The 56,243-nt window shown below is 75.6% G+C and carries 47 protein-coding genes (2 of these 47 running past the window's edge); 21 read left to right on the top strand and 26 right to left on the bottom strand.

The genetic code is table 11. The features are described 5' to 3' along the window. Nucleotides 1–1,223, bottom strand: the 5' portion of a protein-coding gene (locus ACIRS1_RS20750; protein WP_402841836.1) for a TolB family protein. 235 nt of this gene lie to the left of the window's left edge; the window shows 1,223 of its 1,458 coding nt (coding positions 1–1,223); it begins with the start codon at nt 1,221–1,223; its stop codon lies off the left edge, out of view. A 449-nt stretch (nt 1,224–1,672) separates the two neighbouring features. On the opposite strand from ACIRS1_RS20750, the gene ACIRS1_RS20745 reads away from it, so the two are divergent. Both ACIRS1_RS20745 and ACIRS1_RS20740 read left to right on the top strand, forming a co-directional pair. Next, the gene (locus tag ACIRS1_RS20745) at nt 1,673–2,185 is read left to right on the top strand and encodes an isochorismatase family protein (RefSeq protein ID WP_402841833.1); all 513 of its coding nucleotides are present in this window, start codon (nt 1,673–1,675) and stop codon (nt 2,183–2,185) included. A gap of 88 nt (nt 2,186–2,273) precedes the next feature. Next, nucleotides 2,274–2,480, top strand: coding sequence for a hypothetical protein (locus ACIRS1_RS20740; RefSeq protein WP_402841830.1), 207 nt, complete (start codon nt 2,274–2,276; stop codon nt 2,478–2,480). A gap of 63 nt (nt 2,481–2,543) precedes the next feature. On the opposite strand, the gene murQ is transcribed toward ACIRS1_RS20740, so the two are convergent. The 4 genes from murQ to ACIRS1_RS20720 all read right to left on the bottom strand — a co-directional run bounded on the left by murQ (nt 2,544) and on the right by ACIRS1_RS20720 (nt 6,775). Beyond that, nucleotides 2,544–3,449, bottom strand: coding sequence for an N-acetylmuramic acid 6-phosphate etherase (gene murQ / locus ACIRS1_RS20735; protein WP_360213721.1), 906 nt, complete (start codon nt 3,447–3,449; stop codon nt 2,544–2,546). Nucleotides 3,450–4,105: 656 nt separating this feature from the next. After that, nucleotides 4,106–5,224 (bottom strand): NAD(P)-dependent oxidoreductase, encoded by a 1,119-nt coding sequence (locus ACIRS1_RS20730; RefSeq protein ID WP_402841827.1) that lies wholly within the window; start codon nt 5,222–5,224, stop codon nt 4,106–4,108. Between the two features lie 31 nt (nt 5,225–5,255). After that, nucleotides 5,256–5,936: a DUF6445 family protein gene (locus ACIRS1_RS20725; RefSeq protein WP_402841824.1), complete on the bottom strand. Its 681-nt coding sequence runs from the start codon at nt 5,934–5,936 to the stop codon at nt 5,256–5,258. A 98-nt stretch (nt 5,937–6,034) separates the two neighbouring features. Beyond that, nucleotides 6,035–6,775 carry a TetR/AcrR family transcriptional regulator gene (locus tag ACIRS1_RS20720; protein WP_402841821.1) on the bottom strand — a complete coding sequence of 247 codons (741 nt, stop codon included), beginning with the start codon at nt 6,773–6,775 and terminating at the stop codon, nt 6,035–6,037. Nucleotides 6,776–6,944: 169 nt separating this feature from the next. Here ACIRS1_RS20720 and mca point away from each other — a divergent pair, with 169 nt between their 5' ends. Next, entirely contained in the window at nt 6,945–7,901 is a 957-nt protein-coding gene (mca, locus tag ACIRS1_RS20715; RefSeq protein WP_360213731.1) for a mycothiol conjugate amidase Mca, read from the top strand. On the opposite strand, the gene ACIRS1_RS20710 is transcribed toward mca, so the two are convergent. Both ACIRS1_RS20710 and ACIRS1_RS20705 read right to left on the bottom strand, forming a co-directional pair. Then, on the bottom strand, nt 7,871–9,310 hold the full coding sequence (locus ACIRS1_RS20710; RefSeq protein WP_402841818.1) for a PHB depolymerase family esterase: 1,440 nt from the start codon (nt 9,308–9,310) through the stop codon (nt 7,871–7,873). The genes mca and ACIRS1_RS20710 overlap by 31 nt on opposite strands. Nucleotides 9,311–9,553: 243 nt before the next feature. Beyond that, nucleotides 9,554–10,552 (bottom strand): YdcF family protein, encoded by a 999-nt coding sequence (locus tag ACIRS1_RS20705; RefSeq protein WP_402841815.1) that lies wholly within the window; start codon nt 10,550–10,552, stop codon nt 9,554–9,556. 135 nt (nt 10,553–10,687) lie between these two features. Between ACIRS1_RS20705 and ACIRS1_RS20700 the strand changes: the two genes are divergently transcribed. Beyond that, nucleotides 10,688–11,890 carry a hypothetical protein gene (locus ACIRS1_RS20700; RefSeq protein ID WP_402841812.1) on the top strand — a complete coding sequence of 401 codons (1,203 nt, stop codon included), beginning with the start codon at nt 10,688–10,690 and terminating at the stop codon, nt 11,888–11,890. 31 nt (nt 11,891–11,921) lie between these two features. On the opposite strand, the gene pip is transcribed toward ACIRS1_RS20700, so the two are convergent. Continuing rightward, nucleotides 11,922–12,935, bottom strand: coding sequence for a prolyl aminopeptidase (pip, locus tag ACIRS1_RS20695; protein ID WP_402841809.1), 1,014 nt, complete (start codon nt 12,933–12,935; stop codon nt 11,922–11,924). A gap of 37 nt (nt 12,936–12,972) precedes the next feature. Continuing rightward, nucleotides 12,973–13,650 (bottom strand): TetR/AcrR family transcriptional regulator C-terminal domain-containing protein, encoded by a 678-nt coding sequence (locus tag ACIRS1_RS20690; RefSeq protein WP_360213741.1) that lies wholly within the window; start codon nt 13,648–13,650, stop codon nt 12,973–12,975. Nucleotides 13,651–13,823: 173 nt separating this feature from the next. Between ACIRS1_RS20690 and ACIRS1_RS20685 the strand changes: the two genes are divergently transcribed. Beyond that, nucleotides 13,824–15,404, top strand: coding sequence for an MFS transporter (locus ACIRS1_RS20685; protein WP_402841805.1), 1,581 nt, complete (start codon nt 13,824–13,826; stop codon nt 15,402–15,404). Nucleotides 15,405–15,603: 199 nt separating this feature from the next. Here ACIRS1_RS20685 and ACIRS1_RS20680 read toward each other — a convergent pair whose 3' ends face one another. From ACIRS1_RS20680 to ACIRS1_RS20645, 8 genes are all read right to left on the bottom strand, one after another. Further along, nucleotides 15,604–16,512, bottom strand: coding sequence for a lysophospholipid acyltransferase family protein (locus ACIRS1_RS20680; RefSeq protein WP_402841802.1), 909 nt, complete (start codon nt 16,510–16,512; stop codon nt 15,604–15,606). Continuing rightward, nucleotides 16,509–17,432, bottom strand: a complete 924-nt coding sequence (locus ACIRS1_RS20675; RefSeq protein ID WP_402841799.1) for a GNAT family N-acetyltransferase — start codon at nt 17,430–17,432, stop codon at nt 16,509–16,511. Before ACIRS1_RS20675 ends, ACIRS1_RS20680 begins: the two co-directional genes overlap by 4 nt. A gap of 268 nt (nt 17,433–17,700) precedes the next feature. Continuing rightward, the gene (locus ACIRS1_RS20670) at nt 17,701–19,080 is read right to left on the bottom strand and encodes a serine hydrolase domain-containing protein (protein WP_402841796.1); all 1,380 of its coding nucleotides are present in this window, start codon (nt 19,078–19,080) and stop codon (nt 17,701–17,703) included. 153 nt (nt 19,081–19,233) lie between these two features. Then, nucleotides 19,234–20,559: a M1 family metallopeptidase gene (locus ACIRS1_RS20665; protein WP_402841794.1), complete on the bottom strand. Its 1,326-nt coding sequence runs from the start codon at nt 20,557–20,559 to the stop codon at nt 19,234–19,236. A 35-nt stretch (nt 20,560–20,594) separates the two neighbouring features. Then, nucleotides 20,595–24,485 (bottom strand): Pls/PosA family non-ribosomal peptide synthetase, encoded by a 3,891-nt coding sequence (locus ACIRS1_RS20660; protein ID WP_402841792.1) that lies wholly within the window; start codon nt 24,483–24,485, stop codon nt 20,595–20,597. Between the two features lie 392 nt (nt 24,486–24,877). Beyond that, nucleotides 24,878–25,744 carry an NmrA family NAD(P)-binding protein gene (locus tag ACIRS1_RS20655; protein ID WP_402841789.1) on the bottom strand — a complete coding sequence of 289 codons (867 nt, stop codon included), beginning with the start codon at nt 25,742–25,744 and terminating at the stop codon, nt 24,878–24,880. Next, a complete protein-coding gene (locus ACIRS1_RS20650) occupies nt 25,741–26,247 on the bottom strand; it encodes a hypothetical protein (protein WP_402841786.1) in 507 nt (168 codons plus the stop codon). Before ACIRS1_RS20650 ends, ACIRS1_RS20655 begins: the two co-directional genes overlap by 4 nt. Nucleotides 26,248–26,407: 160 nt before the next feature. Beyond that, nucleotides 26,408–26,929, bottom strand: a complete 522-nt coding sequence (locus tag ACIRS1_RS20645) for a MarR family winged helix-turn-helix transcriptional regulator (protein ID WP_402841783.1) — start codon at nt 26,927–26,929, stop codon at nt 26,408–26,410. Between the two features lie 273 nt (nt 26,930–27,202). Here ACIRS1_RS20645 and ACIRS1_RS20640 point away from each other — a divergent pair, with 273 nt between their 5' ends. From ACIRS1_RS20640 to ACIRS1_RS20620, 5 genes are all read left to right on the top strand, one after another. Beyond that, a complete protein-coding gene (locus ACIRS1_RS20640) occupies nt 27,203–27,667 on the top strand; it encodes a hypothetical protein (protein WP_402841781.1) in 465 nt (154 codons plus the stop codon). Between the two features lie 183 nt (nt 27,668–27,850). Then, nucleotides 27,851–28,975, top strand: coding sequence for a DUF4185 domain-containing protein (locus tag ACIRS1_RS20635; protein ID WP_402841778.1), 1,125 nt, complete (start codon nt 27,851–27,853; stop codon nt 28,973–28,975). A 236-nt stretch (nt 28,976–29,211) separates the two neighbouring features. Then, entirely contained in the window at nt 29,212–30,138 is a 927-nt protein-coding gene (bla, locus tag ACIRS1_RS20630; RefSeq protein ID WP_402841775.1) for a class A beta-lactamase, read from the top strand. A gap of 335 nt (nt 30,139–30,473) precedes the next feature. Next, complete coding sequence (locus tag ACIRS1_RS20625; protein ID WP_360213765.1) at nt 30,474–32,093, top strand: alpha/beta hydrolase; 1,620 nt, start codon at nt 30,474–30,476, stop codon at nt 32,091–32,093. A gap of 471 nt (nt 32,094–32,564) precedes the next feature. Next, nucleotides 32,565–32,840 carry a hypothetical protein gene (locus tag ACIRS1_RS20620; protein WP_360213767.1) on the top strand — a complete coding sequence of 92 codons (276 nt, stop codon included), beginning with the start codon at nt 32,565–32,567 and terminating at the stop codon, nt 32,838–32,840. Between the two features lie 81 nt (nt 32,841–32,921). Here ACIRS1_RS20620 and ACIRS1_RS20615 read toward each other — a convergent pair whose 3' ends face one another. Beyond that, nucleotides 32,922–33,641, bottom strand: a complete 720-nt coding sequence (locus ACIRS1_RS20615) for an ABC transporter ATP-binding protein (protein ID WP_402841770.1) — start codon at nt 33,639–33,641, stop codon at nt 32,922–32,924. Between the two features lie 397 nt (nt 33,642–34,038). On the opposite strand from ACIRS1_RS20615, the gene ACIRS1_RS20610 reads away from it, so the two are divergent. The 3 genes from ACIRS1_RS20610 to ACIRS1_RS20600 all read left to right on the top strand — a co-directional run bounded on the left by ACIRS1_RS20610 (nt 34,039) and on the right by ACIRS1_RS20600 (nt 41,256). Further along, the gene (locus tag ACIRS1_RS20610) at nt 34,039–37,332 is read left to right on the top strand and encodes an FtsX-like permease family protein (RefSeq protein WP_402841768.1); all 3,294 of its coding nucleotides are present in this window, start codon (nt 34,039–34,041) and stop codon (nt 37,330–37,332) included. After that, complete coding sequence (locus ACIRS1_RS20605) at nt 37,329–40,127, top strand: hypothetical protein (RefSeq protein WP_402841765.1); 2,799 nt, start codon at nt 37,329–37,331, stop codon at nt 40,125–40,127. Before ACIRS1_RS20610 ends, ACIRS1_RS20605 begins: the two co-directional genes overlap by 4 nt. A gap of 139 nt (nt 40,128–40,266) precedes the next feature. Further along, nucleotides 40,267–41,256, top strand: a complete 990-nt coding sequence (locus ACIRS1_RS20600; RefSeq protein ID WP_402841762.1) for an ABC transporter ATP-binding protein — start codon at nt 40,267–40,269, stop codon at nt 41,254–41,256. Between the two features lie 85 nt (nt 41,257–41,341). Here ACIRS1_RS20600 and ACIRS1_RS20595 read toward each other — a convergent pair whose 3' ends face one another. Together ACIRS1_RS20595 and ACIRS1_RS20590 are read right to left on the bottom strand one after the other, a co-directional pair. Beyond that, complete coding sequence (locus tag ACIRS1_RS20595) at nt 41,342–41,521, bottom strand: hypothetical protein (RefSeq protein WP_402841759.1); 180 nt, start codon at nt 41,519–41,521, stop codon at nt 41,342–41,344. Nucleotides 41,522–41,674: 153 nt separating this feature from the next. Then, nucleotides 41,675–43,219 (bottom strand): AMP-binding protein, encoded by a 1,545-nt coding sequence (locus ACIRS1_RS20590; RefSeq protein ID WP_402841756.1) that lies wholly within the window; start codon nt 43,217–43,219, stop codon nt 41,675–41,677. A gap of 167 nt (nt 43,220–43,386) precedes the next feature. Between ACIRS1_RS20590 and ACIRS1_RS20585 the strand changes: the two genes are divergently transcribed. Together ACIRS1_RS20585 and ACIRS1_RS20580 are read left to right on the top strand one after the other, a co-directional pair. Beyond that, nucleotides 43,387–44,085 carry an AAA family ATPase gene (locus ACIRS1_RS20585; RefSeq protein WP_402841753.1) on the top strand — a complete coding sequence of 233 codons (699 nt, stop codon included), beginning with the start codon at nt 43,387–43,389 and terminating at the stop codon, nt 44,083–44,085. After that, entirely contained in the window at nt 44,082–44,480 is a 399-nt protein-coding gene (locus ACIRS1_RS20580) for a hypothetical protein (protein ID WP_402841750.1), read from the top strand. Before ACIRS1_RS20585 ends, ACIRS1_RS20580 begins: the two co-directional genes overlap by 4 nt. Nucleotides 44,481–44,513: 33 nt before the next feature. Here ACIRS1_RS20580 and ACIRS1_RS20575 read toward each other — a convergent pair whose 3' ends face one another. The 3 genes from ACIRS1_RS20575 to ACIRS1_RS20565 form a co-directional block, all read right to left on the bottom strand. Beyond that, nucleotides 44,514–45,176, bottom strand: a complete 663-nt coding sequence (locus tag ACIRS1_RS20575; RefSeq protein ID WP_402841747.1) for a hypothetical protein — start codon at nt 45,174–45,176, stop codon at nt 44,514–44,516. A 143-nt stretch (nt 45,177–45,319) separates the two neighbouring features. Continuing rightward, on the bottom strand, nt 45,320–46,063 hold the full coding sequence (locus ACIRS1_RS20570; protein ID WP_402841744.1) for a class I SAM-dependent methyltransferase: 744 nt from the start codon (nt 46,061–46,063) through the stop codon (nt 45,320–45,322). Nucleotides 46,064–46,338: 275 nt separating this feature from the next. Continuing rightward, nucleotides 46,339–47,103 carry a hypothetical protein gene (locus ACIRS1_RS20565; protein ID WP_402841741.1) on the bottom strand — a complete coding sequence of 255 codons (765 nt, stop codon included), beginning with the start codon at nt 47,101–47,103 and terminating at the stop codon, nt 46,339–46,341. A 206-nt stretch (nt 47,104–47,309) separates the two neighbouring features. Here ACIRS1_RS20565 and ACIRS1_RS20560 point away from each other — a divergent pair, with 206 nt between their 5' ends. The 5 genes from ACIRS1_RS20560 (at nt 47,310) to ACIRS1_RS20540 (ending at nt 52,251) form a co-directional block, all read left to right on the top strand. Then, the gene (locus ACIRS1_RS20560; RefSeq protein ID WP_402841738.1) at nt 47,310–47,852 is read left to right on the top strand and encodes a GNAT family N-acetyltransferase; all 543 of its coding nucleotides are present in this window, start codon (nt 47,310–47,312) and stop codon (nt 47,850–47,852) included. 198 nt (nt 47,853–48,050) lie between these two features. Continuing rightward, on the top strand, nt 48,051–48,803 hold the full coding sequence (locus tag ACIRS1_RS20555; RefSeq protein WP_360222471.1) for an alpha/beta fold hydrolase: 753 nt from the start codon (nt 48,051–48,053) through the stop codon (nt 48,801–48,803). A 173-nt stretch (nt 48,804–48,976) separates the two neighbouring features. Then, nucleotides 48,977–50,239 (top strand): styrene monooxygenase/indole monooxygenase family protein, encoded by a 1,263-nt coding sequence (locus ACIRS1_RS20550; RefSeq protein ID WP_402841735.1) that lies wholly within the window; start codon nt 48,977–48,979, stop codon nt 50,237–50,239. A gap of 165 nt (nt 50,240–50,404) precedes the next feature. Next, nucleotides 50,405–51,421 (top strand): ABC transporter ATP-binding protein, encoded by a 1,017-nt coding sequence (locus ACIRS1_RS20545; protein WP_402841732.1) that lies wholly within the window; start codon nt 50,405–50,407, stop codon nt 51,419–51,421. Next, nucleotides 51,418–52,251 (top strand): ABC transporter permease subunit, encoded by an 834-nt coding sequence (locus ACIRS1_RS20540; RefSeq protein WP_402841730.1) that lies wholly within the window; start codon nt 51,418–51,420, stop codon nt 52,249–52,251. The genes ACIRS1_RS20545 and ACIRS1_RS20540 overlap by 4 nt, the downstream gene beginning before the upstream one ends. Nucleotides 52,252–52,314: 63 nt before the next feature. Here ACIRS1_RS20540 and ACIRS1_RS20535 read toward each other — a convergent pair whose 3' ends face one another. Then, the gene (locus ACIRS1_RS20535) at nt 52,315–52,950 is read right to left on the bottom strand and encodes a hypothetical protein (RefSeq protein ID WP_402841728.1); all 636 of its coding nucleotides are present in this window, start codon (nt 52,948–52,950) and stop codon (nt 52,315–52,317) included. 50 nt (nt 52,951–53,000) lie between these two features. Next, nucleotides 53,001–53,975: a LysR family transcriptional regulator gene (locus ACIRS1_RS20530; protein WP_402841725.1), complete on the bottom strand. Its 975-nt coding sequence runs from the start codon at nt 53,973–53,975 to the stop codon at nt 53,001–53,003. A 176-nt stretch (nt 53,976–54,151) separates the two neighbouring features. On the opposite strand from ACIRS1_RS20530, the gene ACIRS1_RS20525 reads away from it, so the two are divergent. Next, a complete protein-coding gene (locus ACIRS1_RS20525) occupies nt 54,152–54,820 on the top strand; it encodes a type 1 glutamine amidotransferase domain-containing protein (protein ID WP_360222492.1) in 669 nt (222 codons plus the stop codon). A 497-nt stretch (nt 54,821–55,317) separates the two neighbouring features. On the opposite strand, the gene ACIRS1_RS20520 is transcribed toward ACIRS1_RS20525, so the two are convergent. Beyond that, on the bottom strand, nt 55,318–56,243 hold the 3' portion of the coding sequence (locus tag ACIRS1_RS20520; RefSeq protein ID WP_402841722.1) for a hydrolytic protein. The gene runs 406 nt beyond the window's last position; only the last 926 of its 1,332 coding nucleotides appear in the window; its start codon lies off the right edge, out of view — the gene reads right to left on this strand; the stop codon is at nt 55,318–55,320.

The raw sequence follows: 56,243 nt of genomic DNA, 5'->3' as shown, positions 1-56,243 counted from the left end.
AGGTTCTCCGCGGCGGAGCCGAAGTAGACCCAGTGGGCGTCCGCGGTGATCTGCGCGCCGAGGGAGTCGCCGGTGGTCGTCGTGCCGGGGAGCCCGGCGCTGACGAGGGTCTCGGTGCCGCGCTTCAGGTCGCGCGCATAGACCTCGTAGTGGCGCGCCCAGGGGTCGCCACCGTCGTTGACCAGGGTGGAGAAGACGGCGTACCGGCCGTCCGCGCCGAGCGCGGGCCGGGCCGCGCCCCGGTAGCCGCCCGCGCCGTCGGGGCTGGCCAGGACGGTCTGCTCGGCGCGGAGGTCGCGCACGTACAGGGGGTAGAGGCGCGGCTTCAGGATCGCCGCCCCCCGGTCGTGCCGGAAGGAGTCGCGGACGAACTCCTCGTCGGAGACGGCGTCGAGCCGGGCGGTGGCCTCGGCGGCGAGGGCGCCGGGCCGGCCCTGGCCGATGATGTTGGTCGCCTTGGAGACGAAACCGACCGATCCGCCGTCGGCGCTGATCACCGGTTCGGCGGAGGAGGCGTTCGCCTCGGCGCCGTCCGCGCCGATGCTGACCACCCTGGTCCGGCCGGTCCAGCGGTCGGTGACGTAGATGTTGCCGCCGGTCCAGGTGACGGTGCCGGGCGCCAGGTCGGAGCGGTTGGACTGGTAGGCGACGTACCGGCCGTCCCAGCTGATCGACGGGTGGCCGGACTGGCGGTCGGTCTGCGGGACCGCCGGGCCGTGGCCGGTGGAGACCAGCTCGGTGCTCCCGGTCCAGCGGTCGTGGACGTAGACGTCCTCGAAGCCGAGATTCCCGCCCGGGGCGAGGTTGGTCGCGTAGGAGCTGAACGCCACGTAGCGGCCGTCGCCGCTGATCGCGGCGTCGTAGGAGTGGTCGCCGGCCTGCGCCCCGCCCGGGCCGGTGTTGACCCGCTCGGTGCGGCCGCTCCACGCGTCGCGGACGAAGACGTCGGACTTGCCGTTGGAGTCGCCCGGCACCAGGTTGGTGGCCTCCGACGTGAAGACGGCGAAGCGGCCGTCGGCGCTCAGCCCGGCGGCGTACGAGGCGCCGTCGGGCTGGGCGGCGCCACCGGGCGCGGACTGGCCGAAACCGACCGACACCCGCTCGGTGCGGCCGCGGGACGGGTCGGCCCCGGCGGGCGTCGCGGCGGTGACGGCGGCCAGCGCGGCCGCCGCCAGGACGCAGGCCGCGCGCAGCAGGCGCGGCACGGAGGTCGTTCGGGTCATCTGTCGTCCCTCCCCTGGGATCGCGCCGGCTCGCGTCGACCTCCCCGTCGGGCGCACCGGCGGCCGGCTGGGTGGCCGGCTCCGGCCGAGCCAACCGTCGCCGGCGTCCGCGGTCAACGGGTGCGGCGGCGGCAGCGGCGGATTCGCGTCACCGGGCGGGGAGCGGGCGGGCGGGGCAGGTGCGCGCCCTGCTGCCGGCGGGGTTCACGGGGCGCGGCTCACGGTGCGGGGTCCGGGGTGGGATCCGGCGAGGGGCGTGGGGTGGGATCCGGCGAGGGGCGTGGGGTGCGGTCCTCGGCGGGATCCGGGGAGGGCTGACTGCGCGTCCTGATCGAGGGCTTCCGCGCCGAGATCGCGCGCGAGACGGCGGACGGCGGATCCGGAGCCGGCAGCGGGTGACCGGCAGCGGGTGAGGAGACCGCCTCGGCGCATCCACTAGCGTGGGCCGCATGACCACACTCGACCCCGCTCGGACGGCGCTCGTCCTGATCGACCTGATGGACCGGATCGTCGCCAACCCCCTGGGCCCGCGCCCGGGTTCGGCGGTCGTCGCGGCCTCCCTGCAGCTCGCCGAGGCGTTCCGTGTCGCGGGCGCCCCCGTCGTCGCGGTGCGCGTCGAACGGCCGAACGTCGCCGAGCAGCCGCCCGGCAGTGAGCTCCTCACCGAGGTCGAGGCCGTCGCCGACGAGGTGGTGGTCAAGCGCACGATCGGCGCCTTCCACGGCACCGGCCTGCACGAACTGCTCCGGCAGCGCGGCGTGGACACCCTGGTGCTGGGCGGCATCGCGACCAACCTCGGCGTGGAGTCGACCGCGCGTGCGGCCGACGACCACGGCTACCGGCTGGTCTTCGTCGAGGATGCGATGAGCGCGCTCACCGCGCAGGAGCACCGGGCCTCCGTCGAACTGGACTTCCCGCGCCTCGGCGAGGTGGTCGGGCTGGCGGAGGTGAAGTTCGGCTGACGGGCGGTCGGAGGTCCCGTGACACGCTCGACTCCCGCGGGCCCGGATCTCTCTGGTGGCGCGCCGGACGCAGCCCTATGCTCGCGCTGTGACCACCGAGTTGATCGTCCCCGGGGCGGCGCTCGCCCTCAACGGGCTCGCCACCGCCTTCGACGTCCGTCATGCCGCCCAGTGGTGGCAACTGATCAACCACCAGTACCGCGGAGCCGATGTGACGCTGCGGACGATGAAGCGCATCGGAGCGTGTCAAGCCGCACTCGGCGCGGTGGGCGTGACTCTCGGGCTGGTGTCCTGACGGCCGGCTCGCGGACCTCCTCGCACCGCGGGCCCGGGCTCCGTCCCGCCTCCTGGAGCACGCTCAGGGGCGGTGCGCGTGCAGGGCCTCGCGCAGCCGCCCGCCGGAGGCGGTGAGGCGTCGGGCGGCGGTCGGGGCGTCGACGTCCGCGAGCAGGACCAGGATCGCGTCCTTGGCGCGGCCTCCGGTGGCGGCGAGCGCGCGCCGGACCGCCGCCTCGTCGGCGCCGGTGGCCTCGGTGACGATCCGGTGGGCCCGCTCCCGGAGCTTGGCGTTGGTGGCGCGGACGTCGACCATCAGATTTCCGTACGTCCGGCCCAGACGGACCATCACCGCGGTCGACAGCATGTTGAGCACGAGCTTCTGCGCGGTGCCGGCCTTCAGCCGGGTCGATCCGGCCAGGACCTCCGGGCCGACCTCGACCTCGATCCCCAGCTCCGCCGCCGCCACCAGTGCCGAGCCCCGGTTGCAGGCCAGACCGACGGTCAGCGCCCCGGCCGCCCGCGCGGTGCGTACGGCCGCGACCGCGTACGGCGTGCGACCGGAGGCGGAGACGCCCACCACGGTGTCGGCGGGGGTCAGGCCGAGCCCGGCCAGATCGGCCTCCGCCAGCTCCGGGCGGTCCTCGGCGCCCTCGACCGCCGCGGTCACGGCGGCCGGCCCGCCGGCGACCAGCCCGACCACCAGGGCCGGCTCGGTGCCGAAGGTCGGGGGGCACTCGGCAGCGTCCAGCACCCCGAGCCGCCCGGCCGACCCCGCCCCCGCGTACACGAGGCGCCCGCCGTCCGCCATGCGGGCCGCCGCCGCGTCCACCACGGCGGCGATCCGGTCCAGCTCCCCGGCCACCGCGGCGGGGACGGTCCGGTCCTCGGTGTTCATCAGGCGTAGCAGGTCCACGGTCGGCAGCCGGTCGATCCCGGCCCAATCGGCGCGGATCGTCTCGGTGGGCGGCACGGCGTTCTGGTTCATGCCTGCCAGCGTCCCCGGGGGCGACGACGGCCAATCCGGCCCGGCACCCGGGAGGAGGGCGGCCGGCCCGTCGCCCGCTCCCCACCGGGCGCCCCCGGACGAGGACGCCCGCGATGGGTGCCGGTCGATGCCTCCACCGACCTCCCTCGCAGGGTTGAGGACTGCTCAGGCTTCCCACCGGTGGCACGTTGCCCGGTGGTCCTCCCGCGGCGGAGGTGCGCTCGGCGGCCGGCGGGTGGCCTCGTGGCAGACTCCGCGCATGCTGATGCCGCGATGGCGCCTGCGGGCGGCGGGCAACGAGGACAGGGAGCTCGCGGCCCGTCTTGCGGGGAAGCCCTGTTCGAGATCCGTTCGCCCGCCGTTCGTGCCGCCCGGCACCCGGACGAAGCACCTGCCGCCGGGGTCGTCGAGGAGATCGACGCCTGGGCGAAGTTCTGCACCGAGCTGCTGGCGGCTTCCGGAACACGCCGGCGGCGGCGGTTGGGGGACCTCCACAGCCCGCGTGAGCGGGCGTTGACCGAGCGACCGATGAGTCACGTCTGGAACGTCAGCGGTCCTGAGCGGCGGGCCTGGATCCTTCACCAGGTCGACCGGAGCGGTCTCGGCTGGACGCCACCGCCGTCTCTCTGACCGTCCGGGGCTGCGGGTGGGCCGCCTCAGCTGTCGGCCTGCGCCGGAGGCGCAGCCGGGGCGGCCGAAGGTGCGCGCGAGGGGGCGAGCGAAGGGGTGGCCACCGGGATGCCCTGCGGTCGGCCGGAGAGGAGTGCGGCGAGGTGGTCGGCGCAGCGGACGGCGGCCTCGGCCATCGCCGTCCGGGTCATCCCGGCGATGTGCGGGGTGAGCAGGGCGTTCGGCAGCCCGAGGAGCGGGGAGTCGAACGCGGCGTGTTCCCGTTCGAAGGTGTCGACCGCGGCGGCCGCGAGCGGGTGCGCCGGGTCGCGCAGGGCCTCGGCCAGGGCCCGCTCGTCCACGATGCCGCCGCGCGCGGTGTTCAGCAGGATCGATCCCGGCCGCAGGAGGGCGAGTTCGCGGCGACCGAGCAGGCCGCGGGTCTGCGGGGTGAGCGGCGCGTGCAACGACACGACGTCGCTGCCGGCGAGGAGGGCGTCCAGGGAGGCGGCCGACCGCACCGGCGGGGCCGGCGGTCGGCGGGAGTGGGCCTGCACGGTCATGCCGAGCGCGCCGGCCCGGGCTGCGAGTGCCCGGCCGGTGCGACCGAGGCCGACGATGCCGAGGGTGAGCTCCGAGAGCTCGCGCGGTGGGGTGGCGGGGGCGCCCCAGCGGCCCTGGTGGGTGGCCCGGTCATGGGCGGGGAGGCCGCGGGTGAGGGTGAGGAGCTGGGCGAGTGCGAACTCGGCCACGGCGCCGGCGTTGGAGCCGGGGGTGTGGGTGACGGTGACGCCGTGCCGGGCCGCGGCGGCGAGGTCGACGTGGTCGGTGCCGGCCCCGGCCCGGCCGATCACCCGCAGGCGGGCGGGCCGGCCCGGGTCGGTCGCCGCGGCGAGGACGGCGGCGCGCAGGGGCACACCGCCGCGCGACTTGACGGCGTGGTAGCCGGCGCCGCGCAGGAACTCCTCGACCAGGGCGGCCTCGTCGAAGGCGTCGAGGTCGGTGAACCCGATCCGGCCGCCCCAGGCCGCGTGCGCGCCCGCCCGGTCGTCGACCCGGCGCAGGTTGAGGGTGACGTCGAGGCCGTGGCCGAGCAGGCGCTCCAGCTCGCGGTGCAGCAGTTCTCCGGGGGCGGCGTCCAGCAGCAGGACGTGCGGTCGGGTCATCGGGCGGGCTCCGTCGTGCGGTCGGGCGCCGTCAGGCCATCCAGAAGAAGACGGCCGTCATCCGCCGTTCCGGCAGCTCGGTGCCGTAGTAGGCGGTCGCGCTGTGGATCAGGTTGGCGTGGTAGAGGAGCAGCTGGTTGTACCGGTTGGGGACGCGGACGTCCTCGGTGAAGTGGTCGGCGGGCACGTGCCGGGTACCGAGCGCCTCCACCAGGTTGTTGTGCGGGGCGTTGACGTGGTTCCCGCCGAGCCGGCCGCCGGGGAACTGCTGCCGGTAGAAGCTGGTGCCGGCGTCCTTGGGTGCGCCGGGGCTGAGGTAGAGCACGGCGGCGTAGCGGCAGAGCGCGCGGGAGTCGGTGTGCGGGCGGGACTCCGACTCCCCGGCGCCGACCACCTGCACGCAGTTGTGGTTGAGCGTGCCGCCGCCCGGGGTGCTCTGGACCCAGAGCCGGGGGGCGCCGGTGGCCTTGCGGACCAGTGCCTCGACACGGGCCAGTTCGTCCGGCTCCAGCCCGGGCATGGTGCGCAGGCCGGGCCAGGTCTCGGGGCGGTGCGGATAGCCCTCGGTCCAGTCGCCGCGGGACAGGACGCGCTCGCGGACGGCGTCCGGGTCGGGGAGGACGTTGTCCAGGACCCAGTAGTCCCGGCCGCGGGTGGGCTTGCGGTAGGGCAGGACCGGCAGGGTGGTGGGCCTGATGGGCTGTGAGGGCATGGGCCGACGATAGGGGTGGGCATCACCAACCTTCTGCCGTGAGCAGGTCAACCTTTCGTCAAGTGCGGACCGTCGGCGGGCGGGAGCTCCCGGGCAGGTCAGGGGCCGGGGCGGACGGCGAAGGTGCCCAGGGCGCCCTCCAGACGGTCGAAGGCCCGGACGGCGGAGGGGCGCACCGCGGCCGCGATCGCACCGGCCTCCTCGCCGGCCAGCACGCGGTGGAACACCTCGGTGAACACCGTGCGGTCGACCGCGGCGAGCAGCCCGGCGGCGACCCGGCTCTCGAAGTCGACCGGGGCGCCGCCCTGTATCGCGGTCGAGTCGGTGGCGGCCCCGGTGGCGTGACTCCCGGTGCTGCCGGTGCTGTCGCTGTCGGCGGTGCCGCTTCCGGCGGCGCCGGCCGCCGCCAGCGCCTCGGCGAGGGCGGCCTCGCCCTGCTCGTGCAGCTCGCGCAGCCGGGCGACCAGGGCCGGGCTGTCGGTGATGGTGCGGGCGAAGGCCCGGCCGGAGAAGCCGAGCCGGGGGTCGTGCCGGTCGAGCCCGCCCAGGCAGTCGCGGCGCAGGGCGGCGAGGGCGGACTCGCCGGGCGCCCGCTCGTGGACCGCCCGGGCGAGCCGGCCGACCAGCTCCTCGTGCAGGTCGAGGAGCAGGTCCTCCTTGCGCGGGAAGTGGTTGGTGACGGTCATCTTGGCGACCCCGGCGGCGGCCGCGACCTCCGCGATGGTGGTGCGCTCGAAGCCCTGGTCGATGAAGAGCCTCGTCGCGGCGTGCGAGATCGCCTCGCGGGTGCGGCGCTTGTTGAGCTCGCGCAGGTTCGGGGTCGCCCGGGTCTCGGTCATGGCGGCAGCCTAGCGCGGTTCGCTGGGTCGGGCACAGTAATTAGGCTTGACCCATTCCATGGGTCCGTCCTAAGTTCTTCCCCGGGGGGCCGCCCGGCCGCTCGTCCACCGGGGGATCGACCGCCGTTCCGGCGCGCACGGTCCCGTCGACCCCAGCCCAGGAGGGCCCGTGTTCACCCAGCACCCCGGCGGTCTGCGCCTGCTCACCGTCCACGCCCACCCCGACGACGAGTCCAGCAAGGGCGCCGCCACCCTGGCCCGCTACGCGGCGGAGGGGGTCGACGTCCTGGTCGCCACCTGCACCGGCGGCGAGCGCGGGTCCGTGCTCAACCCGGCGCTGGACCGCCCGGAGGTCCGGGCCGACCTCGCCAGGATCAGACGGGAGGAGATGGCCGCGGCCCGGGAGGTCCTCGGGGTCCGGCAGCGCTTCCTCGGCTTCGTCGACTCCGGCCTGCCCGGGCCCGGCGAGCCGCTGCCGGAGGGCTGCTTCGCGGCCCTCCCGGTGGCGGTCGCGGCGGCCCCGCTGATCGCGCTGATCCGGGAGTTCCGTCCGCACGTGGTGGTCACCTACGACGAGACCGGCGGGTACCCGCACCCGGACCACGTGATGACCCACCGGGTCACGGTCGAGGCCTTCGAGGCGGCCGCGGATCCGGGCCGCCACCCGGAGGCGGGGGAGCCCTGGCAGGCGGTGAAGCTCTACTACCACCTGGCCCTGTCCCGGGCCTGGTTCCAGACCCTCCACGACGCCCTGACGGCGAGGGGCCTGCCGTCCGGGATGGGCGGCCTGCTGGCCGACTGGCCGGACACCCCGCCCGCCCTCGCCACCACCACCCGGATAGCGTGCGCCGACCGGTTCGCCGTGCGGGACGCCGCGATGCTGGCGCACGCCACCCAGGTCGAGCCAGGGGTGGCCTTCATGGCCCACCCGCGGGACGTCGAGCGCGAGGTCTGGCCGACGGAGGACTACCACCTCGCCCGGAGCCTGCTGCCCGGTGGGGGCGGGCGTGGTCCCTCCGGCTCGGTCGGGGGCCCGCCGGTGGGCGGAGCGGTCGAGACCGACCTCTTCGCGGGGATCCGTTCAGGAGGGGAGGATCAGCATTGGCCGTCCGCGAGTACGAAGTAGCCCGGCGCGGTCTGCCGCAGCGTGTGGGTGACGAAGGTGTTCCAGAGCCCCATGCCCTGGCCCGAGCCGAGCGCGTAGGTCTGGCCGCCGCTCTGGGTGGCCCGGCCGGCCCGCACGTGGTCGTAGTTGTCGTCGGTGAAGCAGGGGGGTGCGCCGCCGCCGGTGGTTCCGGTCACGGTGGCCGAGCGGGCGCCCACCGCCCCGGCGGCGTCGACCGCGGCGACGGCGTAGCCGTACGCCGTCCCGGGGGCGAGCCCGCCGTCGGTGAAGGACGGGCCCGTGGTGCTGCCGACGACGGCCCCGTCCCGGTAGACCCGGTAGGAGGCCGCACCGCTGACGGCCTGCCAGGCCAGGGTGATCGAGCTCGCCCCGACGGGGGCGGCGGTCAGTCCCGACGGCGCGGGCAGGCCGGGCGTGGTGGGTCCGCCGCCGTCCAGGCCCCAGAACCGTGCGGTGTGGTAGCTGGAGCAGATCGCGTCGAGGAAGTAGGCGCCCGTCGCCCCGCACTGGTCCGCTGCGGACCCGGGGTCGACGGCGAGTCCGTGACCCATGCCGGCGACGGTGAACACCGCGACGGCGGGCCGGCCCGCCGCGTCGGCGTAGTCGTCCTCGGTGGTGCCGCCCGGCAGGCTCCGGGTGCCGGTCGGGCGTCGGCCGACGCCCTGGACGTCCGTCCACTGGTCGCGCAGCTCGGTCGCGTTGACCGGTTTCACCACGGTGTCGGCGCTGCCCTGCCAGATCGCGACCCTGGGCCACGGCCCGGAGTAGCCCGGGTAGCCGGCCCGGGCCCTGTCGCCCCACTGGGCCGGGGTGAGCCCCTGGTCGGAGTTCTGGCAGCCGGAGGCGGCGGCCTGGGTGGTGGCGCACCGGGCGGGCAGGCCGGAGTCGATCGCCCCGCCGGCGAACAGGTCCGGGTAGTCGGCCAGCAGGTCGGCGGCCATCCCGCCGCCGGCGGACAGGCCGGTGACGAACACCCGGTTGCCGTCCGAGCCGTAGAGGGACTCCGCCCTGGCGACCATCTCGGCGACGGACTCCGCCTCGCCGACGCCCCGGGCGTCCTTGGCGGCGTCGAACCAACTGAAGCAGGAGAGGCTGTTGTTGGCGCTGCCGGTCTGGGGGAAGACGACCGCGAAGCCGTAGCGGTCCGCGAACGTGGTCCAACCGGAGTCGCGGTAGTAGTCGGCGGCGCTCTGCTGGCACCCGTGCAGGGCGACCACCAGCGGTGCGCCGGTGGGCAGACCGGCCGGGGTGTAGGAGTACATCGCCAGATTGCCGGGGTTGGCGCCGAAGCCGGTGACCTGCTGGAAGGTCCCGCTCGCGGTGTCGGCGCCGGCCGGGGCGGGCGCCGGGGCGCCGACGGTGAGTGCGACGGCCGTCAAGAGCCCGGCGAGGACGGGTCGGAGGCGCATGGTGGCTCCTGGGTGGGGGAGGAGTGGGAGCGGCTGCCGTGCAGCGTGCCGCGCCATCCGCCGCGACGCCATGTGACGACCACCCGGCCTCCACTGCCCCGTCATGGCACCGACCGCCATGGCCCGCACCCGGCAGGCCCGGACCGGGGTGCTCCGGACGGCGACGGGCGGGACTTCGGTGCCCAGGACTTGGTCGCTCCGGGTGGTGCTTCGGGCCACGGTGCTCCGGGCCACGGCGCCGGATCAGAGCGCGGCGAGGACCCCGCAGAGCGCGAGGAGGCCGCAGATGCCGACGTTGACCAGCTTGTGGGCGAGGAAGACGGCGGCGAACTCCCGGATCGTCGCGCTCGGCCAGTAGTAGGCGGCGGTCGGCGACCCGAACACGTGCCCGTTGACGCCCGTCCTGCGGGCGGTCAGTGCGGCGCGGAACGCGTGGAAGTTGTTGGTGACCACCACGCAGTGGTAGTCCGGCTTGGCCCGCTCCATGATGGCCTTGCTGAACAGCAGGTTCTCCTCGGTGGTGCGCGAGCGGTCCTCGCGCTCGATGTGCTCGGCCGGGAAACCGCGTTCGACCAGGTAGTCGGCCATCGCGTGGGACTCCGGGAGCTTCTCGTCCGGGCCCTGCCCGCCCGAGGTGATGAGGACGGGCGGGTTGCCGCGCGCCGCCTGCTTGTCGTAGACCTCACGGCCGCGGTCGAGCCGGCTGGCCAGCAGGGGTGGGACGCGCTCGCCGCCGATCAGACCGGAGCCCAGCACCACGACGAAGTCCACGTCCCGGCGCGGTCGGTGGTGGCCGTACAGGAACGCGTACCCGACGAAGCAGAGAAACAGGAAGGAGACGTAGCCGACGACCAGCACGGCGGTTCCTGCCATGATCCCCACACGGGGAGACTTGGTGGCCACGGCCGCGACCAGCAGGGCGATGACACCGAGGATGCCCACCCCGGCGAGCAGCGACAGCAGGTTGGCGGGCCGCGTCCCCTCCTTGCGGATCATGGTCAGGCCGTTCGAGATCAGGAACCAGACCAGTGCCACGGTGCCCAGCGCCGGGAGCAGGATGATCGCCACGGCCGCCACCTCCGCCACCAGGGTCGGTGCCCTGCGCAGCTCGGCGAGCAGGGTGAGGCAGAGCAGCGTGACGGCGATACCGAGCAGGACGGCGTTGCTGAACCTGCGGCGGTCGCGCAGTACCCCGATCCCGAAGAGCAGGAAGAACAGGGCTGCTGGGGCATAGGCGATCATGCCTCGTATCGTAGGGTCCCCTCGTTCCCGCCCGGCCGGAGACCTCGAACGGCCCTCCCGGCGATGACCCGTGAGGCCCGTGAGGTGCCTCCCGCCAGCGCGGCCGGTGCGAGGCGCGGTGGCTACGCTACGGGGATGAGTGGTGTGCGGGCGGCGGGTGCCGTCGGGGGTGGCGTCGGTGACACGGCCGCGGGCGGGGGCTGGGCCGGCCTGTTCCGGGCGGAGCCGTCGGCGTGCGTGGCCGGGGCCTGGTTGCGGGGGCTGGGCTTCAACACCGGGGCACCGGAGGCGGTGCTGCTCTCGCTGCTGGACACGGGCACGTCGGCGTTCCTGCTGCGGACGAACCTGCCCGCCGGCGTGCTGGACGCCGCGGTCGACCATCCGCTGCGCCGGGTCTGGGGCATGGCGGCGGACTCGGGTCGACTCTCGGACGCGCACTGGGAGCGGCTGCTGGCCGCGAGACCTCCGGGGGCACTCCGCGAGACCCTGGCGGAGGTGGCGGCCGACCTGCGCGCGGACCGGCTGTGGCGGGCCCGGGTCGGGGTCGGGATCGAGTGGCCGCCGAGCGCCGGGTCGCGGCCGCCCGCGACGCCGGAGGGAATCGCCGCGATGGCGGAGGCCGTGCCCGCGATCGACCCCGGGCACCGGACGTACGCACTGTGGTGGGTGGCGGCGCTGCACGAGGACCCGGACGCCATGCGGCAGTTGGCGTCCTCGCCGAAGCTCTGGGTCCGCCGCAGCGTGGCCCGGGCACGGCGGCTGCCACCGGACGTACTGGAACGGCTGGCCCGGGACGAGGACCGGGCCGTGCGGCTGTTCCTCAGCGAGTCCTGCGAGGACGCGCCGGCGGAGGTGCTGCTCGACGTGTGGTGCTGGTGGTCGGGTTCGTTCTCGTTCCCGGGGCGGCCGCGCAACCACCCCAACTTCCCGCGCCACGACCTGCTGCGCTTCGCGGACGCGCCCGAGCCGAGGCTGCGCCTGCTGGCCCTCGACGACCCGTCCTCGACCGCGGCCCTGGCCGAGCGGTTCTGTCGCGATCCCGATCGGGAGGTGCGCGCCCGGGCGGCGCAGGATCCGCGGTTGTCGCCGGAGACCGTGGCCGGGCTGCTCGACGACGCCGACGCCTCGGTCCGGGCCTTGGCCCGTCGGCACCCGGCGCTGCCGACCGCGTGCCTGGTGCCGCTGCTCCTGGACGAGCGGACCGCCGAGGAGGCGGCCGGGAACCCGGCCGTGCCGGAAGCCGTGATGCACCGGATGGTCGCCGTGGCGGCGGCCGTCCGGGCCGGGGCCGCAGCGGCGGAGGCCCCGGCCCCCGCCGTCGTCCCCGGCGCACCGTAAGCCGGCAGGCCGGTCGCCGGTGCCCCGTCGCTCAGTCCTCCTGGGCGGCGAAGCGTTCGAGGGCGGCGAGGACGGCCGTGCGCATGGCGGGGCTGCCGGTGTGCCCGGACTCGTCGACGACGGTGAGGCTGGCGTCGGGCCAGGCCCGGGCGAGCTCCCAGGCGGTGTCGAGCGGCGAGCCGAGGTCGAGGCGCCCGTGGATCAGCTCGCCCGGGATGCCTGCCAGGCGGCCGGCGTCGCGCAGCAGTTGCCCATCGGCGAGGAAGGCGTCGTGGGCGAAGTAGTGGGCGGTGATGCGGGTGAAGGCCATCAGGTCGTCGTCGGGCCGGTCGGTGTAGGCGTTCGGCTTGCCGAGCGCCTCGTGGGCGATGACGGCGTCCTCCCAGGTGGCCCAGGCGTTGGCGGCGGTGCGCCGGACGGTCTCGTCGGGGCTGTTGAGGAGCCGGCTGTAGGCGGCGACGAGGTCACCGTCCCGGTCCTCGGCGGGGAGGTGTGCGCGGAAGGCCTGCCACGGGCCGGGCAGGAAGCGGGCGACGCCCCGGTAGAGCCAGTCGGTCTCCTCCGGGCGGGTCGTGGTGACGCCGCAGATGACGATCGCGGAGACCCGTTCGGGGTGGGTCTGGGCGTACGCGAGGATCAGCGTGGAGCCCCAGGAGCCGCCGTACAGCAGCCACTTCTCGATGCCGAGGTGTTCGCGCAGCCGCTCCATGTCGGCGATCAGCCGGTCGGTGGTGTTGTGCTCCAGACCGGTCGCCGGGTCGGCGGCGTGCGGTCGGCTGCGGCCGCAGCCGCGCTGGTCGAACTGGACGACGTGGTAGCGCTCGGGGTCGAAGTACCGCCGGGCGCCGGGCTGGTGGCCGGAGCCGGGCCCGCCGTGCACCACCGCGGCGGGCCGGCCGGCGGGGTTGCCGGAGGCGTTCCAGTGGATCTGCTGGCCGTCGCCGACGTCCAGCAGTCCCTGGGCGTAGGGCTGGTAGGGCGGGTAGGGCTCCGAGCGCGGGTGCGGGTGCGGGTGCGGCTCCGGGCGGGGGCGCGGTCCGGGCATGGCGGGCTCCTCCGTGGGCGGGCGGGCCGTCGTCGGGTCAGGCCCGTTCGGGCGGCAGCAGGGTGGCGAGGCCGTCGATGATGCGGTGGACGCCGAAGTCGAAGCGGGCGTCCATGCCGGGTTCGGTGAGGTCGCCGGCCAAGGCGACCAGGTTGGGGAAGTCCTCGGCGGGCAGGGCGCGGAAGCGGTCCCCGGCGGCGTCGACGATGGTGCGGCGGCTGGTGCCGAGGACCTCGGCGGCGGAGATCGGGGACTGTTCCTGGAGCACGAAGCCCTGGACGAAGGCGCCGAGCAGGTAGGTGGCCATGGCCGCGTCGGCGTCGGAGAAGCCGGCCGTGCGGAGGCGGTCGAGCTGGTCCTCCATCAGGGCGAGCAGGTGGGGGCCGGGGGCGAGGCGGCCGGAGACGACCTTGGCGGCGTCGCGGTTGTCGAGCAGGAGGCGGCGGTACCGACGGCAGTACTCGTGGAACTGCTCGCGCCAGCTGCCTTCGCGGGGCGGGGGTTCGGCGGAGGCCATCAGGGCGTCGGTGAGCAGGTCCAGCAGTTCCTGCTTGTTGCGGACGTGCCAGTAGAGCGAGGCGGCCTTGACGCCGACCTCGCTGGCGACCTTGCGCATCGACAGTCCGGCGAGGCCGTCCCGTTCGAGGACCCGTAGGGCGGCCCGGGTGAGCGCCTCCCTGGTCAGCGGGGGTGTCGTGTCGTCGTTGTCCGGCATGGCGGTGCGGATGCCTCCCGTGCTCTCAGGAATCCCGCTTGCAATCTAACACCGTTAGGGGCACTCTGTGCCTGTCGCGCCTGCCCCTAACACTGTTAGGGGTGTCGCCGCGGGTGCTGTCGGAGCGCCGGGGCCGGGGCCGGCTGTCGGGTTTCGAGGATCGGGAGGGTCTCATGGAAGAGTCGAGCGCCCGGCGCAAACGGCTCGCGCTACTGACGCTCTGCGTCACCATGTTCATGTCCATGCTGGACAACGTCATCGTCAACAACGCCCTGCCGCGCATCGGGCAGGACCTGGACGCCGGGATCAGCGGCCTCCAGTGGGTGGCCGAGGGATACAGCCTCGTCTACGCCGCACTCGTGCTGACCGGCGGTGCGCTCGGCGACCGCCACGGCCGCACCCGGGTCTTCCGGCTGGGCCTCGCACTCTTCACGGTCGGCTCCGCGCTGGCCGCCCTCGCCGGGACGATCGGCACGCTGGTCGGCGCCCGGATGGTCCAGGGCGTCGGAGCCGCGCTGCTCACCCCGGGCAGCCTGGCCCTGCTGCGCCACGTCTTCACCGACGAGCGCGAGCGCGCCAAGGCCATCGGCCTGTGGTCCGGTGTCTCGGCGCTCGGGCTCTCCATCGGGCCCGTGGTCGGCGGGCCGATGGTCGAACACCTCGGCTGGGCCAGCGTCTTCTGGATCAACGTGCCGATCGGCGTGCTCGGCCTGGTGCTCGCCGCACGCGTCCTGCCGGACATCCCGCCGCGCGCCCGCCGGATCGACCTCGGCGGCCTCGCCCTCTCCGCGACGGGCCTGGGCCTGCTGGTCTACGCGCTGATCGAGGGGCCGTCACGCGGCTGGACGGACCCCCGCGTGCTGCTCTGCGGCGCTGCGGCCGCCCTGCTGCTCGTCGCCTTCCTGGTGCTCGAACTGCGCCTCACCGAGCCGATGCTGGAGCTGAGGCTGTTCCGCGACGGCGCCCTGGGCGGCGCGCTGCTCAGCGGGTTCATGGTCAGCTTCGGCATCTTCGGCGCGCTGTTCTTCCTGCCGCTGCTGATGCAGGGCCCGCTCGGCTGGTCCCCGGCCGACGCCGGCTACGCCGGACTGCCGATGACCGGCATGATCGTCCTGGCCGCCCCGCTCTCCGGCCGGCTGACCGCCCGCCACGGGCCGCGGCCGCCGCTGGTGCTGGGCCTCCTGCTGTGCGCGGCGGGCCTCGGCGGACTGTCGCTGTACGGCGAGCACGCCCGCTACCCGGAGTACCTGTGGACCCTGTTCGCGATGGGCCTCGGGATGGGGATGACCTTCACCCCGGTGTCGATCGCGGTGCTCCAGCGGGTCTCCCCGGCCCAGACCGGGATGGCCTCGGCGACCATCAACACCCTGCGCGAGCTGGGCGGGGTCCTCGGGATCGCCGTGCTCGGCGCGGTGCTGACGAACCGGATGACCGACACCCTGACCGCGGCCCTGCACCGGCTCGGAGTCCCGCCGGGCGCGGTCGGCTCCATCGCCGACGCACCCGCCGGGGCGGCGGGCGGAGGCGCCGGGCACGGCGCCGGAGGTCCGGCGGTGGCGCTGCCCGGCCCGGTCCAGGAGGCCGTGGACGGGGCGTTCATCGACGGCATCCACCTCGCCGTGCGCTGCGGTTCGGCGGCGCTCGCCGTCACCGCCGTCCTGGTGGCCGTCCTGCTGGGCCGGGCCCGCCCGGTCGCCCCGGCCGGGAGCGGGCTTGCGCAGGCGGAGGCGCCGGCCGAGGCCGCTCGGGCCTGACGGCCGTGACGCGGGAAGGCGCCGGGCCCCGACGCCGCCGTCCCGGCGGGAGCGGACCTGACGCGAGCGGACGGGGACGCGGGCCACGGGCCCGGGCACGGGTGCCGCCCGGGCCGGGGCGGCCGGACCGGCCCGTGAAGCCAGTCCGGTCGCACCGCCCGGCAACACCGGCCGGCTGTACCGGCGCGGGCCCCCGCCGTCAGCGGACGCCCTCGACCGCCGCCTGCGCGGCACGGGCCAGCTCCCGCCGTGCCTCCGACCGTCCGGCCCCCGACCGTCCGGTGGCCGTCTGTCCGGTGCCCGCCTGTCCGGCGCCCGACCGCCCGGCCCCCGACAGCCCGGCCCCCGGCGCGGCCGGCGGCGGGATCGGGGGCAGGAACGTCACCTCCGCGACCAGGCCGCGCACCGCGACCACCCGGGCGAGCGAGGTGAGCAGTCCGTCGTCGCCGACGAAGGCGGGCACGCTGGTCGGCCGGCCGTCGGCGAGCCGGTAGCGGATCGTCACCGGTTGGACGAAGGCGCCCGCCTCCACCGCGGCCTGGAACAGCGCGGGCCGGAACCGGCCGCTCTCCCGCCCGCACCAGGTGGACCCCTCCGGGAAGACGATCACCGGGTGGCCGGAGCGCAGCACCTCGGCCACCGCCGTCACGGTGTCCGGCAGGGTGCGCAGCCGGTCGCGGTCCAGGAACACGGTGCCGCCCCAGGCGACCAGCGGTCCGAGCACCGGCCAGCGCCGGACCTCGGTCTTGGCCAGCGAGCGGCCCGGCCGTCCGGCCGCGATCAGCGGGATGTCCAGCCAGGACACGTGGTTGGCGACCACGAGCGTCCCGCCGCCGACCGCGCTCCCCGGGTGGACACCGCCGCCCGGCGTCCCGAGGTGCACGGTGACCCCGAGGGCGCGCAGCACGAGGCGCGACCAGCAGCGGGTGAGCCGGTCGCGGGTGTCCTGCGGCAGCAGCCGGACCGGAAGGCTGAGCACGACCCCGGCCAGCACCGTCACCAGACAGGCCGTCAGCCGCAGCACCCGCCGGGGGTGGGCCACGGCCGGCGCGGGGTCGGCCAGGCAGGTCTCGGGCCGGCAGGTGGCCGTCGGCAGCCAGACGCTCATGCCGACGCGCCGAGTGGTGAGGGCGCCAGCGGGGAGACACCGTCCCCGGACGGGCCCGCCGCCCCGGAGACGCCGCCGGCCCCGGACCGGCTCGCCCCGGACAGGCCCGACGCCCCGGACAGGAAGTGCCGCAGGTACCGCGGGTCGGTCCGCTCCAGCGACAGCAGCACGTACAGGTCGACGCAGTCGAAGTCCGGGTCGTACGCCGGCTCGCCGCAGACCCAGGCCCCCAGCCGCAGGTAGCCGCGGAGCAGGGCCGGCAGCGCGCCCCGCTCGGCGCGCGGCACGCCGGTGGCGTCCCAGCGGCGGCGCGGCGTGACCCGGTACTGCTGCGGGGCCAGGTGCTTGGCGCTGACTGTGTCCCAGACCCGGGCCGCCGTGGCGCCGCCGTCCTCCAGCCCGATGGAGCAGCAGCCGCCCACCCAGGTGTTGCCGGTGTCGGCGAGGTAACGGGCGATGCCGCCCCACATCAGGTTGATGACGGCGCCGTTGCCGCGGTGGTCGGGGCGGATGCAGGACCGGCCGAGCTCGACCAGGCCCGGGCGGACGGGCGCCAGGCCGGAGAGGTCGAACTCGCCGTCGGAGTAGAGCCGGCCGGCCCGGCGGGCGGCCTCGGGGCGCAGCAGCCGGTAGGTGCCGACGACGGCGCCGTGCTCGCCCTCGCGCACCAGGAGGTGGTCGCAGTACTCGTCGAAGGAGTCGATGTCCAGGCCGGCGACCGGGCTGTGCAGGACGGCGCCGAGCTCGGCGGCGAAGACCTCGTGGCGCAGCCGCTGGGCGGCCCGTACGTCGTCGGCGTCGCGGGCGAGGGAGACGGTGTAGCCGGTGGCCGGGGCCGGGCGGTTGCGGGGGGCGGGCACGGCCGGGGCATCGTGGGTGGGGGCGACTGCGGTCGGAGCGTACGTGGGGACGGTGGTCATGGCGGACCCTCCAGGGCAGCACGATCGGCGGCGCCCTGGGTCGCCAGGGCGCGGGCCGGTTCGCGGGCGCTGGGCTTGCACGCGAACCGGTCCCCGTATGTCTCTCCGAGCCGGTTGGCATCCACGTTGCGGCGTGGCGGAGCGCAGATGTGCAGCTGCTGAATGGGACCACCCGTCGTCTCCCGGTCATCTGCCGGGCACCGGGCGCTCGCCGGGCATGGGTGGACAGCCCCGGGGCGCGGTGCCCCGGGGCTGTCCACGACCCGTCCTAGTACGCCCGCCAGCCCGCCGGGTCGACCCCGCCCGGGACGGCGTCCGCGGGGCCGTAGGGCGCGCGGGTGAGGACGAAGGAGCCGAGGTCGAGGTGGCTGACGGTGCCGTCGGCCGCGCGGACCACCCGGAGGGTCTCGCCCGCGTAGTAGTTGTCCAGGCCGGTCCAGGTGCCGTCGGCCTCGGCGCGGAAGCGGGAGCCGCGGCCGTCCCCGGTGGCCGGGGCCAGTTCCAGGGCGCGGTCGGCGCGCAGCCGGAGGATCTGCGGCGAGGTCCCCCAGTACCACGGGCCGGTGAGCGCCAGCAGCTCCTCGTCGACCTCGGACAGCGGGCGCCAGGGCTCGGGCAGCCGGGGCTCGTGCGCGGCGGTGAGGGTGATCAGCTGTGAGGCGATCAGGGTGGTGGCGGCACCGGTGGTGGCGTTGGACAGCGCGATCCCGGCCAGGGCGTCCTCCTCGCTGACCCAGAGCCCGGCGGTGAAGCCGGGCATCGAGCCGGAGTGGCCGTACAGCACCCGGCCCTCGTGGCGGCGCAGTTGCAGGCCGAGGCCGTAGGAGTACGTCCAGTCGGCGTCGTCGGGGCCGACGGCGGGCCGGCGCATCTCGGCGACGGTGGCGGCGGCGAGCACCTTGTCGTCGCCGGCGGCGAGGAAGGCGGCCCAGCGGGCCAGGTCGGTGAGGGTGGACCAGAGCTGGCCGGCCGGGCCCATCAGCCCGGTGTCGGTGAGCGGCTCCGGCAGCATGACGTCGGCCCAGGGGTGGACGGCGAAGCCCCCGGCGTGCGGGTGCTCCGGCAGCAGGGTGGTGCGGTCCATGCCGAGCGGTTCCAGCACCTCGCGACGCAGCACCTCGCCCCAGGGCTCGCCGCGCAGCCGCTCGACCAGGGCGCCGAGCAGCGCGTACCCGGGGTTGGAGTAGTGGAACCGGCGCCCGGCCGGGTGCTTGTGGGCGCCCTCGGGCTCCAGCAGGTCGCCGAGGGCGGGGCGCAGCGCGCCGTCGGTCCGCTCCCACCAGGGGGCGGGGGTCTCGGCGGCGATCCCGGCGGAGTGCGCGAGCAGCTGGGCGACGGTGGCGCCGTCGGCGGGGGTGCCCGGCAGGTGGCGGCCGAGCGGGTCGGCGAGGTCGAGCAGGCCCTCGTCGCGCAGCCGCAGCACCAGGACGGCGACGAAGGTCTTGCTGATCGAGCCGATCCGGAACTGGACGTCCGGGGTCGGCGCGTGCCCGTCGACCATGCTGCGGGCGCCGCTCCACACCAGCCGGCCGTCCCGGACCACGCCGGCGACCAGGGAGGGCGTGCGGCTCTCGGCCTGGGCGACGGCGATGTGGTGCAGGAGGGCGCGCCGGGTGGTCGGCAGCAGCTCGTCGGGCTGGTCGGTCATCTGGTCCCCTGGGTCTCGGCGCGGAGGGCGGTCGGACGGCGGCCGGCCCGGGGCGAGGGAATCGGCCCGGGCCGGACGGAGTCAACCTAGTCACGCCGCCCCGGGGGATCCACTCGTTATCGGGTGGCGGCCGGGGACGCCCCGGTGGGCCGGTCAGTCCGGCAGCGGCGGGAGCTCGGGCCGCTGCAGCCAGGCCTCGAAGAGCGGCCCGAGCGGGGCGGTGGTGTACCGGGAGGCGTGGGCCAGCAGGTCCGCGGTGCCGACGACGCCGTGCCGGTTGACGCTGGTCCAGTCCCGGAGCATCGCGAAGAACGGTCCGTCGCCGAGGGCCCGCCGCAGCGCGTGCACGGCGAGGCCGCCGCGCTGGTAGAGCCGGTCGTCGAACATCAGCCGGCGGCCCGGGTCGGCCAGCCTGAGGTCCTGCGGGAGCCCGGCCAGCAGGGCGTGCGCGGCGGCCGCGTGGGTGGCGGCGACGGGGCCGCCGGCGTGCTCGGACCAGAGCCACTCCGCGTACTTGGCGAAGCCCTCGTTGAGCCAGATGTGCCGCCAGTTCGCGACGGTCACGCTGTTGCCGAACCACTGGTGGGACAGCTCGTGGGCGATCAGCCGCTCGCGCTCCCAGCCGCCGCCGAGGTGGTTGGTCCCGAAGGTGGAGACGCCCTGCGCCTCGACCGGGACATCCAGCTCCTCGTCCGCGACCACCACCGCGTACTCGCCGAACGGGTACGGCCCGAACACCTCGGTGAAGTACGCCAGCATCTCCGGCTGGCGGCCGAAGTCCCGGGTGAAGGCGGGGACCAGCCGGTCCGGGACGTACCCGGTCTGCGGCACGGACGGGCGGGCGGCCAGCGGCACCGGCCGGTAGTGGCCGATCGACACCGTCACCAGGTACGAGGAGGTCGGCGCGCTCTGCTCGTAGACCCAGGTGGTGCTGGACGCGCGGGTGGTGCGGGTGAGCAGCCGGCCACCGGCCACCACGGTGAACGGGGACGGCGTGGTGACCGCTATCTGGTACGTGGCCTTGTCGGCGGGCCGGTCGTTGCACGGGAACCAGGACGGCGCGCCGACCGGCTGGCTGGCCACCAGCGCGCCCTCGGTCAGCTCCTCCCAGCCCAGGCCGCCCCAGGGGCTGCGCACCGGCCGCGGGTTCCCGGTGTAGTGCACCTCGGTGGTGAACGCCGCGCCCGCCGCCAGCGCCTTGGCCGGGCGGATCCGCAGCTTGCCGCCGCGGTGGGTGTAGCGCGCGACCCGGCCGTCCACCAGCACCCGGCCGATCCGGAAGTCGGCGAGGTCGAGCGCGAACTCCGCGAGGCCGGTGTCCGCCACGGCGCTGAGCCGGGCCGAGGCGGCCAGCCGGTTCGGCCCGGGCCGGTAGTCCAGCGCCAGCTCGTAGCGGTGGACCCGGTAGCGGTGGTCCCCGCTCTGCGGGAAGTACGGGTCCGGGGTGCCGGCGGCCGCCGGGACGTGCTTGGACTTCACGGGGACGTGCGCTTCCTGAGGGCCGGGACGGGTGGTCACGACGTGGCCTGCCACGCCTCGATGGGGTTGCCCAGCCACCGCGTGTCGGCGGGGACGGACTCGGCGCGCATCACCAGCGAGGCCGGGCCCAGCGTGCTGCGCGCGCCGACCGTGCTGCCGGGCAGCACGATCCCGCCCGGGCCCAGGGTGGCGCCCTCGCGGAGGACCACAGTATCCATCCGCATGATCCGGTCGTGGAAGAGGTGGGTCTGCACCACGCAGCCCCGGTTGATGCTCACGCCGTCCCCGAGAGTGACCAGGTCCGCCTCCGGCAGCCAGTAGCTCTCGCACCACACGCCGCGCCCGACCCGGGCACCGAGCGCCCGCAGCCAGAGGTTGAGCACCGGGGTGCCCGGCACCGCGCCGACCAGCCACGGCACCGCCAGCACCTCGACGAAGGTGTCCGCGAGCTCGTTGCGCCAGACGAAGCCGCTCCACAGCGGGTGCTCCACGGCCCGGAAGCGGCCGACCAGCAGCCACTTCGCGGCCACCGCGACCAGGCAGGCCGCCGTGCCGGCGGCCAGCAGCACCAGGCCGGACAGCAGCGCGGCCGCGCCCACCGACCACGCGGCGGACAGCCGCGACAGCGCCGCGGCGGTGACGAGTCCGAGCGCCCCCGAGGCCAGCACCGGCAGCAGCCGGCCCAGCTCGACCAGTCCGCGCGCCCAGAGCAGCCGGGCCGGCGGCTCGTAGGTGAGGCTCTGGTCGGACTGGTCCGCGGCCCGGGGCAGCCGCATCGGCGGCATGCCCAGGTAGGAGCTCCCCTTCTTGGCCTTCGCCGGGGTCGCCGAGAGCACGCCGACCAGGCCGCGCTTGGGCACCGACCGGCCGGGCGCGGTCATCCCGGAGTTCCCGAGGAACGCCCGCTCGCCGATCTTCGCCTCGCCCAGCCGCACCCAGCCGCCGCCCAGCTCGTACGGGGCGATCAGGGTGTCGTCGGCCAGGAACGCGCCGTCGCCGACGGTGGTCAGGCTGGGCAGGGCCAGCACCGTGGAGACCTCGGCGCCGCGGCCGACGCGCATCCCGAGCGCCCGCAGCCACAGCGGCGTGACCAGCCCGGCGTAGAGCGGGAACAGCACCTCCCGGGCCCGGTCCATCAGCTGGGTGACGGTCCAGGCCTGCCACCCGATCCGGCCGTGCAGCGGGTGCACGCCTGGGGTGAGGCCGATGCTCAGCACGCGGACGGCGGCCACCAGCTGCGCGGCGTACACCGCGCCGAAGGCCAGCGTGGCCGGCAGCAGGCCGAGCAGGGCGTCGCCGAGGGCCGTGCCGAGGTCGCCGCCCTGCTGGACGAAGCCGGACAGGACGGCGAGGGCGGCCAGCGCGGGCAGCACCGGGAGCAGGCCGACCGCGGTGCCGGCGGCGCCGTACAGCGCGGCCCAGCGGGCCCGGCGGTGCGGGCGCTCCTTGGGCCAGGCCCGCTCGGCGCGGCCCAGCTTGACGGCGGGCGCGCCGCCCCAGCGCTGGCCGGTGGGCACCTGGCCGGTGACGCTGGAGCCGGCCACGACCTGGGCGTGCTTGCCGACCCGGGCGCCGGGCAGCAGGGTCGAGCGGGTGCCGACGACGGCGCCGGAGCCGACCTTGACCTGGCCGACCTCCAGGCGGTCGCCGTCCAGCCAGTAGCCGCACAGGTCCACCTCGGACTCGACCGCGCAGCCGCGGCCCAGCTTCAGCATCCCGGTGACCGGCGGCAGCGAGTGCAGGTCCACCTCGGGTGCGACCTTGGCGCCCAGCGCGCGGGCGTAGCGCACCAGCCACGCGCCGGAGAGCGAGGTGGCGCCGCTGAGCTCGGCGAGCCGCTCGGCGGCCCAGAGCCGCAGGTGGACGCCGCCGCCGCGGGGGAAGCTGCCCGGGCGCAGCCCGCGCAGCAGCAGCCGGGCGCCGCCGGCCGCGATCGCCAGCCGGCCCGCCGGGGTGTACAGCGCGAGGGCGCCCGCGCCGACCGCCCACCAGGAGGCGGTGGGGGCCCACGGGTAGTCGCCGAGGTGGGAGAGCAGGTTCCCGGCGGCCAGCAGGGCCACCGTCCAGCGCAGGCCGACCACGGTGAACAGCGGGATCAGCAGGAGCAGCTGCAGCAGCTTGGCCCGGGTGGGGACCAGGGTGACGGTGCGGGTTTCGCCGCTCTCGGCGGCGGTGCGCTCCAGGTGCCGGGCGAGCTTGCGCAGCGTGGGGTTCTGGTAGACGTCCAGCACGGCGGCGTTCGGGTACCGGGTGCGCAGCAGGGTGGTGAGCCGGGCGGCGGCCAGGCTGCCGCCGCCGATGGCGAAGAAGTCGTCGCGCGGGCCGCCGACCGTCACGCCGAGGATCTCGGACCACTGCTCGGCCAGCCAGGCCTCCGTGCCGTACAGCTGCTCGCTCCGGCCGGTGGTCTCCAGTTCGGGCAGCGGCCAGGGCAGGGCGTTGCGGTCGACCTTGCCGGAGGTGCGGGTGGGCAGGCTGTCGACCGTGGCGAGCAGCGGCACCAGGGCCGCCGGCAGCTCGGCCCGCAGCCGTTCGACGGCCTGCTCGCGGTCGAAGCCCTCCTGGACGACCAGGTAGCCGACCAGCAGCTGGTTGCCGCCGCGCGCGGTGCGCACGGCGGCGGCCGCGCCGGCCACGGCGGGCAGGGCCTGCAGGGCGGCGTCCACCTCGCCGAGCTCGATCCGGCGCCCGCCGAGCTTGATCTGCTCGTCGGTGCGGCCGAGGAAGAGCAGGCCGGCCGGGTCGGCCTGGACGAGGTCCCCGCTGCGGTAGGCGCGCTCCCAGCCGAGCGAGGGCAGCGGGGCGTACTTCTCGGCGTCCTTCTCCGGGTCGAGGTAGCGGGCCAGACCGACCCCGCCGATCACCAGCTGGCCGGTGCCACCGGCCTCGACCGGCTCACCGCCCTCGTCGACCACGGCGAGGTCCCAGCCGTCCAGCGGCAGGCCGATCCGCACCGGGCCCTCGCCGGTCAGCAGGGCGGCGCAGGCGACCACGGTGGCCTCGGTGGGGCCGTAGGTGTTCCACACCTCGCGACCCTCGGTGACCAGCCGCTGGACCAGCTCGGGTGGGCAGGCCTCACCCCCGAAGATCAGCAGTCGGACCTCGTTGAGGGACTCGGCGGGCCAGAGCGCGGCCAGGGTGGGGACGGTGGAGACGACGGTGATCTCCTGCTCGGCCAGCCACGGGCCGAGGTCGGCGCCGCTGCGCACCTGGGAGCGCGGGACGGGCACCAGGCAGGCGCCGTGCCGCCAGGCCAGCCACATCTCCTCGCAGGAGGCGTCGAAGGCGACGGACAGGCCGGCCATCACCCGGTCGCCGGGGCCGATCGGCTCGTCCTGGAGGAAGAGCGCGGCCTCGGCGTCGACGAAGGCGGCGGCGTTGCGGTGGGTGACGGCCACGCCCTTGGGGCGGCCCGTGGAGCCGGAGGTGAAGATGATCCAGGCGTCGTCGTCCGGGGCGGGGAGGCGGTCGTCGGCGGGTGCGCGCTCCGTGGTGACGCTGAGGGTGCGGTCGGCGCCGAGCACCGCGGCGACCCCGGCCTCCCCGAAGACCAGCTGGGCGCGCTCGTCCGGGTCCTCGGCGTCCACCGGGACGTAGGCGGCGCCGGCGGCGAGCACGGCCAGGATGGAGACGTACAGGTCGTTGGTGCCGGAGGGCACCCGCACGCCGACCCGGTCGCCGGGGCCGATCCCGGCGGCGGCCAGCCGGCGGCGCAGCTGCTCGACCTCGGTGACCAGGGCGCGGTAGCTGAGCACGCGGCGCCCGTCGTCCAGGGCCGGCTCGTTGGGGTGGGCCCGGACGGTGGCGTCCAGGACGTCGACCAGGGTGCGCGGTGCGGGGGCCGGGCGGCTCGGCAGCACGGCTCGTTCCGGCAGGGTGCGGGGCGGCGTGGCGTACTGCTCCGGATGGTTCGGTTCAGCGGTCATGACAGCCGTGCGCTCCTCGTCCTCGCCCCGTTCCGACCGATGTCCGGCCTGGGGGGCGGTGGGAGAACTCACCCGGTCGGGTGACCCCACTCCGGGGCCGGAGCGGACAACCCGACCGATGGTAGTCCTGCCCCGGACGATCCGTCTGGGTCGACACTCGACCCAACTGGGCTGGAACTGGCCGAATCTGACGCTTCGTCAGTCAACAACTGAGGCTTACCGTGAGTGATGTGACGACGCGTCAGTCGAATTGACGGATCGTCAGATCGAATTCTCCATCGTGATCCACACCACAGTGAATGCTGCTCCTTTCGGGTGGATGCCCCGCGGTGCGCCCGCCGGCCGGCCCCGGAGGGGGGCCTTCCGACGGGCGCTCCGTGGGCTCCGGCCGGTCAGCCGAAGTGGTGCAGGTGCTCATGGAGGAAGGCCTCCATGGTACGCGGGAGGCGTCCGGTCAGGCGGGCGAAGGTGTCGTCCGGGGCCTCCGGGCGGACCACCGCGAGCTGCTGGATCTCCACCACGTGGGCCGCCAGCCAGGGCGGCATCCCACCCCGCTCGACCAGGTGGGCGTACAGTCCGGCCGGGGTCAGGTCCACGTACTGCACCGGCCGGTCGAGCAGGCGGCCCAGCAGTGCGGTGAGCTCCGGGTAGCCGTACGCCCGGCCGCCGGTGAGCGGGTACGTCCGGCCGGCCAGCTCCGGGCGGGTGAGCACCTCGGCGGCGGCGTCGCCGATGTCCCGGACGTCGACGTAGTTGCAGCGGGCCTGGCCGAGGGCGCCGTGCACCACCCCGGCCGCGGCGATCCCGGGGGCCAGGAGCAGCAGCTTCTGCATGAACGCGTAGGGCCGCAGCACGGTCGCCGTGGCGCCGGAGGCGCGCAGCCGCTCCTCGACCAGGTGGTGGCCGCGGGAGACCGCGACCGGGGAGTCCGGCTCGGCGGCGGGTGCGGAGACCTTGACGACGTGCTCCACGCCGCTCTCCAGCGCCACCTCGATGGCGGTCAGCTCGTGCTCCAGCTGGAGCGGGCCGTTCGCCATGGTGAGGAACAGCTGGTGGGCGCCGCGGAAGGCCTCGCGCAGCGAGTGCGGATCGGCGGCGTCGGCGTGGGCCGTCTCGGTGAGCGCCAGGGTGCGGTCGTCGAGACCGGCGGCGAGCCGGGCGGGGTCGCGGCTGAGCGCGCGGGTCGGCACGCCGAGGTGGGCGAGGCTGCGCAGGGTGGCGCCGCCGGTGGCGCCGCCGGCGCCCATGATGACGATCATGAGGTCTGTCCTTCGGGCTGGGGGTGGGTGGGGATCCGGTGCTGCGGGGGCCGGGCCGGGCGGCTGCCGCGCCAGCGCCAGGTGATCACGGTGGTCGCGATCGCCGAGGAGAGCGGCAGGTCGACCGGGAGGCGGCCGGGCCACGGGCTGTCGGCCAGCGCCGGCAGCTGGGGCAGCCAGTGCGCGGCGGCCAGGCCGACGGCCAGGGCGAGCGCGGTGGCGGGCAGGGCGAACAGTGCGGCCAGCAGGGCGCGCGGCGGCCGGCGGGTCCAGGAGTTCGCGGGCCGCCTGCGCAGCGCGGCGCCGACCAGGGCCGCCACGAGGGCGGAGGTGCCGCCGATCGTGGTGGCCGCGGCGACCACCAGCTCCGGCTGCCGGGAGACGGCCCCGCCGATGCCAGCCGTCACGGCGGGCATCGCGTACGAGACCAGGACCTCGCGCCACAGGGTGAACGGCGGCGGTGCGCCGGATGCCTTCTTGCTCGCGGGTGCCTTCTTGTTCACCGGTGACTCCTCGGGGTGATGGGCTGCCTGGCCATTGGTAATTAGGTGCCTAACTATTGGGGCGTGAAAAGGGCGGGCCACCTGAGGGGGCCCGCCGGTGCGGCCCGGGCCGGTGCGGCCGGGGCCGGTTCGGTCCGTCGGGTCCGTGTGGCCGGTCCGGTCAGTCCGCGGTCAGCGCGTCGGCACCCGCGACCACCCGGGCCAGCAGGTCGAGGAAGACGGCGCGCTCCTCGACCGAGAGGTCGCCGACCAGGGCCTGCATCCGGGCGAAGTGCTCCGGGGCCAGGTCGCGCAGCTTCTGCGCGCCGCGCGCGGTGAGGACCACCACGTTGCCGCGGCCGTCCTCGGTCGACGGGCGGCGGGCCACCAGGCCCTCCCGTTCCAGGCCGTCGACCAGGCCGGTGACGGTGGCCCGGGAGACGCCGAGGCTCGCCGCGAGCTGGGAGGGCGACTTCTCGCCGCCGTGGTCCTCCAGGTCGGCCAGCAGTCGGTAGCGGCCGGTGGAGAGCCCGAAGCGGGCGAAGTGCACCTCCCCGGCCTGGCCGATCCGGGCGCCCGCCGCCATCAGCCGGGCCGCCACCAGGACGGCCTGCGGGTCGGCCGTCAGGCCGTAGCGGGCGATCTGGCGGCGCGCCTGGTCCAAGGTGGGAGCGCCGGTGCCGGTGCCGGGGTGCTGCGTCATGAAAGTAGTATGGTGCCTAATCAGATCTCCGGTCAAGTCCCGGGGTGATGACGTCCGGCAGCGCGAACGCGAGGTCCGCGTGCGAGGCCCGCCCCTGCCCCGGCACCGCGCCGACCGCGCTCCCGGGCGGGCCCACCGGCACGCCAGGGAGGGCTTCCGGCGGCGCGTCGGATCGGCCACCATGGACGCACGTCGGCGATCCGAGGGGGAGGGCGAGCGGGGGTGGGGACGTCCCGGACGGGCGACCGGAGCGGGCCGGAGGAGGCCGGACCCGTGCCGTGGCTGGTGCTGGCCTGCCTGGTCGGGCTGCTGCTGGCCCACGTCGTGCTGACGAACTTCACCGAGGAGCTGCGGGCCGCGCTGTGGGGCGAGCCCGGGACGGTGGTCCGAGCCGAGTGCCGGACGTACGACGACACCGTGGCCAACGCCGGGACGTCGACGTCCTGTTCGGGCACCTTCACCCCGGAGGGCGGCGGCCCGTCGTTCGACGTCCACGTCGAGGGCGACGTCGGCTCGCAACCGGTCCGTGCGTGGCTGGTGGACGGTGCGTCGGGCGCCGCGTACGTCTCGCCGACGGTGTGGGCGGGGGTGCTCCCGGTGGGGCTCTCCCTCCTCCTGGCCGGACTCCCGGCGGCGGTGGCGGTGGGGTACGCGCGCCGCGTCCGCGCACAACGTTCCGGAGACCGCGCACAACGTTCCGGAGACCGCCGTCGAGGACCGGACCCGGAGCAGGAGTGAGGCGGCGGCGGCCTCCTCCGGACCCCGGTCCGCGGGGCGTCCCCGATTCGGGTGAAGGTTCGTCCACCGAGCGACGCAGTGGCGGGCGGGCGCCGTAGCCTCGAGTGCCGACCCGGCGCGACGAGTTGCGCGATCCGGTTCGGAGCCGCCCGAACTCGCCGCACCGGAAGGGTCGTCGACAGAATGACACGCTCCTCGGACAGCAACGACGCACCGGCCGGCGGGCCCTCCCGCCGCGGGCTGCTCAAGATCGGCATCGGCGTCGCGGTGGGGGCCGGGGCCCTCGGCTCCGGCGCCCCCGCGGCGCTCGCCGGCGGCCCGAACGACCCGACGGGCCCGACCATCGCCGTCAAGGTGAAGAACCTCAGCGGCCCCGTCGAGACCGGTCCGTTCGCCGCGCCGTGGACCGACCTCGGGATCCCCGTGCGCTGCCCGGACGGCACCATGCTCTTCGTCTGCGGCGACACCTTCGACGGCGACCGGGTCGGCTCGGCCGACTGGCGGGCCCCGGTCGGCCTGCGCTCCAGCAGCGCGGACCCGAACAACCTGCGCATCGACGGCAGCGTCGGCGGCGGCCACGCGAACAGCCTCGTCGACGAGCCGCACAACCCCGTCGGCGACGGGTTCACCACGGCGATCCCGTCCGACGTCTTCGTCGTCGACGGCGTGCTGTACATGCACCTCATGCGCGGCGTCATCTACGACACCCACCACACCGACTTCTGGCGCTCCACCGACAACGGCGAGACCTGGGAGTACCTCTGCCAGTGGCCGGGAGACCTGCACGGAGGTCAGTTCCAGCAGAAGACGTACGCCGTGGCCGACGACGGCTACTGCTACGTCCTGTCCACGGTCTTCAACCGCGAGGTGGAGTCGGGGATGCTGCTGCACCGGGTGCGGCAGGACGGCCTCGGCGATCCGGGCGCCTACGAGCCGTGGGGCTACGTCGACGGCGGGTGGAGGTGGGGCGCGCCCGCCCCGACGACCGTCCTCGGCACCCGCAGGTGGGGCGAGACGTGCTTCCGCGCGATGGACGGCAAGTACGTCCTGACCTGGCTGAACACGGCCCCGCTGTCGATCAGGGCGATGGTCTTCCCCCTGCCGACCTCGGACCTGACCAGGACGCTGGAGCAGACCATGATCCTCCCCGGCACCCCGGGGCAGGAGGTCGGCAACCTCGTCGCCAGCCCGTACGGCGGCTTCGTCGTCCCCGGCTCGACGTTCGGGGACTTCCACATCGTCGTCAGCCAGTGGTACGACCCGACGAACTACCGGATCATGCAGTACCGGGTCGGCATGCTCTCCTGAGCCCGTCGCGGGTCCGCCGCGGTCCGCCGGAGTTCACCGCGGTCCGCGGGAGTTCACCGCACGGCCCGCGCGGCGTGCGGGGGAGCGGGATCGAGTCGTACGGGAACGGATCGGCGCCGCGTCGCGTCTCGACAGGGGACGAACGGGCGTGGACCGGGCCCGGCCGACGGGCGTGAACGGCCCTGCGGGCACCCGGACGCCGCGCCCGGTGGCGACGAGGACAGCGGGAGACAGGGATGAATTCGAGTGCGAGCCGGCGCGGCGTTCTCACCGGGGCGGCCGCGGCGGCCCTCGCCGTCGCCCTCCCCACCGGCGGCCGGGCGTTCGCCCGGGGCGTGGACGGGAACGGGAGCGCGGACGGGGACGCGGTCGGGCGGCGGCTGCGCGCCCTCGAACAGGCGCACTCCGCGCGGCTGGGGGTCTTCGCGCACGACACCGGCACCGGCCGGACGGTGTCGTACCGGGCCGACGAGCTGTTCCCGATGTGCTCGACCTTCAAGACCGTCGCGGTGGCCGCGGTGCTGCGGGACCTCGACCGCGACGGCGAGTTCCTCGCCGAGACGATCACCTACACCGCGCAGGACGTCACGGACTCCGGCTACGGCCCGGTGACCGGCCTGCCCGAGAACCTCGCCGGCGGCATGACCGTGGCCGCGCTGTGCGCCGCGGCCATCGACCACAGCGACAACGCGGCGGCCAACCTCCTGCTCCGGGAGCTCGGCGGACCGGACGCGGTGACCCGCTTCTGCCGCTCGATCGGGGACGGCGTGACCCGGCTCGACCGGTGGGAGCCCGCGCTGAACTCGGCGGAGCCGGGGCGGGTGACGGACACCTCGAGCCCGCGCGCCCTCGGCCGGACCTACGCGCGGCTCGCCCTCGGGGACGCCCTCGACGGGCCGGACCGGCAGCGCCTGACCGGGTGGCTGCGGGGCAACACCACCAGCGGCAAGCGCTTCGGGGCCGGGCTGCCCGCGGGTTGGGTCCTCGCGGACAAGACGGGCACCGGCAGCTACGGCACCACCAACGACGTGGGCCTCACCTGGCCGCCCGGCCGCGCTCCGATCGTCCTGGCGGTCCTCTCCACCAAGCGCGACGCCACCGCGGGGGCGGACGAACCGCTGGTCGCCGCCACCGCCGAGCTGCTGGCGGCGACGCTCGCCTGATCCTGATCCTGATCCTGATCCTGATCCTGACCTGACGGGACGGCGGCCGCCCGGGAGGCGCCGCCCCACGGACGGCCGGACGCCGGGGCGCGTCCGGCCGTCCGGCGCGTCGGGGAGGAGGGCCGAGCTCCGCCGAGCGGCCCGCCCGCGCCGATCGCCGACGGTCGGTCGGCTGAGTCATCATCAGGTCAATCAACCGTCAAGTTGCGCCATTCACAGAATAATCGGGCGCCGTAAGGGGTGGTGCGCAAAAGATTTACGGTGCTTCCAGGTCTTCACACGGACTTCTCAGACTGACAGGCTGGGGCCGCCCTTTTCAGTACGGAGGAGGTTCCTTGTCCCGTATATCCACGCTGGCCGGAGCAGTCACCTGCGCCCTCGCCCTCGTCACCGGAACCGCCGTCGCGGCGTCGGCGGCACCGATCGACCAGATACCCGGTGCGGCGGCCGAGGCGAAGGTCGACCCTGTCAACTGGACCCCGTGCAACCCGGATCCGACCAAGCCGGACCCGGGCATCTACGACTGTGCCGTCTACCCCGTGCCGCTGGACTACGACAACCCGTCCGGTGAGAAGGTCGGCATCGCGATGATGCGGCGGCGCGCGAGCGACCCGTCGAAGCGGATCGGCTCGCTGTTCCTCAACCCCGGCGGCCCCGGCGGCAGCGGTTACCTGTGGGCGACCACGACGCGCTTCGGCACCGAGGTGCAGTCCCGGTTCGACCTGGTCGGCTTCGACCCGCGCGGTGTGGCCCGGAGCAACCCGCTCAAGTGCTTCAAGACCCAGGAGGACGCCGACGCGGTCAACAACCGCATGGTCGGCGTGCCGGTCACCAAGGCCGAGATCGCCGAGACGCTGGACGCCGACCAGGACTACACCGACGCGTGCAGCAAGAACGCCGGCCCGCTGATCGAGCACATGTCGACCATCAACGTGGTGCGCGACCTGGACCGGATGCGCCGCGCCGTCGGTGACTCCAAGCTCACCTTCGCCGGCTTCTCCTACGGCACCCTGATCGGCTCGACCTACGCCAACATGTACCCGAACAAGGTGCGCGCGATCATCGTCGACGGCAACGTCGACCCCGACCTGCGCCTGCACGACGGCCTCGAGTACGACCGGCAGCGGGCGGGCGGCTTCGAGCTGGCCCTGGACGAGTTCCTGAAGCGCTGCCAGGCGGCCGGTGCCCCGCGCTGCGCCTTCGGCGAGGGCGACACCCGGGCCAAGTTCGACCAGCTGCGCGACCACCTGCGGACCAGCCCGGTCAACCTGCCCAACGGCAGCCAGGTGACGCTGAGCACCTTCACCAGCGAGGTGGCCAGCGCGCTGTACTCGCAGGCCAAGCTGGCGCCGCTGGCGAAGTCGCTGCAGGCGACCTACCAGCTGACCCAGAAGCCGGCCGCGGCCGCCCTGGTGGCGCCGAAGGCGAACGTCGCGGACGACGACGCCAACCTGCTCGCGGTCAACGCGCCGCGGGCGCTGCGGGAGGCTCCGGCGGACTCCGAGTACACCGCCGACGACTCCTACATGGGCGTCAACTGCCAGGACAAGCCGTACCCGTCGAACGACCGGACCTTCGCCAACGTGGCCAAGGCCTGGGAGAAGGCCTCGCCGACCTTCGGCCGCTACCAGGCCTTCGACGCGCCGGCCTGCGCGAGCTGGCCGGCCCCGGCCCGGGACGCCGAGCGCTTCACCGGCCCGTGGAACAAGAAGACCTCGAACACCGTGATGGTGATCGGGAACCTCTACGACCCGGCCACCCAGTACAAGTTCGCCCAGCGGATGCAGCAGGAGCTGGGCAACGCCGTGCTGGTGAGCGTGGACTCGATCGAGCACTGCGCCGTCGGCCGCAGCAAGGCCCTCAACGCGCTCGTCACCCGCTACCTGGTGGACGGCACCGCGCCGCAGCCGGGCCAGCTGCTGAAGCCGGACGCGGAGATCTTCCCGGCGGTCTGAGCGGTGGACACCCCTGCACGGTAGACGCGTGCGGGCGGACGCGGTGGTCGGCGGTCCCGCCGGCCACCGCGTCCGTGTCTTCCGCACGGCACCGCGGAAGGCCGCCGCGCGAAATACGGCGGACCGGGAAACGGCGCCCGGGGTATCGTGCCGCGCATTCGGCGGTGGATCGTCGTCGAACCTCGCGGGGGAGCGATTTCGGATCGTCGCCGAGAACGCGGCCCGCGTCACCGACAAGGGGCCGTCGAGCCGCCGATGCCCCGAATTCCCGCCCGCCCGGGTCGGCCCTGCCGTACGGGTGCGAACAGGGGGGCGTCCGGCGCGGCCCCGGGGCCGCCGGTGCCCCCGCCCGCCCGCCACCGGATGCGCGTGCCGGTGGCGGGGCGCAGGGTCGAGGTAGGCGCGGGCGAAGCGGCCCCGCCGAGGGGCGTGCGTGGACGACGGCCCGGCCGGGCGGAGTGAGGCGGGAGCATGGGCGGAGTGATCGTGCTGGTCGAGCTGGAGCCGTCCACCGAGGTGCTGGACGCGGGCGAGGTGGAGGTGGGTGCCCGGGTGCGCTGGGTGCACGCGGCGCCACCCGATCCGGAGGTGCCCGAGGACCCGGGGCCGCGCACCTTCTGCGGGGTGGACACGGCGGGCCTGGAACGGGAGCCGTACCGGCCGGCCGGGCCCGGCGAGCCGTGGTACCCGCCGTCCCAGCGCACCCGGCGCTGCCGGGACTGCGAGGCCGCGCTCAGGGCGGCCTGACCGCGGCCCCCGCCCGGGACGGCGTGCCTGCCGGGCCCGCCGCCCCGCCCCGTCCGGCCCCGCCCCGCCCGTGGGCCCCCGCTACGCGGCCTGCTCGGCCGCCTCCTCGACGATCCGGCCGTCCCGGAGCTCGATCACCCGGTCGGCGAGTTCCATCAGCGTCGGGTCGTGGGTGGCGACCAGCACGGTGACGCCCTCGCTGCGCACCACGGCGCGCAGCAGCTGCATGATCGAGCGGCCGGTCTCCGAGTCGAGCTGGCCGGTGGGCTCGTCGGCGATGATCAGTCCGGGCTCGTTGGCGAGCGCGCGGGCGATGGCGACGCGCTGCTGCTGGCCGCCGGAGAGCTCGCCGGGCCGCTGGTCGGCGTGGTCGGCGAGGCCGACGAGGGCCAGCAGGGTGTGGGCGCGCCGCTCGCGCTCGGCGGCGGGGACCTTGCGCAGCCGCATCGGCACGCCGACGTTCTCGGCGGCGGTGAGCATCGGGATGAGGCCGAAGGACTGGAAGACGAAGCCGATCCGTTCCCGGCGCAGGGCGAGCCGGCCGTCCTCGTCGAGGTCGGCGAGGTCGGTGCCGTCCAGGGCGATGGTGCCGCCGGTCGGTGCGTCCAGGCCGCCGACCAGGTTGAGCAGCGTGGTCTTGCCGGAGCCCGACCGGCCCTTGAGCGCGGCGAGTTCGCCGCGGCCGACGGCGAAGGTGACGCCGCGCAGGGCGTGCACCGTCCGCTCGCCGGTGCCGAAGCTCCGCCGGAGGCCGGTGACCTCCACCATGGGCGTGGTGGTGGCGGCCTGGTGCTGCGTCATACGGCGTCCCCCCGTGTGCTTCTCTGTCCAGTGTCAACGGATGTCGCGGCGACCGGGGTTCACCCCTCGGGAAGTCGATTCCGGGAGTTCGGATTCGCTCCGCCAAGGGGGCTTCGCGGGGCCGCAGTTGTGATGTGTTCATGGTGTACCGAGAGCCGCCGCGGATGCGGATGCCCGTCGGTGCAAGGAATTTGCTCATCACTTACTTGATTCGCGCAAGTCCCTTCCGTTCCTGGATCGAATCTGACAGAGTCGTCCGCTATCCGGTGATCAAATGCCGGTGATCACTTCATCGATGTGCCCATTCTGTGTTCATCTGTGACCAGTCCGTGTTCGGATCGGGTCGGTGGACGGGGCCGGGGTGCTACCGGGGGCGTAGAACCGGGGGAGGAACGAGATGCTCGGCTTCGTCGTGCGCCGACTGCGCGGGCGACTGCCGCTGGCCGGCGCCGTGCTGCTGACCGTGCTGATCACCACGGCGGTGCTCACCGCGCTGGTCGCGTTCGACCGCGGCGTCGGCGAGGCCGGCCTGCGGCAGGCGCTCCAGGGCCCCGGCCACGCGCGCACCACCGTCGTGGTGACCGCCGAACACGGCCTGGACCGGCGTGCGCAGGACGAGGCGGAGCTCGTCGCCTACCGCGGCCGGCTCTTCGGCGACCTGCCGGTGCACACCGACGGCATGCTGCGCAGCCGTTCCTACGGACTGCCCGGCAGCGCCACCGGAGCCGACGGCGCCGCCGCGGGCGGGCAGGGCCACCCGGCGCAGCCCGACCTGACCCTGCTGGCCACCGTCGACCGCGGCCGCACCCGGCTGGTCGGCGGCGACTGGCCCGCCGCCGCCTCCGGCCCCGTCCGCTCCGCCGCCCCGCAGGTCGCCGTCCCCCAGACCACGCTGGCCCGGCTCGGCCTCACCGCCCAGTCGCTGCCCGCCGAGGTCCGGCTGGCCGACCGGCTCGACGGCACACCGCTGACCGTCCGCGTCACCGGCGTCTACCGGATCACGGACCCGGGCGACCCGTACTGGCGCACCGACCCGGTCGGCGGCCACGAGGTCGAGGTCGGCGGCTTCACCACCTACGGCCCGATGATGGTCGACGAGAGCGCCTTCACCACCGGCGGACTCGTGCAGAACAGCCGCGGCTGGCTGCTCGACGCCGACTTCACGGGCGTCTCGCAGTCCGCGGCCGAGGCGACCGGCGCGCGCGCCCGGGCCCTCGCCGACGACCTGCGGACCCGCGCGGCGCTCCAGGCCAGGACCGAACTGCCGGACGTCATGCGCGAGTTGTCCGACAGCCTGGTGGTCGCCCGGTCCACCCTGCTGATCGGCGCACTGCAGCTGTCCGTGCTCGCCGCCGCCGCCCTGCTGCTGGTGGTCCACCTGATCGCGACCCGGCAGGAGGGCGAGAACGCCCTGCTCGCCGCGCGCGGCGCCTCCGGCGCCCGGCTGGGCGCCTTCACCGCCGTGGAGTCGCTGCTCCTCGCCCTGCCCGCCGCGCTGGCCGCACCGGTGCTGACCCCGCTCCTGGTCCGCGCCTTCACCGGGGTCGGCCACAACCGCACGGTGACCATGGACACCGGCGTCCACTGGCAGCTCTGGCCGGTCGCCGGAGCCTGCGCCCTCGCCTGCATCCTGCTCGCCACCGTGCCCGGCCTGGTGCGCGGCGCCGGCGCCGCGCTGCGCCGCCGGGCCGGCGGCCGGCAGGCGCTCGTCTCCGGCGTCGCCCGCAACGGCGGCGACCTCGCCGTCCTCGCCCTGGCCGTCCTCGCGTACCAGCAACTCACCCAGTACGGCGGCGGGTTGTCCGCCGACTCCTCCGGCCGGCTCGGCGTCGACCTGCTGCTGGTGGCCACCCCGACCCTGGCACTGTGCGCCGGCACCCTGGTCGTGCTGCGCCTGCTGCCCTACGTCGCCCGGCTCGGAGCCCGGGTGGCCGCCCGCGGCCGCGGCCTCGGCCCCGCCCTGGTCGGCTGGGGCCTGGCCCGTCGGCCCGCCCGCGCCACCGGACCGGTGCTGCTGCTGGTGATGGCCGTGGCCACCGGTGTCCTGGCGCTCGGCCAGCACGCCACCTGGACCGCCTCCCAGCGCGACCAGGCCGCCTTCGGCACGCTCGGCGGCCTGCGGATCTCCGCGTCGCACAACTCCCTGATGGGCCAGGGCGGCCGCTACGGCGCGCTGCCCGGCGGCGACCGGCTCGTCCCCGTGGTGCGCGAGGAGCAGTCCCTGCCCAACGGCGCCGGAGAGCTGCTCGCCGTGGACGCCGCAGCCTTCGCCGCCCGCGTCCCGGTCCGCCCCGACCTGCTCGCCGGTCACACCCGCGAGGAGCTCTTCCCGCCGCTCGCCCAGCCCGCCCCCACCGGGACGCAGGCCGGGCTGCCGCTGCCCGGCACGCCGCTGCGGATCGACGCGGACGTCTCCGTGCGCCAGCAGGACCACGTCGGCCTGATGGCCGTGGTCCGCCCCGAGGTCCGGCTGCTGCTGCGGGACCGCTTCGGCTTCGTCCACAAGGCCCCGCTGGGCACCGTGCTGCCCGACGGCGAGAGCAGGGCCTCGGCCTCGCTCGCCACCCTGGTCGACGCCCCGATCGGCTCGCCGGCCGCCCCGCTGACCCTGGTGGGCGCCCTGGTCTCCTTCAGCGACTCGGCCGACGGCGAGCTGACCATCCGCCACCTCGCCGTCTCGGACACCGCCGACGGCCCCGCGACGGCCGTGCCGGTGCCGACCGGGTTCGGCTGGACGGCCGTGGCGCCCGACGTGCACGCCAACCCGGAGGTCAAGGCCGGCCCGGCGGCCAAGGTCGGCGCCGAACCGGCCGGCGCCGAGCGGCTGTTCACCGTCCGCTACCGCTTCGCCGACGGCCGCGGCGAGGCCCTGCGCGCCACCCTCGCCCCGGCCGGGACGACCGCGCCGTCGAAGGTCGACGGCGTCGCCACCCACGGCTACCTGACCGCCGCGGGCGCCTCCGTCGGCGACACCGTCCAGGTGCCGTTCGCCGGCATCATCATCCCGGTCAGGATCACCGCGGCGGTCGACGCCCTCCCGGTCTCGGGCCGCAGCGCCGTGGCGGTCGACCTCGCCACCGTCTCCCGACTGATCGCCGCCCAGGGCCGGGAGATGCCCGGCCGCGCCGAATGGTGGCTGCCCGCCGACGGACCGGGTGACCGGACCCCCGCCGAGGCCGCCGCCGTCCTGCGCGCCGCCCCCGGCGCGCAGGACGTCCGGCTCAACGACGAGGCCGTCGGGGACCTCCTCGGCGACCCGGTCGGAGCCGCCCCGCAGAGCGCACTGACCGTCATCGCGGTGGTCACCGCCGTCCTCGCCGCGATCGGCTTCGGCGCCGCCGTGGCCGGCTCCGCCCGCGAACGCTCCCGGGACTCCGCGCTGCTGCTCGCGCTGGGCACGTCGCGCCGGCAGATCGCCCGGACCGTCGCCGCCGAACAGGCCGTCCTGGTCGGTCTCGGCGGGGTCGTCGGCCTGGGACTGGGCGCGCTCCTCGTCCACCTGATCGTGCCGCTCGTGGTGCTCACCCCCGCCGCCCGGCGCCCGATGCCCGAGGTGCTGATCGACCTGCCGTACGGGCAGGCGCTCCTGCTCGCGGCCGCGATCGCCGTCGTCCCCCTGCTGTCGGCCTTCCTGATGGGACGCCGCCGTCGAGACGTGGCCGCCCGACTGCGCCACGTGGAGGAGATGTGACCAGCAAGGCCGGCACCAGCGTGCCCGAACCGTCGACCGACCACCGCCCGGCGCCCTGGGTCCGCACCCGGCTGCGCTCGGCCCCGGTGGCCGCCCTGCTCATGGCGGCGCTCACCCTCGTCACGGTCTTCCTCGCGGCCGCCTTCCCGCGCGCCGCCGACCGGGGCGCCGACGACGCGCTGCGCCGGTTCGTCCACGACCGCGGCGTCAACGTCACCAGCCTGCACGCCACCACCAAGGCGAGCCCGGAGGCGCGGGCCGCCGACCTGGACGCCGTGCGCGACCGGATGGTCGAGCGGATCGGCCAGGAGCTCACGCTCACCCGGGACGGCGAGCAGGTCGGCACCCGCGCCAAGGCCGGCCACCCGATGCTCAACGACGGGTACGACCGGCCCAACCTGCTCCCGCCGGGGCTCAACCTGGTCTACCTGCAGGGCCTCGCCGAACACGCCACCCTCGTCGACGGCGGCTGGCCCGGCGCGCCCGGCGACGGCCCCCTCCCGATCGTGGTCAGCCAGCAGGCCGCGGAGACCATCCACATCAAGGTCGGCGACCTCGTCGACAACGGCGAGAGCCTGCGCGGCCAGGCCCGCACCAAGGTCGTCGGGATCTACCGGCCCGACGACACCGCGGACCGGTTCTGGGACGCGATCGACTGCCCGGAACGGGCCTGCCTGGTCGTCAACTCCGAAGGCGCCGCCTCCTGGCGGACCACCGGATTCACCGGCGGCGACGGCCGCTCCGCCCTGCTCGCCTGGGGCAACGGAGGAGAGGATTTCTGGCGCCTGCCGCTCGACCCGCACGCCCTGCGCGCCGACCGGCTCACCGCGACCCGCAAGTCCCTCGGCTCCTTCATGACCGGCCCCGGCGCCAGCTCCATCGTCGCCGCCACCGGCCGCCCCGACCTGCACGTCGTCTCCTTCATGCCCGAGGTCTTCACCTGGGCCATCGCGCGCTACGAGGCCGCCGCCCCGCTCGCCGCGATCGGCCCGGTCGGCGTCGCGGGCGTCGCCGCCGTCGTCCTGTGCCTCGCCGCCGCGCTCACCGGCGACCGACGCACCGCCGAGGTCAGGCTGCTGCGCGCCCGCGGCGGCTCGCGCACCGGCATCCTGCTGCGCCTGCTCGGCGAGGGCGCCGTCGCCGTGCTGCCCGCCGCCGTCCTCGCCACCACGCTCGCCCTGGTGCTGCTGCCCACCCCGCGCTGGGGAGCCGCCGTGCTCGCCGCCCTGGCCACCGCCCTGCTCGCGGTGCTGGCCTTCCCGGTGCGCGCCGCCGTGCTGCTCTCCGGCCCCCGGGGCGCGGGCGGTCGGCGCCGGGTCGTCGGCGAACTCGCCGTGCTGGCCGTCACCGTCGCCGCCGTCGCCGAGGTCCGCCACCGCGGCGTGGCCCCGGCCGGCACCGGACTGGACCCGCTGCTGATCACCGCACCGCTGCTGCTCGCACTCACCGGCGGGCTGCTGCTGGCCCGGATCCAGCCGCTCGTGATCGGCCGGCTCGCCGCCCTCGCCGGGCGCGGTCGCGGCCTGGTCGGCTTCCTCGGCCTGGCCCGCGCCGCCCGCGACACCGCGGGGCGCCGCCGGCCCTCCGCGCTGCCCCTGCTCGCCCTGCTGCTCGCCGTCACCACGGCAGGCTTCGGCGCCACCGTGCTCGACGGCGTGGACAACCTGCGGCTGCGCGCCGCGCGGGTCTCCGTCGGCGGCGACGCCGCGGTCGGCGTCCCGATCTCGACGACCCTGCCGGAGGCCTTCACCACGGCGGCCGCCGCGCTGCCCGGGGTGCGCGCCGCCACCGGGATCTGGATCGAGAACCAGACGTTCATCCTCGGGACCGACCGCGGCGCCACCCAGGCCACCACCGTCGTGGTCGAACCCGCGGCGTACGCGGAGATCGCCAGGACCGTCGGGCTCGGCCGGTTCGACCCCGCGGTGCTGGCCGGCGCCCCCGGCGGCGCGGACACCCCGGTGCCCGCGTTGTTCAGCGGGGGCCTCGCCAAGCAGCTCTCCGGCGGCCCGTACCGGCTGCGCACGCCCAACGGCGGGGAGCTGCTCACCACCGTCGCCGCAACCGTCACGGACACCCCCGCCATCCCGGACGCGGTCAACGCCTTCGTGGTGCTGCCGGCCGGCCCCGCCACCGCCCGGCTGCCCGAACTCAAGCGGATGAACAACTGGCTCGCCGTCGGTGACGTCGATCCCGCCCGGCTCCGCACGCTGTTCGCCGAGCACGGCATGGGCGAGGCGGTCGGCATGGCGAAGCGCCTGCGCGACGAGGCCACGGCGGCCAGTCACGACCCGGGCGGGGTACCCGTCGGGTACAAGGTGCGCACCAGCCGCGAGGCGGCCGCCGAGCTGGCCGCCGACCCGCTGCAGCGCTCCGCGGGGCGGCTGTTCTGGGCCGCGATCGCCGCCGGTGCGGGATTCGCCCTGCTCGCCGTCATGCTGACGCTGCTCCGGGCCGCGCCCGACCGCGCGGCGCTGCTCGCCCGGCTGCGCACCATGGGGCTGCGGCCCCGCCAGGGACTGGCCCTGATCATCGCCGAGACGATCCCGCAGACCCTCGCGGCGGCGGTCGGCGGCGGGCTGGTCGCGGCCGCCGCGGCCGGACTGCTCGGACCGGCCGTCGACCTGTCGGCGCTGGTCGGCGCCAAGGTCGACGAGGGCCTCGGTGCGGCGCTGCTGCCGGTGCTGCTGCCCACGGCCGGGCTGACGCTGCTGGTGGTCGTCGGGGTGGTGCTGGAGACGGTCGTCACCGGCCGGCGCCAGATCGCCACCGAACTGCGGGTGGGGGACCAGTGAGACGGGTGACGGCGCCGGGCGCCGGGACGGCCAGGGCGGCCGGGCCCACCAGGGCGGCCGGGACGATCAGGACCATCAGGACCATCAGGACCGCCGGGCCGGCCAGGACGGTTGGGACAGTCAGGACAGGAGACGAGCGGTGAAGAGCACCCCCCAGGAGCGGCCGACCGCCGACGCCCCCAGCCTGCAGGAGCTCCAGGAGCGGGCGCTGGCCGCCGCGGCGCCCAGGGCCCGCGGCGAGGACGCGGCGATCGTCTGCGACCGACTGGTCCGGATCTTCAGCGCCGAGGGGATCGAGGTCCAGGCGCTGCAGGGCCTCGAACTGACCATCCGGCAGGGCGATCTGGTCGCGTTGGTCGGCGCCTCCGGAAGCGGCAAGTCCACCCTGCTGACCATCCTCGCCGGACTCGACGTGCCGACCGCCGGCACCGCCACCGTCGCCGGCTGCGACCTGCTGGAGATGTCCGCCCGCGAACGGCTGCGCTACCGCCGCGAGGTGGTCGGCTTCATCTGGCAGCAGACCGCCCGCAACCTGCTGCCCTTCCTCACCGCCGCCGAGAACGTCGCCCTGCCGATGCAGCTGCGCGGCCGCCGGAGCGGGGCAGGCGGCACGCGGCGCCAGGCGGCCCGGGTGGCGGAGCTGCTGGAGGCGCTGGAGATCGGCGACCTGGCCCACCGCCGGCCCGACCAGCTGTCCGGCGGCCAGCAGCAGCGGGTCGCCATCGCCGTGGCGATGGCCAACAACCCGCCCGTGCTGCTCGCCGACGAGCCCACCGGCGAGCTGGACTCGGAGACCGCGGGGGTGATCTTCGAGTCCTTCCGCACCGTCAACCGGGAACTCGGCGCCACCGTCGTGATCGTCACGCACGACCCGATGGTCGCGGGCGAGGTCCGCCGCACCGTCGCCATCCGGGACGGCCGGACCAGCAGCGAGGTGCTGCGCCGCACCGTGACCGACGAGCACGGCGAGGAGTCCGTCAACGAGCGCGAGTACGTGATGCTGGACCGCACCGGGCGGGTGCAGCTGCCGGTCAAGTTCCTGGAGGCGCTCGGGATGGAGCACCGGGTCGCGGTCGACCTCGCGGCGGACCACATCGAGGTGCGCCCCGACGACATCGCCGGGCACTGACGGCGGGCACTGACGGGCGGGAGCCGTGGGCGGGCGGGAGCGGGGTGGTGGGGGCGACGGGCGGGCGGAGGCCGGCGGGCCCGGACTACCCGTCGCCGCCCATCCGCTGGAAGAGTCCGCTGTCCTCCGCATCCGTCCGGAGGTCGGGTGCCTCCCGGGCGGCGCGCTCACCCCGGGCGGCGGCCGTGCAGAGGGCGAAGACGAGAATTGCACTGGCCGCGACGGCGAGGATTCCGAGGGCGGTCAGGACGCGTAGCCAGGTCAAAGTAGTGCCTCCCTGGGGACGGTGCGGACGAACGCCGCCGGGAGAGATATCGGCAGTTCGGCCCGCACGGTCGAGTGTCCACAGGCGGTTCTTCCCGTCGTCTGCCGCGCGAGAGGTCGCCCGCGCGGGCGCTCGAGGCATCGACGGAGCGCGTCACACGCCTCTGCGCGCCCCCACGGGGGCTCCGGGCAGCCCCGCCGGGCCGCCCACCAGCTCCCTGAGCGCGACGAGGTCCGGCTTCCCCGCGCCGGTCAGGGGGATGCCCGGCAGGACCAGCACGGAGTCCGGGGCGCACCGGGCCCCGGCACGCTCCCGCGCCCAGCGGAGCAACCCCTCCGCCGACACCCGCGAACCCGGCGCGGCGACCACCGCGGCGTGCACCCGCTCCAGGCCGTCCGGGCCGGTCGTCGCGACCATCACCGCCTCGCGCACCCCCGGGTGCGCGCGCAGCGGCTCCTCGACGTCCCTCGGGAACACGTTGTGCCCGGCCACGATCGCCATCGGGTCGCGCCGCCCCGCCACCGTCAGGTAGCCGGAGGCGTCCAGGGCGCCCAGGTCGCCGGTGTGCAGCCAGCCGTCCCGCAGCACCCGCGCCGTCAGCTCCGGGTCGCGCCAGTAGCCCGCCATCGCCGTCGGGGTGCGCACGCAGATCTCCCCGGTCCGGCCCGGCGGCAGCACCGCGCCGTCCTCGTCCAGGATCCGCACCGAGGTGTCCGGGAACGGGCGCCCGGCGGTGGTCAGCAGCCGCGGGTCCAGGTGCTCGTCCGGGCCCAGCCTGGTCACCGGGCCGCACTCCGTCAGGCCGTACGTCTGGTGCAGCACCCGCCCCAGCCGGCGGGTCGCCTCCGCCAGCCGGCGCGGCGACGGCGGGCAGCCGGTATACGTGACGCGGCGCAGGCTGCCGGTGTCCGTCACCGGGAGCAGCGGGTGGTCCAGCACCTGGTACAGCAGGTGCGGCGGCAGGTACACCCGGGACACCCGGAACCGCTCGACGGCCGCCAGCACCGCCTCCGCCGCGAAGTCCTCCTGCAGCACCACCGTGCCGCCCGCCGCCAGCGCCAGATCGGCCGTCGTCCCGCCGCCGTGGCACAGTGCCGTGCAGAGCAGGAACGACGAGCCGCCCGGCAGCCGTGGCCGCGGCGGCCGGGCGAAGCGGCGCAGCACGCCCTTCGGCCGCCCGGTCGTCCCGCCGGTGAACCGCACCGCCATCACGTCCCGCGCCCGGTACCGGGGTGCCACCGGCTCGGGCGGATGTTCCGCGGCCAGCGCCGACAGGTCCGTCCCGAGCGCCGAGGGGCCCAGTGCGAACAGCCCGGCCGACGGCAGCGCCCGCCCGATCGCCGCGGCCGCCGCCGAACAGCCCACCGGATCGAACACCAGCGCCGAGGTGCCGGCGAAGCCGGCCAGTTCCACCAGCTCCGCGAGCGGCGCGTCCGGATGGAGCACCGCCACCCGGCACCCCAGCAGGTTGGCCGCCGGCCGCACCAGGAGTGCCTCCGGCCGGTTCCCGGACAGCACCGTCACACCGTCACCGCGCCCGAGCCCCGCCGCCTCCAGCGCCCGCGCCGTCCGGTACACCGCGCCCAGGCACTCCCGCGCCGTCAGCGCCGCCTCGCCGAACCGGATCGCCACCCGCCCGGGATCCTGCTCCAGCCCAGCCAACACCAGTGCGGTGTACGTCGGTTCCGCCTCCGCCACGCTCCAGCCTCCTGTCCGGTGGTCCGTCAGCCTAGGGCGTGGCGGCGGGTCCGGCGGCGTGATGCGGCGGATGCCGCCACCGCCGGGCCCGGGGGCGGGGCACCCGGCGGGAGCGGCGGGCGGCCGGATGTTGTTAGGGTTCGCGGTCGGACACGGACGGGGGACGGGTGAGCACCAGCATGGACACGGCCGAGGCGCCGGGCGGGTACGGCGCCGAGCGGTGGCCGCGCGGCGTCGTCGACCTGCGGGGCGAGGCCGGGGAGGCCTTCACCGTGCGCTACCCGGGCGGCGCGGTGGTCGTGGTGTCGGGCCTGCCCGGCGCGGGGAAGAGCACGCTGCTGCGGCGGTGGTCCGGCGCGGGCGCGGTGCCCACCGTCGATCCGCGCACCGTGCACGAGGCCTGCGACGCCGTCATGCCCGCGAGCCTGCCGTACGCGGTCTACCGGCCGTGGGCCCGGCTGGAGCACTTCCGGCTGCTGCGCTCCTCCGTCCGGCGCGGCGGCCCGCTCCTGGTGCACGACTGCGGCAGCCGGGCCTGGATGCGCCGCTGGCTGGCCCGGGAGGCCGCCCGGCGGGGCCGCCTCCTCCACCTGGTGCTGCTCGACGTCGGCGCGGCCACCGCCCTCGACGGCCAGCGGGCCCGCGGCCGGCACGCCTCCGCCCGGGCCTTCGCCCGTCACCGCCGGGGCCTGGACCGCCTACTCGCGGCCTTCACCCGGCACGTCCGGACCGGCACGCCGACGCCCACCCCGGAGGCCGCGTCTGTCCTCCTGCTGGACGCGGTCTCCCGCTCCCGCGCTGCCGAGGTGCGGTTCGGGGAACCCCCCGGGCCGGCACCGACCCCGACGGGTGGGATCGGCGGATGAACACGCACGCCCACCCCTTCGTCGGCGACTTCCGCGAGCTGGAGCGCGGACGGCCGGACGGCCCCTCGCTGCGGGACGCCGTCAGGGCCGAGGCGCCGGAGTACGAACGCGAGCTGCTCGCGTACCTGGAGGGCGGCTCGGTGCTGTTCGCCACGCCCAGCGCCGTCCCCGACGTGCTCGGCGCCCCCGGCGCCGTCATCGGCGGGCTGCACCTGTGCACCGACGGGACCTGGCTCTGGTACTCCGACCTGGCCCACTACGTGCGGCATGACCACGCGGCCCTCGACCCGGCCTTCCTCGCCCACGCCCGCGGGAACGGCTGGACCGCCCCCGCCCTCGACGACGACGCCCTGGACGCGATGCTGACGGCCCTGTTGGGGGACGAGACGGGCTGACGCGACCGGGGCCGTGCCGTTCGGGGCCGGCGCCTACGGGCCCTCCGGGGCCGGCCCCGGGGAGAGCGGCGGCCGCCCGGCGAGGAGGCCTTCCAGGAACTCGCCGTGTCGGGGGAGCGGGGTGTTCCGGGCCGCCGCGGTCCGCGCCTCCAGGGTCCTGGCCTCCCGGGGCCCGGTCTCCCCGGTCCGCGCCTCCCGGGGCCCGGTCTCCCCGGCCCGCGCCTCCGGGGCCCGCGTCACGAGGGTCCGGGCCTCCGGGGCCCGCGTCACGAGGGTCCGGGCCTCCCGGGCCCCGGTATCCCGGGTCCGGGCCTCCAGGGCCGGGACGGGCGCCCGCAGCACCCCGGTCCGCTCGGCCCGGTCGGAGACCATGATGCCGAGGACGTCCGCGAGGCTGGTCATCGAGTGGCCCGGTTCGACCCGGCCGGTGAGGACGGCCTCCGGTTCCCCGGCCAGGCCGTCCACGGCCGGCGGGTCCTGCTCGGCACGCGGGCCGGCAGTCGTCCTCCGGCGCCGCGTCGGCGCGGGCGTCGCCGCCGGGGTCGTCGCCCTCGGGGGCTGCACCGGCGCGGGCTTCGCCGGCGCGGGCTCCGCCGCCGAGCGCGCCACCGCCGACTCCTCGCGCAGTCGGCCGACCTCCGCCTCCAGCGCCGCGAGCCGTGCCCGCAGTTCGTCCAGCTCGCCCATCCTCGTCACTGCCCCTGCCCTCCCCGGCCGTCCACGGCCTTTGACGTGCGGGTTCAGCCTAACCGGGGGGCATCCGGGGCCCGGGGGAGAGGGCGCGCACGGCCGGGGCCGGCTTCCGAAGCGTCGGGAGCCGGGCCCCGGCCGGTGCCGGATCAGGCGCGGCAGCGCAGCATCTCCAGCGGCGGGTACGCGAAGAGGTCCGCCCAGAAGTCCTCGCCGTACTCGCGGATGCCTGCCTCGGAGATCTGCAGCGGGACCCACTCCAGCTCGGTGAAGCCCGCCGCCCGCAGGCTGCTCTCGAAGACCTCGCGGCGCGGGGCCGTGCCGACGATGCTGATCGGCTGCGGTTCGAGGAGGGCCGTGACCCGCACCCGCGGGCCGGTCTCGGCCTCCTCGTCGAGCCGCTCGCAGCGGAACCCGTAGTCCTCGAGGGACGGACAGTCGAAGCCGTAGTCGGGCTTCTGGGCGAACACGAAGAACTCGCCGCCCGGCACCAGGCTCCGGTGGATGTTGCGGCACATCCGCTCCATCGCCGCGACGTCCTCGGCGTAGTTGAGGCACTGCACTGCCAGCGCGATGTCGAAGCGCTCGTCGAGGGGCCGCAGTTCGGCCACGTCGCCGACCTCGTAGCGCACGCCCAGCGGCTCGCGCTGCTCGATCGCCCGCGCGGCGGCGATCATCTCCCCGGAGATGTCGACGCCGAACACGTCCGTCGCGCCGCGTCGCTTGAACTCCCTGCTGTAGAAGCCGGTTCCGCAGGCCAGGTCGAGGACCGACCTGCCGCTCACGTCCCCGACCAGGCCGAGGAAGCTCGGCACCTCCCCGAAGCGCGTCAACGGCAGTGCCTTGAAGCCCTCGAAGGCCTCGCCGATCCCGTCGTACTGCTGCACGCCCATGTGCTGCCCCCTCCTGTACGTCGTCCCGTACGCCGCCCTGACGCGGACGCCGTCGTGTGCGCGGCCGTGCGGGTGCTCCGCTCCCGGACTTCCGCCGGCGGCGGAGCCCCCGGGGCCGCGGTCGTGGCGGAAAGTCTCCTCCGAGCGCCCCGGCGGCCGTACTGGCGGATGACACAAAGAAGTCGGCGGCCTGACGAGGGGTCATCCCCACCGTTCGAACAGTGGACGGTGCCACGGCGCGCGTGGTTCGTGCCGGACCTCACCGGCCCCGCGGGCTACCGCTCCCGGTGCGTCATCGCCGCGCGGATGGTCCGGGCGCGGTCGGCGAGCTCCGCGAGGTCGGCCGGGCCGGAGCCGCCGCGCCGGTCGGCGACGGCGCCGACGGTGGTCCCGCTCTGGTCGGCCCAGGCGCAGGCCGCCACCAGCCCGGCCCCGCCGTCCGCGCACTTGAGGTAGCCGCCGAGCGGCCCCGGCGGGAGGACGGTGTACCGGGCGGCGGCGGAGGGGTCGTGGCCGGGGTTCGGGCCGTAGGCGGGGTCCATGCCGCCCAGCAGCCGCTCCAGTTCGTCGACGGGGCTGCCGAAGGAGCCGGTGGCGCCGGCCACGGTGAAGTCCGCGCGGTCACTGCCGGGCAGCCGGTAGCCGGTGACGAAGTGCCGGTGGTAGCGGATCGTCCCGGGCACGTCGGGGAACACCTCCCGGTCCAGTTCCGCGTACCGCCCGGTGTCGTCGGCCGCCCGGGCCAGCTCGCCGATGCTCTCGGGCGGGTCGAGCCGGAAGCTCTTCGGCTCGTCGTGCCCGGGCACGGCCAGCGCCGCGACGACCAGGACGGCGCCCACGGCGGCGCCCGCCCTGATCCAGGTCGCCCGCCGTACCCGCCTCCACCGGGGCGGCACCGGCGCGGGCGGCTCGGACCAGCGGGCCCTGACCCGGCCGGCCGCGGTCTCGCCGGCGGTCCCGGGGCCGGCGCCGGGGGCGGACTGCTCGGTGGTTCCCGCCTCGGCGGCTGCCGGGGGGAGGCCGGGGCTGGTGTTCGACATGAGGCGACCATGGCCGCCCGGTCCGCGATCGGTCAAATGCGGACCGGTGCGTCGCCGCGGGTCATCGGCCGTCCGCGAGGCCGGGCCGGGCGCTCGGCGGGAAGCGTCCGCCGGTCCCGCCGTCCCGCCGGTCATGCCCGGCGGCTCCGCCGTCCTCGCCGTCCGGAGGGGGTGACCGTGGGCCGGGCCCGGGGGAGGATGGGCGGATGGTGACGATCGAGACCCCCCGACTGCTGCTGCGCCGCTGGCACGAGCTCGACGTCGCGCCGATGGCCGCGGTGAACGGCGACCCCGAGGTGATGCGCTGGATCGGCGACGGGGCGGTGCGCAGCGAGGACCTGACCCGGCGGAACATCTCGGCGTTCGAGCACGAGTGGGAGGCCGAGGGCTTCGGGCTGTTCGCCGTGGAGCTGCGCGCCACCGGTGAGCTGGCCGGCTTCACCGGCTTCGCCGTGCCGCGCTTCCTGCCCGAGGTGCTGCCCGCGGTGGAGATCGGCTGGCGCCTCGGCCGGGCGTTCTGGGGCCGTGGCCTCGCCACCGAGGCGGCGACGGCGGCGCTGCGCTTCGGGTTCGCGGAGCGCGGGCTGGACCGGGTGGTCAGCATCGCCCAGATCGGCAACACCGCCTCCGAGCGCGTCATGGCCAAGCTCGGCCTGCACCCGGAGCGGGAGACCGTCACGCCCGGCACCGGCCGGGCCGTCCGCGTCCACGAGTTGACCCGCGACGAGTACCTGCGCCGGCTGCGCTGAGGCCGGGCGGGCGGGAGCCGGGCGGCCCCGGCCGCCGACGCGCCGGAGCTCCCCGGCCGCCGACGGCCCGGACGGCCCGGGGCCCCGGGCCGTCCGGGAGATGCAAGATCATCGAACCGGGGGTTCCCGGCCCGCCCGGGCCCGGGCCCTGCGAGACTGGGGCCAGCAGAGTCCGTCACGGAGAGAGGTCAGCATCGCATGCCCAGCAGCGCCGTCGTCGACAACCCGTGGTTCCGCCGGTTCAGCCCGTCCGACTCCGCGCCCGCCCGGATCGTGATCTTCCCGCACGCCGGTGGCTCCGCGAGCTACTACATGGAGCACGCCAACGCGCTGGCCCCCCACGCGGACGTGCTCACCGTGCAGTACCCCGGCCGCCAGAACCGCTACGCCGAACCCGCGATCGACTCGGTGCCGGAACTCGCCGAGCAGGTCTACCGGGAGCTGCGCGCGTGGACGGACCGGCCGCTGACCTTCTTCGGGCACAGCATGGGCGCGGCCGTCGCCTTCGAGACCGCGCGCTGCTTCGCCCGCGACGGCCTCCAGGGCCCCGAGCGGCTGTTCGTGTCGGCCGGCCGCGCGCCCTCGCTGCCCCGCGAGACCACCGTCCACCAGCTGCCGGACGACGAGCTGCTCGCCACCATCGTCGGCCTCGGCGGGACGGACGAGCGGATCCTGGAGATCCCGGCCCTGCGCGAGCTGATCCTCCCGGCGCTGCGGGCCGACTACACCGCCATCGAGACCTACCGCTGCGCCCCGGACGCGACGGTGTCGCAGCCGATCACCGCCCTGGTGGGGGAGACCGACGAGAACGCCACGGTCGACCAGGCCGCGCCGTGGCGCGGCCACACCACCGGGGCCTTCGACCTGCGGGTCCTCCCCGGCGGGCACTTCTACGTGGCCGAGCAGACCGCGGCCGTCGTCGAGCTGCTCACCGCGCACCTGCGCGGCTGAGCGGGCCGGAACGGTCGGGGGCCCGTCCGGCGGATCCTCCCGGCCGCACGGCGCCGGACGGGCCCGAGGCCCCGGTGACGGAGCGCAGCGGCTGGGCTACTGTCGCTGATTGACGGGTCGTCAACGGACTTGTCGGCACCACCCCACCCGCAGTCGTCACCGGGAGGCCACCCATGCGCCGGATCGCCGTCGTCGGAGCGGGCCAGGCCGGCCTGCAGCTCGCGCTGGGCCTGGTGGCCGCCGGCTACGAGGTGACGCTCGTCGCCGAGCGCACGCCGGAACAGGTGCGCGGCGGGCGGGTGCTGTCGACCCAGGCGATGTTCGGCCCGGCGCTGCGGATCGAGGCGGCGGCCGGGCTGGACCTGTGGGCGGCCGAGGCGCCGTCCGTCCACGCCGTCCGGGGCGCGCTGACGGTGCCGCCCGGCGTGCAGGCGCTGGAGTTCACCATGACGCTCGACGAGCCCGCCCAGTCGGTGGACCAGCGGATCAAGCTGGCGGGCTGGCTGGAGCTGCTGGCCGGGCGCGGCGGGCGGATCGAGTACCGCTCGCTGGACCGGGACGGGCTGACCGACCTCGCCCGCCGCCACGAGCTCACGGTGGTCGCCGCCGGACGCGGCGAACTCGCGGGGCTGTTCGAACGCGACGCCGCCCGCTCGCCGTTCGACCGCCCGCAGCGGGCACTGTCCTGCCTGTACGTGCACGGAGTCGGCTCGCCCGACCCGGCCACCGAACCGCGGGCCCGGATGCACGCGCTGCCCGGCCTCGGCGAGCTCTACCTGCAGCCGGCCCTGACCCACTCCGGCCCCTGCTCGATCCTGCTCTGGGAGGCGCTGCCCGGCGGCCCGCTGGACGTCTTCGGCGACGCCCCGGCCCCCGCCGTCCAACTCGCCCGGATCCGCACGCTGATGCGCGAGCACCTGCCGTGGGAGGCGGAGCTGTGGCGGGAGGCCGAGCCGACCGACGCCGGGGCCGGACTGTCCGGCGCGGTGACCCCGGTGGTCCGGCGGCCGGTCGCCGAACTGGGCGCCGGGGTCGGCGCCGTCCACGTGCTCGGGATCGGCGACGCGGTGGTGGTGAACGACCCGATCGCCGGACAGGGCGCCAACAGCGCGGCCCGGGCGGCGCAGGCCTACCTGCAGGCGATCGTCGAGCACGGCGCGGCGCCGTTCACCGCGGACTGGATGTGCCGCACCGCCGAGCGCTTCTGGCGCCGGCACGCCCGGCACACGGTCGCGTTCACCGCAGCGATGCTCACCGTGCCGGACCACGTCCAGGCCGTGTTCGCGGCCGCCGCCGAACACGACGCGGTCGCCCGCCGGCTGGCCAACACCTATGCGGAACCGAGCGACCACGCCGCCTGGCTGGCCTCGCCGGACCTGACCGCCGCCTACCTCTCCGAGGTGCGCGCGGACGAGACGGACGGGGTGCGCCGCTAGCCGCCGCCGGCTCCGGCGGCTCCGCCGGGACCCGCCTCCCGTCCGCCCGGTCCCCGGTCTGCGGCGGCTCGTTCGGAAGAGGGCGCCGCCGGTTCGGTCGTGTCCCTCGACGAGCCGGGCCGCACGCGCTTGGATGTCCGTCGCACCCGACTCCGGAGGTGGGCGATGCCAGGCGGCGACAGCGGCACCGACAGCGGCACCGGCGGCAGCACCGGCGACCGGCCGGTGATCGAACTGCGGTCGCTCACCAAGCACTACGGCGTCACGGTCGGCGTCGACCGGCTGGACGTGGCCGTCACCGCCGGCGAGGTGTTCGGCCTGCTCGGCCCGAACGGCGCCGGGAAGACCACCACCCTGCGCTGCCTGGTCGGCCTGCTCAGCCCCAGCGCCGGACAGGTCCGGGTGCTCGGCCTGGACCCGGTCGCCGACCACCGCACGCTCGCCCCGTCGATCGGCTACCTGCCCGGCGAGCTGCGGCTCTACCCCGAGCTCACCGGGCAGCAGACCCTGGACCTGCTCGCGGCCCTCCAGGGCGCCCCGGTGCCCCGCCAACGCGAACTCTGCGAGCGGCTCAGGCTCTCCCCGGCGGACCTGGCACGGCCGGTGGGGGAGTACTCGCGCGGCATGAAGCAGAAGCTCGGGCTCGTCCAGTCGCTCCAGCACCGGCCCGCCGTCGTGGTGCTGGACGAACCGACGGAGGGCCTCGACCCGCTCGTCCAGGAGACCTTCTTCGACCTGCTCGCCGAGGAGACCGCGGCCGGTCGCACCGTCCTGCTCTCCAGCCACGTGCTGCCCGAGGTGCAGCGGGCCTGCGGGCGGGTCGCCATCGTCCGCCGGGGCCGGCTGGTCACGGTGCGCTCGGTGGCCGAACTGCGCCAGGCCAGGGCCCGCCGGGTCCGGCTGGTCTTCACCGACGGGCTCGGCGCCCGGCCGCTCGGCGCCGCCGAGAGCTGGTCGCCGCGCTGGGACGGCGAACGGGTCGAACTGCTGGTACCGCCGGACGAGGTGGTCGCGGCCGTCCGCGGGCTGCTGGCCGCGCTGCCGGTCGCGGACCTGACGGTCGAGGAGGCCGGGCTGGACGAGGCCTTCCTCGACCTCTACCGGGCGTCGGCCGCCGAGGAGGCCGACGCCCCGGCCGGCACCGACACCCCGGCCGGCACCGACCCGGAGGAGCGCCGATGAGCCCCGCGACCGTCAGCCGCCGCCTCCCCCTGGTGTGGCTCGCCCTGCACCGGCGGCGGCGCATGCTGCTCAGCCTGCTGCTGGGCGTGGTCGTCTTCGAGGCGCTGATCGTGGTCATCGCCGGCACCGTCCCGCCCACCGACCTGTTCGGCGCGGGCCGCACCCCGCCCGGTGCGTTCAAGGCCTTCAGCGGCTCCAACGGCGCCGTCTCCATCGCCAGTTACCCCGGTCTGCTCGGGGCCGGGCTCACCCACCCGTTCTGGATCGCGATGCAGCTGACCGTGATCGGCTCGCTCGGCGCCGCCGCCGTCGCGGCCGACGTCGAGTCGGGAACCGTCGAACTCCTGATGACCCGCCCGGTCTCCCGCCGCCGGCTGCTCGCGGAACGGGCCGGCGCCCTGGTCGCCGCCTCCGTCCTGCTCAACGCCGCCGCCACCCTGACCGTCGCGCTCGGGGTGGCGTTCTCCCCGGACCTGCGCGCCGCCGTACCGGAGGGCGGCGTGTTCGCCGCCGGACTGCTGGGCTGCGCGCTCGCCTTCTGCCTGACCGGGCCGGTACTCGCGGTGTCCGCGCTGAGCCGGCGGCGGGCCCACGTCGTCGGCGCCGCCGTCGCCTTCGGCGCGGTCGGCTTCGCCCTCAACTTCGTCGCCCTGGCGTGGTCCCCGGCCGCCCCGCTGCGCTACCTCAGCCCGTTCCACTACTACACCCCGGGCGACGCCCTGGCCCACGGCGGCGTCCCCTGGCTCTCCCTGGCCGTCCTCACCGGCGTCGGCCTGCTCGGCCTGCTGGCCGCCTTCCGCATCCTGGAGCACCGGGACCTCGCGATCTAGGGAGACCGCCGGACCGGCGGGCCGCCCGGGGCCACCCGCTTCCGGCCGGGCGGCGGGCGAGGACTACTCCTCGAACCAGACGACCAGCCGGACGTTCCCGTCGCCGTGCACCCCGGCGAGGGCGCGCATGACGGTCCACACCGGCTGCCACGGGCCGTCGGCGGGCACGGCGTCGCGGCGCCTGGCGCGTTCGGCGCGGTAGACCGTGGCCCCGGTGTCCCATTCGGTGCCCTCGGCCCACAGTTCGCCGATGCGGCCGGGGTCGACGCGCAGGGTGTCGACACCGCTCGCCCGTGCGAACCCGCGGCTCCAGTCCGCCCGGTGCACCAGCTCCAGCGTGCCGTCCGCGAGCCGCCGGTACCGGGCGATGCGGGTCGCGCGCGGGATCGACGGCTCGTCCCAGTCGACGGCGAGGACCTCGTTCCAGTCCAGCCAGCTGGCGCCGAACGCGACCTCGCCCCAGGACGCATGCTCGGCCCGGACCCGCTCCGAGACGTCGGCGGGCAGGCCCCGGTCGGCGGCGACCGGGTGCCAGTGGCCGCCGAGGTCACGGACGCCGAAGAGGCAGGCGAAGGCGTCGTAGTCCTTGGGGACGCCGAGCAGGGGCAGCTCGATGGCCGGGTACCACGCCGTCTCGCCGACGCCGAGCCCCGGGCCCCAGGTGCGGCACTCCACTGATCCCTGAACGGTCGTTCCCATGGCCCGATCATGCCCTGTTCCCACCGGCCCGCGCACGGGGTGATCGTTGGTCAGGTGCGGTCAGGCCCGGCGGCGGGGGCGCCCCCGGGTGCTCCTCGGGTGTGGTCGGCGTCCTGGTCGAGGCGGCGGGTGGCGGCGAGGAGGTGGTCGCGGACCACGGCGACGTGGGGGTTGGCGGAGCCGGTCGGGCGGCGGACCAGGTAGGCGGTGTTGATCGGCGGGTCGATGGGGCGGTGGAGCACGCGCAGCGCGCCGGAGTCGAGTTCGGCGCGGCAGAGGTAGCTCGGCAGGACGCTCCAGCCGGCGCCGGCGGTGACGGCGGCGAGGACGGCGCGCAGGTCCGGGACGGTGACGGCGGCCCGGGTGTGCAGCCGGCGGTCGAAGACGTGCCGCCAGTAGCGGCGGGCGATCGGGAGGTCCTCGGCGTAGCTGAGCAGCGGGACTTCGGTGAGGGCGGCGGGGAGGTCCCGGCCGGTGAGGCGGTCGGCCCAGACCGGGGCCGAGACGAGGACGAACTCCTCGTCGGCGAGCGGTTCCGCGAGCAGGGTGCGGCCGCGCGGGCGCCGGGTGGCGATCACCAGGTCGTGGCGTCCGGCGCGCAACTCCGTCAGGAGGGGGTCGGTGAGTCCGGTGGCCACCCGCAGCTGGACGCCGTCGGCGACCAGCGGAGCGAGGGCGCCGAGCAGGACGGTGCCGAGGAACTCGGCCGGTCCGGCCAGGTGGACCGGTTCCGGCGCGCCGCCGCCGCGGGCGTCGGCGACGGCGGCCAGCTGGTCCAGCGGTGCCGAGAGCCGGGCCGCGAGGTCGTCGGCGTACGGCAGCGGGGTGACCCCGCGGGCGCGCCGCTCGAAGAGCTCGCGGTCGAGCCGCTGCTCCAAGGCCCGGATCTGCGCGGTCACCGTCGACTGGGAGAGGCCCAGGTGGTGGGCGGCCGCGGTGAGGGAGCCGGCGCGGTGGACCGCGAGGAAGGTCCGCAACTGGTTGAGGTCCGGCGGGCCCGAGCCCGGTGTCGGCCGATCGGTCATGACGGCGAGCCTACGGGATCCCGATGGCTCGGTGGGCCCCGGAAGCCATCGGGATCCCGATGGCCGGGATCAGCGTGTGCATTGGTCCCCGATGGCCGGCCGCGGCTAGCTTCTCAGGGGTGAGCGCCGCGGCGAGGCCGTCGTGGCGGAGACCGCAGACCCTGGAGGCAGGCACCATGGCCGAGATCCTGTTCGTCATGACCGGCGCGACCGTCTGGACGCTGAACGACGGCACCGAGCACCCGACCGGCTTCTGGGCGGAGGAGGCCGTCGTCCCGTACCGGGCGTTCACCGCGGCCGGGCACCGGGTGACCGTGGCCACCCCCGGCGGCGTCGTCCCGGTCGCCGACCCGGCCAGCCTGACCGATCCGGCGGTGGCCGGGGAGCTGGACGCGATCGCCGCGTTCCGCCGGCCGGTGAAGCTCGCGGAGGTCGACCGGGCCGACTACGACGCCGTGTTCTACCCGGGCGGCCACGGCCCGATGGAGGACCTGGCGGTCGACGCCGACTCGGGCCGGCTGCTGACCGGGGTGCTGGCCTCCGGGCGGCCGCTGGGCGTCGTCTGCCACGGTCCGGCCGCGCTGCTGGCCGCCCGTGCGGAGGACGGCTCCTCGCCGTTCGCCGGGTACCGGCTGACCGGTTTCACCAATGCCGAGGAGGTCCAGGCGGGGCTGGCCGACCGGGCGCCCTGGCTGCTCCAGGACCGGCTGGTCGAGCTCGGTGCGGACTTCCGGGAGGGGGCGCCGTGGGCCCCGCACGTCGTCGTCGACCGCAACCTGGTGACCGGTCAGAACCCGTCCTCCTCGGGCCCGGTGGCGGCCGCGCTGCTGGAGCTGCTGGGCTGACCGCCGGGGCCCCGGCCCGGCGGCCGACCGCTCGACCGCCCCACGGCCCACCGGTCGTCCGGATCTGCCCGTCCCGCCCCCAGAACATGAAAACGGCGCCGCGCCCCGTCCTCGGACGGGGCGCGGCGCCGTTTCGGGTGGACTCCGTGCCCCCGTGGGCGGTTGACGGGGCGTGGGGAGTCCGAACGTTCGGTCTGCACGCTGCGGAAACGTTCAACAAGCGAACGGCGAGTGGGGTCGAACGTCCCGTCAGACGGGTTCCGAAAGGGCAGGTTCGCGTGTTCGAAAGGGCTGTCGTCGTTGCCCGTTCGGGTAGGAACCGGCTCGGATCCGGTGGGATTCCGGCGGTTCCGCTATTCGCGAGAGTGTCACGAGCGTCACCCTGTGTCCCGTCGGGGCCTGGTTGGTGTTAGAAACGACTTCTGAAACCCGCCGTGGAAGCCGCGCCCCGTTGTCAGGTGCATGGTGTGAATGAGCCGTGAAAGAGGTGTGCCGCTTCAGCGCTTGATGTCGCTCAACTGCCCGCTGACGTTGAGGAGTTCGTGGCACTGGGAAGCCTGCTTCCCGGACGCGGGAGTACCCGGCTGCTGGCAGACCACGCTTGCCGTCACGGTCTGGTCCTCGGGGACCTCGATGGGAGTCACCCAGTGATAGTCCTGGTTTCGGAACGTCTCCATGGCGATCGTCGTGATCGTCTGTTCGCCGAACTTGATGGTCAGCAGCCCCTGGTCGCCCTGGAAGTTGGCGGCGACCAGGTCGGTGATCCGGAAGACCTTGCCGTGCGGCACCTTGTAGCTGCCCACCGCGGATCCACCGCTGTTGGTCGTCAGGTCCACGGTGGCGGAGCTCTGCTGCTCGGTGCCGGGGACGGCCAGACCGGAACCACCGCCCGCGCCACCACCGCCGCCGCCCGAACCGCCGCCAGGCTTGGCCTGGCCGCTCGGCGTCGCGCCGCCGCCGCCCGGAGCGGGCTGGGTGGGGACGGCGGGCGGGGCGGCCGGCGGCGGGGTGAAGGCCGCGGCCTTCTGCTCGACGGCCTCGGTCGCGGCCTGCTTCGCGGAACTGCGCACCGCCGGCCGCACCAGGGCCAGCCAGGCCAGCAGCAGGGCGATCAGGGCCGCGAGCAGCGCCAGCAGCCACTTCGGCAGGAGGGCGTGCTGGACGAACTCGCCCTCCAGCACGTTCCGCCGCTCGGCCGCGGGCGCTCCGCCGGGCTTCTCGGCACCGTCCTCCTCGGCGACCGCGACCTCGAACGGCCAGCTGGTCGGCTTGCCGAACCAGATCAGCTTGCGGGCGCGCGCCTTCAGGCGGACCTCGGCGGACTCGCCCGGCTCCAGCCGCAGCTTCTCGGGGGTGAAGCCGAAGCGCAGGTCCTCACCGGGCTGGGCGGGCGTGAACACCACCGGGACGGCGACGTTCCCGA

Source organism: Kitasatospora sp. NPDC101176 (genome assembly GCF_044768035.1).
In the GTDB taxonomy this organism is placed as follows: Bacteria; Actinomycetota; Actinomycetes; order Streptomycetales; family Streptomycetaceae; genus Kitasatospora.
The sequence above is the reverse complement of the archived record's forward strand: the minus strand, read 5'-3'. Positions and strand labels throughout refer to the sequence as shown.

Coding starts and splice junctions, on each gene's coding strand:
- ACIRS1_RS20745 (WP_402841833.1), top strand. CDS start 1,673: ATGACCACACTCGACCCCGCTCGGACGGCGCTCGTCCTGATCGACCTG.
- murQ (WP_360213721.1), bottom strand. CDS start 3,449: ATGAACCAGAACGCCGTGCCGCCCACCGAGACGATCCGCGCCGATTGG.
- ACIRS1_RS20730 (WP_402841827.1), bottom strand. CDS start 5,224: ATGACCCGACCGCACGTCCTGCTGCTGGACGCCGCCCCCGGAGAACTG.
- ACIRS1_RS20725 (WP_402841824.1), bottom strand. CDS start 5,936: ATGCCCTCACAGCCCATCAGGCCCACCACCCTGCCGGTCCTGCCCTAC.
- ACIRS1_RS20720 (WP_402841821.1), bottom strand. CDS start 6,775: ATGACCGAGACCCGGGCGACCCCGAACCTGCGCGAGCTCAACAAGCGC.
- ACIRS1_RS20710 (WP_402841818.1), bottom strand. CDS start 9,310: ATGCGCCTCCGACCCGTCCTCGCCGGGCTCTTGACGGCCGTCGCACTC.
- ACIRS1_RS20705 (WP_402841815.1), bottom strand. CDS start 10,552: ATGATCGCCTATGCCCCAGCAGCCCTGTTCTTCCTGCTCTTCGGGATC.
- ACIRS1_RS20700 (WP_402841812.1), top strand. CDS start 10,688: ATGAGTGGTGTGCGGGCGGCGGGTGCCGTCGGGGGTGGCGTCGGTGAC.
- pip (WP_402841809.1), bottom strand. CDS start 12,935: ATGCCCGGACCGCGCCCCCGCCCGGAGCCGCACCCGCACCCGCACCCG.
- ACIRS1_RS20690 (WP_360213741.1), bottom strand. CDS start 13,650: ATGCCGGACAACGACGACACGACACCCCCGCTGACCAGGGAGGCGCTC.
- ACIRS1_RS20685 (WP_402841805.1), top strand. CDS start 13,824: ATGGAAGAGTCGAGCGCCCGGCGCAAACGGCTCGCGCTACTGACGCTC.
- ACIRS1_RS20680 (WP_402841802.1), bottom strand. CDS start 16,512: ATGAGCGTCTGGCTGCCGACGGCCACCTGCCGGCCCGAGACCTGCCTG.
- ACIRS1_RS20675 (WP_402841799.1), bottom strand. CDS start 17,432: ATGACCACCGTCCCCACGTACGCTCCGACCGCAGTCGCCCCCACCCAC.
- ACIRS1_RS20670 (WP_402841796.1), bottom strand. CDS start 19,080: ATGACCGACCAGCCCGACGAGCTGCTGCCGACCACCCGGCGCGCCCTC.
- ACIRS1_RS20660 (WP_402841792.1), bottom strand. CDS start 24,485: ATGACCGCTGAACCGAACCATCCGGAGCAGTACGCCACGCCGCCCCGC.
- ACIRS1_RS20655 (WP_402841789.1), bottom strand. CDS start 25,744: ATGATCGTCATCATGGGCGCCGGCGGCGCCACCGGCGGCGCCACCCTG.
- ACIRS1_RS20645 (WP_402841783.1), bottom strand. CDS start 26,929: ATGACGCAGCACCCCGGCACCGGCACCGGCGCTCCCACCTTGGACCAG.
- ACIRS1_RS20635 (WP_402841778.1), top strand. CDS start 27,851: ATGACACGCTCCTCGGACAGCAACGACGCACCGGCCGGCGGGCCCTCC.
- bla (WP_402841775.1), top strand. CDS start 29,212: ATGAATTCGAGTGCGAGCCGGCGCGGCGTTCTCACCGGGGCGGCCGCG.
- ACIRS1_RS20620 (WP_360213767.1), top strand. CDS start 32,565: ATGGGCGGAGTGATCGTGCTGGTCGAGCTGGAGCCGTCCACCGAGGTG.
- ACIRS1_RS20615 (WP_402841770.1), bottom strand. CDS start 33,641: ATGACGCAGCACCAGGCCGCCACCACCACGCCCATGGTGGAGGTCACC.
- ACIRS1_RS20610 (WP_402841768.1), top strand. CDS start 34,039: ATGCTCGGCTTCGTCGTGCGCCGACTGCGCGGGCGACTGCCGCTGGCC.
- ACIRS1_RS20580 (WP_402841750.1), top strand. CDS start 44,082: ATGAACACGCACGCCCACCCCTTCGTCGGCGACTTCCGCGAGCTGGAG.
- ACIRS1_RS20570 (WP_402841744.1), bottom strand. CDS start 46,063: ATGGGCGTGCAGCAGTACGACGGGATCGGCGAGGCCTTCGAGGGCTTC.
- ACIRS1_RS20565 (WP_402841741.1), bottom strand. CDS start 47,103: ATGTCGAACACCAGCCCCGGCCTCCCCCCGGCAGCCGCCGAGGCGGGA.
- ACIRS1_RS20560 (WP_402841738.1), top strand. CDS start 47,310: ATGGTGACGATCGAGACCCCCCGACTGCTGCTGCGCCGCTGGCACGAG.
- ACIRS1_RS20555 (WP_360222471.1), top strand. CDS start 48,051: ATGCCCAGCAGCGCCGTCGTCGACAACCCGTGGTTCCGCCGGTTCAGC.
- ACIRS1_RS20550 (WP_402841735.1), top strand. CDS start 48,977: ATGCGCCGGATCGCCGTCGTCGGAGCGGGCCAGGCCGGCCTGCAGCTC.
- ACIRS1_RS20545 (WP_402841732.1), top strand. CDS start 50,405: ATGCCAGGCGGCGACAGCGGCACCGACAGCGGCACCGGCGGCAGCACC.
- ACIRS1_RS20540 (WP_402841730.1), top strand. CDS start 51,418: ATGAGCCCCGCGACCGTCAGCCGCCGCCTCCCCCTGGTGTGGCTCGCC.
- ACIRS1_RS20535 (WP_402841728.1), bottom strand. CDS start 52,950: ATGGGAACGACCGTTCAGGGATCAGTGGAGTGCCGCACCTGGGGCCCG.
- ACIRS1_RS20530 (WP_402841725.1), bottom strand. CDS start 53,975: ATGACCGATCGGCCGACACCGGGCTCGGGCCCGCCGGACCTCAACCAG.
- ACIRS1_RS20525 (WP_360222492.1), top strand. CDS start 54,152: ATGGCCGAGATCCTGTTCGTCATGACCGGCGCGACCGTCTGGACGCTG.